Raw genomic sequence first — 57279 nt, 5'->3', positions numbered from 1 at the left:
ACTGCCAAGCAAGGTCAACGGCACAATCACCAGGCTGACCAGCGGGATGGCAAACGCATTGGCAAGCGGAGAAATCAGGGACACTTGCCCGAACAGCATGAGCAAGACCGGCATCAAGCCTATGGTCACGGCCCATTGCGTCAATATGGCATCCCGCAACCAGTGCGGCCGTTGCAGGCGTCCGCCCAGCGCATAGGCCATCACCGCCACCGCACCGAACGAAAGCCAGAACCCGGTGGCAAGCACGGCCCAGGGATCAATCAATACCACGACAAGCAAGGAAAGCAGCAAGACCCTGCCGATAGATACCCGCCGGCCCGACCAGAATGCCAATGCAATGACCGACAGCATATATAAGGTACGTTGTGTCGGGATGGAAAACCCTGCCACCAGCGAATATACCACCGCCGTCACCACTCCCGCGGCCAGCCCGGCCTTGCGTGCGGGCCAGCGCAGCGTCCAGTACGGCACCCGCCGCCAGATGCCGAACACCATTGCATACACCATCCCCGACAACATGGTGATGTGCAGGCCGGAGATGCTGACAAGATGGATGATGCCGGTGCGGCGGAATACCTGCCAGTCCTGCTGGCTGATGGCGTCGTCCTCGCCGATTGCCAACGCCATCAACACGCCAGCATAAGGCCGGTCCTGCAACACATCCGCCATGCGCCGGCTGACCGACTCCCGCACCATGTCCACCCAGTAAGCCGGCCTATGCACCCGCGCGTCCAGGCGGACCGCAGTGGGCGATTGCCGTACGTAACCACTGGCGCGGATGTTGCGCTCCAGCATCCATAGCTCGAAATCATATCCATGCGGATTGGATGTGCTGTGCGGCCGTTTCAGCCGCACCGTCAATTGCCAGCGTTCACCGGCATGGAAACGCGGCATGTCGGCATTCTGCGTCATGGGAATAGAACTACCCATCGAAAACCCGCCCGCATACTGGATCAAGGAAACTCGTCCGGGCACGACCGCACCAGGGGTTTGTACCTGCTCGACATCAAAATCAAAGCGCTCACCGCGATCATGCATAGCGGGAAGGCTTGCCACCACGCCGACGATGGCAATATCGCGCCCCTCCCACTCGGGAGGCAGCTCATCCGCCATCCGGCCATGGGCCAGCCATGCCGCCCAGCAGAAGCCGAATGCCAGCCCCAGCACCGCCAGCAGCAGGTGACGGATTACCGGCTGCGTGCGGAACCAATAGAAGAGAAGAATCAAGGGAACAAGGCTCCATCCCCAGGACAGGGATGGCAGCCACGGCAACTGCTGCAATACCCAGGCACCGGCTACAAATGTCAGTGCAAACGCGGGCATCTTCAGTCACCTAGTCAGATGGCGTGCAACCTGCCATCTTGAAGACGATATTGCCGCTGCATGCGCGCAGCCAGTTCCAGATCGTGGGTGACGACGACCAGACCCACGCCCTGCTCGCGGTTCAATTCCAGCAAAAGATCAAACACGCCCTCGGCCGTATGCCGGTCAAGGTTGCCGGTAGGCTCGTCGGCAAGCACGCATCGCGGATTCGTCACCAATGCACGCGCCACGGCGGCACGCTGCCGCTCGCCGCCGGAAAGCTCGCCCGGCATATGCTCCAGCCTGTGGCCCAGCCCGACCTTCACCAGCACGCCCTTTGCCTGCTCCAATGCCTCATCCCGCGGCAGACGGCGAATCATCAATGGCAGCGCCACATTCTCCAGGGCGGTGAATTCCGGCAACAGGTGGTGGAACTGGTAGACGAAGCCCAACGCCTGATTGCGCAACTCTCCCCGCTCGGCTTCGCTCAATGCCGCCAGCGGCTTGCCCATCACCTGCACGCTGCCCGCGCTTGGTTCATCCAGTCCGCCAAGCAAGTGCAGCAAGGTGCTTTTGCCGGAACCTGAAGTGCCGACAATGGCGATCTGCTCCCCGGCATCCACTTGCAGGCTGATGCCGTTGAGCACGGCGACATCGAGGCCGGTATAGGTTTTCTGCAAATCAACGCATTGCAGGATGGTAGGATTACTCATAACGCAGCGCCTCCGCCGGGTTGACCCTGGCAGCGCGCCAGCTTGGGTAAAGCGTCGCCAGCAGGCTCAGCACGAAAGACAAGACCACGATCACCGTAACATCGGACCATAGCAGCCTGGATGGCAGGTCGCTGATGTAATACACATCCTTGGCCAGGAACTGCACCCCGAGCATGCGTTCGATAAATGGCACGATCGTATCGATATTGAGGGCGATCAATACGCCGAAGAACGCGCCGACCACTGTCCCGATCACGCCGATCAGCGCGCCCTGCACGATAAATATCTGCATGATGCTGCGCGGGCTGGCGCCGAAGGTGCGCATGATGGCGATATCCGCGCGCTTGTCCGTCACCGCCATCACCAGAGTGGACACAATATTGAAGGCGGCGACAGCGACAATCAAGGCAAGGATGATGAACATCACGCGCTTTTCCATCTGGATGGCGCGGAAGAAGTTCGCATGCTGCTGCGTCCAATCGCTGATGTAATAGTTGCCGGTCCCCATCAGGCGATCCCCCAGCTGCCGGGCGACGGCGGGGGCGTTAAACAGGTCATCCAGCTTGAGGCGCACGCCGGAGACGTTCTCGCCCATGCGATACAGCTTGGCCGCATCGTCGAGATGGATCAGCGCCAGCCCGGAGTCGTATTCGAACATGCCGATCTCGAACAGGCCGACCACCTTGAACTGCTTGATGCGCGGCACTACGCCGGTCGGCGTGAACTGGCCCTGCGGCGCCATCAATACTACCTTATCGCCCAACACCACGCCCAGGGACTGGGCCAGCTCGGAGCCTAGCACCACGCCGAACTCGCCGGGCTTGAGGTCGCTTAACCGCCCAGCCCGCATATGGCTGCCCAGCTCGGCCACCTTGTCCTCGGCATCGGGAAGCACCCCGCGGATAATCGCCCCTTGCACGGCCTGGCCGAACGAGAGCATGCCCTGCGCCATGACATATGGCGCTGCGGCCCGCACATGCGGAGCCCCGTCCACCTTCTGCTCCAGACCGCGCCAATCCTCCAGCACATTGTTCGGACCCGTGATCTGCAAATGCGAAGCCACGCCGAGGATGCGGCTGCGCAACTCTTCCTGGAAGCCATTCATGACCGAGAGCACCACGATCAAGGCCGCCACGCCCAGCCCGATGCCGACCATGCTGGTGAGGGAAATAAAGGAAATGAAGTGATTACGCCTTTTTGCCCGCGTATAGCGCAAGCCGACAAAAAGCTCGAAGGGAAGTTGTCTGAAAAATGCCATGCCGCATTCTAGCGTGAAAGGGACTCAAGTACAGCATTGACCATGATTGAAGCCAATAAAAAAGCCCTTCCAATATTGGAAGGGCTTTTGTTGATGCCAGCGCTGTTTAGAAGCGAATGGTATTGGCACGGCGGCGGCGCGCAACGAACGCCACCACACCCATGCCAAGCAGCAGCATGCCATATGTTGCTGGCTCAGGTACTGCCGCAATTGAAGTGAACACAACCAGATCCTGGTAGTTCTTGTTCTTCAGATAGGTCAAGCTGTAGTCGCCGGTAGCCAGCACGCTGTCATCATTGACGCCAGCGAGCCAGGTCTTGGCAAGATCAATCGCTGCCTTCGACTCCGCATCGTAGCTGCCGAACCACAAGAAGCCGTTCCATACCGGATCAGCCTGGAACTTGCCTTTGTCCAGGTTGAAGTTATTCGATTTTTCGCTGACGATTTCCCATACAGCCACCTGGAAGGCAGCAGAAGAAATCGCGTCATCGACAAAGGAATAATACTTGTTGGCCAGGTTGGTCAGGCTGCTTTCTATAGTCGAGCTGAAAGTGCCTTCGGTATAGGTCGCGGACTTGCCGAATGCCCTGAAGTTCTGCGTCAACTCGACGCAGAACGCGGCAAAAGAATCGCCATTGCTCCAGGTACCGGAATACGCACCTGCGGCCACATCGCCCGACGCGCCGCCCCACCAGCCGAACAAGCCTGAGCCCTTGAGGTCGACGTTTACGTCAACCACGTCCTTCTTGCTGGAAAACTCGTAGCCGGTGAGCGTAGCCTCAATACCGGCAGATGGTGTTGCAAATGCAGCCTGACTGATAACGGATGCACCAATCAGCAGTGCGCTTACAATCGTCCCCTTGAAATTCAACATTCTTACATCCTTCTCTAAATTTTTTACTGCGCCGCAATCGACAAACAGGCTTCTTGAAAATGGATCCGGACTTATTTGTCCCGTTTGATACTGGAGCGCAGTATACGGATGATTTCATTTTTTGCATTTAGTACGTCTGGACTAATTAGTACCATCGGACTAATCTCCGGCTCATCAAATTAAGCAGTTAATTTTATTGAGACTTTACAATTCAAAATCAGCACATGAAAAGCGTTTAGCTCCCGAACAGAATTCCGCCAACACCGCCCGTGGGTCTGCTAGAATTCACACTTATGTTTACCGGCATTATTCAGGCCCAAGGCCACATCAAGACCATCACCCCCCATGGCGACGATGCCAGGCTCGTGATCGATACAGGCAACCTCGACCTGCAGGATGTCGCGATTGGCGACAGCATTGCAGTCAATGGCGTATGCCTGACCGTGATTACGCTGGGAACGAGTACCTTTGAAGCGGATGTTTCCAAGGAAACCCTGTCATGCACCGTTGGATTGGATACCCTGCGCGAGGTCAACCTGGAAAAAGCCTTGCGGCTTTCCGACCGCCTGGGCGGCCACCTGGTCAGCGGGCATGTGGACGGCGTAGGCCAGGTCATCCGCTTTGAACCGGTCGGCGAAAGTATGCTGCTGGCCGTGCGGGCGCCGAACCCATTGTCGCGCTACATTGCAGTGAAGGGCTCCATCACGATCGACGGCGTCAGCCTGACTGTCAACCATGTAGATGGCGACGACTTCAACGTCAACCTCATTCCGCACACGGTCGAAGTCACGACCTTGAAAGGGCTGGGCGTGGGCAGCCGCGTCAATCTCGAAGTAGACCTCATTGCCCGTTATGTGGACCGTATGACGCAATGGAGCGACATTCCGGCCTGAACTTTCCGCATCGGCATTCATCACTTACACACATCATGATCAGCCCAACCATAGAAATCATTGAAGAAATGCGCCAGGGGCGCATGGTAATCCTCGTTGACGAAGAAGACCGCGAAAACGAAGGCGACCTCGTGCTCGCCGCCCAGTTCACCACTGCCGAACATATCAACTTCATGGCGAAGCATGGCCGCGGGCTGATCTGCCTGACCTTGACGGAAGAGCGTTGCAAGCAACTCAACCTGCCCGCAATGGTGCAGAAGAACGGCAGCGGCATGGGCACCAATTTCACGGTATCCATTGAGGCCGCCACGGGCGTGACGACGGGGATCTCCGCCAGCGACCGGGCCAGGACGATACAGGCCGCAGTAGCGCCAAATGCGAAACCCGCCGACATTGTCAGCCCTGGTCACATATTCCCGGTGGCGGCGCAGAATGGCGGCGTGCTGGTGCGTGCCGGCCACACCGAGGCAGGATGCGACCTCTCTGCCCTGGCCGGCCTCACCCCTGCGTCCGTCATCTGCGAGATTCTCAAGGAAGATGGCAGCATGGCCAGGCTGCCGGACCTGATTGAGTTCGCCAAGCAGCACAACCTCAAGATCGGCACCATCGCCGACCTGATCCAATACCGCAACGAGAACGAGTGCCTGGTCAAGCGCGCCGCAGAACGTGAAGTCACTACGCCTTACGGCCCGATGCGCCTGATTGCCTATGCCGACATGATCGCCAAGGAAACCCACCTGGCGCTGGTCAAGGGCGAGATCACTCCCGACAAGGAAATCCTGGTACGCGTTCATGAGCCCCTTTCCGTGTTTGACCTCATCGACGAAAGTAGCCGCTCACATTCATGGAACACCTTGCAGGCCATGCGCAAGATCCAGGAGGCCGAAGCCGGTGTCGTCGTGTTGCTGCACAATGGCGAGAATGCGGAAGACCTGGTGGAACGCATCAAGTTTGCCGACGAACCGGTGCGCATCCGCCAGGACCTGCGCAACTACGGCATAGGTTCGCAAATCCTGCTGGATCTCGGCGTGAAGAAAATGAAGCTATTGGCTGCGCCGCGCAAGATGCCGAGCATTGTCGGTTTCGGCCTGGAAATCACCGGCTACGTCGAGACGCCCTGACCGGCTGATGCAAGCCATGATGTGAGAATCGTTATGTGAGATAATAGCAGCGTGGAAAACGTTAATCTCACTGGTCAGTTTCTGGTTGCCATGCCCGCCATGACCGACCCCTATTTTGCAAAGTCGGTGACCTTCATCTGCGAACACAATGCCGACGGCGCCATGGGCATCGTCATCAATCGTCCTATCGACATGACTCTGCAGGCATTGTTCAAGCAACTGAACCTGCCGCTCTCCAGCCCACTGACGGATAAGCCCGTCTATTTCGGCGGACCGGTACAGTTGGATCGCGGCTTCGTCCTGCATCAACCGCTGGAAGACTGGGACTCCACCCTCAGCATCGACGGCGATACCGGCCTCACCACCTCCAAGGACATCCTGCAAGCCGTTGCCGAAGGCCACATTCCGCACAACTTCCTGGTCAGTCTCGGCTATGCCGGCTGGTCGGCAGGCCAACTGGAACAGGAGCTTGCGCAGAATGCCTGGCTGACGGTCGAGGCGACGCCGGAACAGCGCAATCACTTATTGTTCGGCTTGCCCGCGGAAGAAAAGGTACAGGCCACCATGGCACTGCTGGGGCTTGATTTCGCCCGCTTTGCGGAGGAAGCCGGGCATGCCTGAGCCGGTAGCCGGCCACCAAGGCTGCGTGCTCGGATTCGACTTCGGCGAAAAACGCATCGGCGTGGCAATCGGCGAATACCTGCTCGGCATTGCCCATCCGCTCGCGACCATCGATACCGAAGCCAATGACAAACGTTTTGCCGCCATTGCCGACCTCATCGAGGAATGGCAACCGGTGGCGCTGGTGGTCGGGCTGCCAAGCTACCTCAATGGCGACGAGCATGCGTTGACCCAGCTATGCCGCAAGTTTGCACGCCGCCTGGAGGGTCGCTTCAACCTGCCTGTCGCATTGGTCGACGAGCGCTTAAGCTCAGCGGAAGCCAGCCAGTCGCTCAAGCAAAGCGGCATCACCGGCCGCAGGCAGAAGCCCATGCTGGACCAGGTGGCTGCGCAACATATACTGCAATCCTATTTTGACGGACTTGCCCCATGACATTGAACATTCAATTACCCGATGCGGAAGCGCTCCTCCTGACTCTGGAGCAGAAACTCGCCCCATTCATCCAGCCGAAAACCGCCATCGTCGGTATCCACAGCGGCGGCGCATGGATTGCGGAACGGCTTTTCCCCCGGCTGCAAGCAGCCAACCCGGCCTGCTCGCTGGAGCTGGGCATGCTCGACAGCTCTTTCTACCGGGACGATTACAGCCAGCGCGGCCTGCACGCGGACACGCGCCCATCGCAAATCCCGTTCGACGTGGAAGAGCGCCACATCATCCTGCTCGACGACGTGTTCTATACCGGACGCACCATTCGCGCCGCCATGAACGAGCTGTTCGATTACGGCAGGCCCGCCAGCATCAGCCTGGCCGTACTGGTGGACCGCGGCGGCCGCGAGTTGCCGATCTGCCCGCAGGTGGCTGCGCTGCAACTGGATATTCCACCCGATCAGAAATTACAATTATCCCGCGATGAACACCATCAACTCCAATTCAGCCTGGAGGCAAGTGCCTGATGCATAATCCTCAACTGACCAAGGACGGCAAGCTCAAGCACCTGCTCACGACGGAAGGGCTGCCCCGCGCCATCCTCAACCAGATACTGGATACCGCCGAATCCTTCGTCGGCGTTGCCGAGCGCGAAGTCAAGAAAGTGCCTTTGCTGCGCGGCAAGACCGTCTGTAACATCTTCTTCGAGAACAGCACGCGCACCCGGACGACATTCGAAATCGCAGCCAAGCGCCTTTCGGCGGACGTCATCACGCTGAATGTGGGTACTTCCTCGCAATCCAAGGGCGAAACCATCCTCGACACCATCGACAACCTGACCGCCATGCATGCCGACATGTTCGTCGTACGCCATGCGGAATCCGGCGCGGCCCATTTCATCGCGCAGCATGTCGCCCCGCATATCCACGTGATCAATGCAGGCGACGGCCGCCATGCGCACCCGACCCAGGGCCTGCTCGATGTCTTCACTATCCGCCGCTACAAGCCGGACATGCACAACCTGCGCGTGGCACTGGTAGGCGATGTGCTGCACTCGCGCGTGGCACGCTCCGAAATCCATGCGCTCACTACGCTGGGCGTGCCCGAGGTTCGCGTCATCGCCCCCAAGACGCTATTGCCGCAACACGTGGAAAAACTCGGGGTACAGGTCCATCACGATATGCGCGAAGGCCTGAAAGACGTGGACGTCGTCATGATGCTGCGCTTGCAGAACGAACGCATGAACGGCGCCTTGCTGCCCAGCGCTCAGGAATACTTCAAGTGTTACGGGCTCACGCCGGAAAAACTTGCCTTTGCCAAGCCGGATGCCATCGTCATGCACCCGGGCCCCATGAACCGCGGCGTGGAAATCGATTCTGCGGTGGCCGATGGCAAGCAATCCGTGATTCTTCCCCAGGTTACCTACGGCATTGCGGTACGCATGGCCGTCATGAGCATCCTCGCAGGAAACTCCGAATGAACATCCATATCAAGCAGGGGCGGCTGATCGACCCAAGACACCATGTCGATGCGGTACAAGACCTTTACGTCAGCAATGGCAAGATCGCGGGCATAGGCGATATGCCGGCGGACTTCAAGGCAGACCAGGTGATCGATGCCGACGGGCTGATCGTCTGCCCGGGCCTGGTGGACGTCTCGGTCCGCCTGCGCGAGCCCGGCAACGAATACAAGGCGTCGCTGAAGAGCGAACTTCATGCTGCGGTTGCGGGCGGCGTCACCAGCGTGGCCTGCCCGCCGGATACCGACCCGGTGCTCGACGAATCCGGCCTGGTCGAAATGCTGAAGCACCGCGCCAAGCAGCTCCATTTGAGCAATGTCTATCCCTTGGGCGCGCTCACCCGCCAACTCGCCGGCAAACAGCTCACGGAAATGAGCGAGCTCACCGAGGCAGGCTGCGTCGGCTTTTCCCAGGCAGACGAGCCGATCGTCGACACCCTGGTGCTATGGCGCGCCCTGCAGTACGCCGCCACATTCGGCTTTACCGTCTGGCTGCGCCCGCAGGAGCCCTACCTGGCGCAAGGCGGGGTCGCGCATGATGGGGAAGTTGCCGCGCGCCTGGGCCTCAAGACTATCCCAGTGGCTGCTGAAACCCTGGCGCTCGCCACCATCCTGCACATCGTCCGTGAAACCGGGGCCAAGGTGCACCTGTGCCGGCTTTCCAGCGCCGAAGGCGTCGCCATGGTGCGCGAAGCCAAGCAGCAAGGCCTGCAGATCAGTTGTGATGTCAGCGTCAACCACCTGCATCTCACTGAGCATGACATCGGCTTCTTCGACGCCAATTGTCACCTGAGGCCTCCATTGCGCAGCCAGCGCGACCGCGATGCCCTGCGCCAGGGCCTGGCCGACGGCACCATCGACCTCGCATGCTCGGACCATGCGCCGGTAGATGAAGACGCCAAGCTAGTGCCGTTCGGCGAAGCGGAGGCCGGCGCGACAGGTCTGGAACTGCTGCTGCCGCTGACGCTGAAATGGGCCGAGGAACAGAAGGTTGCCCTGGTCGACGCATTGGCGCGCATCACCAGCGCGCCAGCCACCAGCCTGGGGATCAGCCAAGGCCATCTGGAATTGGGCGCTCAAGCCGATATTTGCATTTTCGACCCGCAGCAATACTGGAACGTGAAAGCGGCAAACCTGCTGAGCCAGGGAAAGAACACGCCATTTAACGGCCTGGAGCTGGCAGGCAAGGTACGCTATACGCTGGTTAACGGCGAGATTGCCTACAAGGACTAGAGCATCAGGCGCCCCGCCTCAAGCAGGGCGCCTGTCACGCCAGCGAGCCAAACTAGACATCGCGTGCCGGGAAAATACCTTTCTTCACCACGGCATGCACGCCCCAGTTGCCATCCACCACCTGGGTGACGCCGAAGTCGACGCCGATTGACATCAGTGAAACCGCCTCGTCCTCGCTCAAATGCTGGGTATGCATGAGGAAATGCCGCATCTTGCGGAATGCGTCCTTGAGCGCGAGATCCAGCGAGGATTTGGAGAAGATGCTGTTCTGCGCGTCAGCGCCAAGCTCGGCCAGGTAGTTGGCATAACTGAAGCCGTGCAGCACCCATTCATCCTGGGTTTCCAGCAACGGATATTGCAGGCTTTCCAGTGCGGTCCCCGCCAGGTCGGCCTTCTTGTGCAGAATGAACTGGAAGGTGCCGGTCAAGGAGCACTCGATCGCGGTGCCGCACATTTCGGAATCGCCTTGCGAGGCATGCGGGTCCCCCACCGAGAACATGCCGCCCGGCACTGAAACTGGGTAATACATGGTCGCGCCCTTGCCGATGCGCCAATTGTCGATATTGCCGCCGGTATAGCTCGGCGGGATGGAGTTCACCATGTCGGCTTCCACTGGCGCCAACCCCATGGTGCCGAAATGCGGGCGTACCGGGACGCGGATATTTTTCAGCACGTCGTAATTCTTGCTGATGGTGCTGTGATCCACAGGCACGCCCGGGTAATCGACAATCGGGTGCACCACGCCGAAAGGATCGGTCTGCGGCGTCCAGCGGTAGTTATAGAATGCCCGGGCCCAGTTGCGCTCGCCTGTGGCATCCAGTTCATAGATCGTCACCACTTCGCGCTTCTTCGGCTCTTCTATCAGGTCGTTATAATGAAAGCCCCAGTTGGCGGCAACATTGGAGCCGAAAGCCTTGCCCTTGAATTCGGGGTTGGCGCTCGGGCGCAAGACCACATCGACAATCCGCACTTCCAGCACGTCACCCGGCTGCGCGCCCTTGACCGCAACCGGCCCGGTACAGATATGCACGCCCAGGCCGCCGCCGGCCCCCAGCTTGTGGTCCATCGGCCCTATGCCGCGCCGATCCACATTCTTGCGCTTGCTGTCCCAATAAAACACGCTTTCGGCGCCAGGGTCGCCCTTGACCATGAGCGATGCATCGTCATTGGAATGGTGGGTCAATGTCTCCATGGTGGCGAAGTCACCCGACTCAAGCTCCACAAGGGGTTTCAAGGATTTACTGAAGAACCCCCAATTCACGGTTTTATCGTTGGCGGGAATATAGTAATGGGTAGCATGCCCTGTGGAAGAACCAGACTTGGGCGTAGTCTGGCCAAAAGCACTGGCACTGATACCCATGCTTGCCGCAGAGGCGAGCACGCCGCCAACGGCAAAGTCGCGCATGAAATCGCGCCTGCCTTCCTGAAACTCCTGCTGGATTTCCGGGTTATCCGCTGCATGTGAATGATGACGGCACCCTTGCTGACAGACATGCTCACTCATTTGGCCAACTCCCATGATATTGAAAAGATCATTAGGAGCCAAAGCAATATGGATACCAATTGAGTGTATGTATAAAATTACATATTACTCAGCAAGATAGGCTGAAATAAATTTGCTTTCTTATCTTGCTCCGCACCATGATTTAACGCCGTGCACTATTGCGGCACATGGCAAATCATTACTGCATCGGTTTCTTGCGCAGCTTTACCGGCTTTCTTTCACTCACGCGCTTGCGCATGCGGATGTTGAGCATTTCCACCGCCACCGAGAACGCCATCGCGAAATAGATGTAGCCCTTGGGCACGTGAACGTCGAACCCCTCCACCATCAGCGTGACGCCCACGAGGATCAGGAACGACAAGGCAAGAATCTTGATGGTGGGATGGTTGTCGACGAAATCCCCGATCGACTTGGCGGCAAACAGCATCACGCCGACCGCGATGATGATGGCCGTCGCCATGATGCCGACATGGTCGGCAAGCCCGACCGCGGTAATCACGGAATCCAGTGAAAAGACGATATCCAGCACCGCGATCTGCACCAGCACCATGCCCATGCTGTTGACCGCGACATGGCCGTCCCCATGCCCATCCATGCCCTCGAGGCTGTTATGGATTTCGTGGGTGGCCTTGGCGAGCAGGAACAAGCCGCCGCCGATCAGGATCAAGTCGCGGCCTGAAATTTCCACGCCAGCGATCTCGAACCAGGGCTTGGTCAGCCCCATGACCCAGGAAATGGAGAACAGGAGCGCCAGGCGCGCGATCATCGCCAGGCTGAGCCCGAGCCGCCTGGCGGTATTGCGCTGCTTTTCCGGCAGGCGGCCGACCAGGATGGAGATGAAGATGATATTGTCTATGCCCAGGACGATTTCCAGGGCGGTCAACGTTGCGAGTGCGATCCAGGCTTCGGGGCTTGCCAACCATTCCAGCATATCAAGCTTTCAGAAAAGAAATTGTGAATTGCCAGCAACCATGCCGGCATGGCAGGTTACACTATACCGAGATTATCCAATCCTGCGGAAAGGTCACGGTCTTTTGCATCCTTGCCTTCCAGCTTGATCCTGAGCCTGAGGTCGTTGACCGAATCCGCATTGCGCAAGGCATCCTCATAGGTGATGAGGCCAGCCTCGTGCAGGTCGAACAGCGACTGGTCGAACGTCTGCATGCCCAGTTCGCGAGACTTGGCGATAATGTCCTTGATCTCGTGCACATCCCCCTTGAAGATCAGGTCGGAAATCAGGGGCGAGTTGATCATGATTTCCATGGCAGCCACCCGCCCCGTGCTGTCTTTTCGGGCAATCAGGCGCTGGGAGACAAAAGCCTTCACGTTGAGCGACAAATCCATGAGCAGCTGGTGCCGGCGCTCCTCGGGAAAGAAGTTGATGATGCGGTCCAGCGCCTGGTTGGTGCTGTTCGCATGCAGGGTTGCCATGCATAGGTGGCCGGTCTCGGCGAAGGCGATCGCATAATCCATGGTTTCGCGGTCGCGGATTTCGCCGATCAGGATCACGTCGGGCGCCTGGCGCAAGGTGTTCTTGAGCGCGGTATGCCAGTTGTCGGTGTCGACGCCGATCTCGCGCTGGGTGATGATGCAGTTCTTGTGCTCGTGCACGAACTCGATCGGGTCTTCGATGGTGATGATGTGACCGTGGCTGTTTTCATTGCGGTAACCGACCATCGCTGCCAACGATGTGGACTTGCCCGAACCGGTGCCGCCGACGAAGATCACCAGCCCGCGCTTGGACTGCGCCACGTCCTTGAGCACTTCGGGCAGCCCCAGTTCCTCAAGGCGCGGAATCTTGGTGGTGATGGTGCGGAACACCAGCCCGACGCTGCCGCGCTGCACGAAGGCATTGACGCGGAAACGCGCCACGCCGGGCATCCCGATCGCGAAGTTGCACTCGCGCGTCGCCTCGAATTCCGCGGCCTGCTTGTCGTTCATGATTGCACGCGCGATCTCGCGCGCCTGCTGCGGCGTCAATGCCTGCTGCGTCACCGGCGTCATCTTGCCGTCGATCTTCATCGCGGGCGGATAGGCGGCCGTAATGAAAAGGTCGGATGCCTTCTTGCCCAGCATCAACCGCAACAGGTCGAATACAAACTTCTCCGCTTGCCCTTGATCCATGCTATTCCTTAATCCCGGTTAGCCGACGAAGGCATCCTTGTTGGCAGCCTTGGTTCTTGCCTCGGCCAGGGAAATCACGTTGCGTCGCACCAGGTCCTGCAGGTTCTGGTCCAGCGTCTGCATGCCGACGTTCTGCCCGGTCTGGATCGCGGAATACATCTGCGCGATCTTGTTCTCGCGGATCAGGTTGCGAATCGCGGGCGTGCCGATCATGATCTCGTGCGCCGCCACGCGGCCTTGCTCATCCTTGGTCTTGCACAAGGTCTGCGAGATCACGGCGCGCAGCGATTCGGAGAGCATGGAGCGCACCATTTCCTTCTCCGCCGCGGGAAACACGTCGACGATACGGTCTATGGTCTTGGCCGCGGAACTGGTATGCAGGGTGCCGAACACCAGATGGCCGGTCTCGGCGGCGCTGAGTGCGAGGCGGATGGTTTCCAGGTCGCGCATTTCGCCGACCAGGATCACGTCCGGGTCCTCGCGCAGAGCAGAGCGCAAGGCATTGGCGAAAGACAGGGTGTGCGGCCCGACCTCGCGCTGGTTGATCAGGCACTTTTTCGAGGTATGCACGAATTCGATCGGATCTTCCACGGTGAGGATATGGCCGAACTCGTTTTCATTGATGAAATCGATCATCGCCGCCAGCGTAGTGGATTTACCGGAGCCGGTCGGCCCGGTCACCAGCACGATGCCGCGCGGGTTCTGCGCAATCTCGCGGAAGATAGGCGGACAGCCGAGCTGTTCCATGGTCAGCACCTTGGAGGGAATGGTACGGAACACCGCGCCAGCCCCGCGGTTCTGGTTGAAGGCATTGACGCGGAAACGCGCCAGGTTGGGAATCTCGAAGGAGAAATCGCATTCCAGCGTTTCTTCGTATACCTTGCGCTGGCCGTCGTTCATGATGTCGTACACCATGTCGTGCACGGCGCTGTGGTCCAGCGGCGGCACGTTGATCTTGCGCACGTCGCCATGCACCCGGATCAACGGCGGCATGCCCGCCGAAAGGTGCAAGTCGGAAGCCTTGTTTTTGACCGAGAACGCCAGCAAATCAGAAATATCCAAAACAGGCTCCTGTTATAATTCCAGACCTGGCACGCCGGTGCCGGGATAGTTGCAATCATGAAGAATGGACGGATTATGGACACAATTGGCAAGCGCTGGCAAGCAATCAAGGCCCGTATCGAGGCGGCTGCGCTTGATGCTGGAAGAGCGCCCGATTCTGTGAGCCTGCTTGCCGTAAGCAAGGCGCATCCGGCCAGCGCCATCCGCGAAGCCTATGCCCTCGGACAACGCCAGTTCGGCGAGAACTACCTGCAGGAAGCGCTCGCCAAGCAGGAAGAACTCCAAGGCCTGGATATCGAATGGCACTTCATCGGCCCCATCCAGAGCAACAAGACGCAGCCAATCGCCAGGCATTTCGACTGGGTGCACAGCGTGGACCGCGCCAAGATCGCAGACAGGCTCAATGCCGCCCGCGGCCCCGGCCAACCGGCGCTGCAGGTCTGCATCCAGGTTAATGTCAGCGGTGAAGACAGCAAGAGCGGCACCAGCGCTGCCGACGCGATTGCCCTGGCAGACCATATCAGGCAATTGCCCAAACTGCGCCTGCGCGGGCTGATGGCGATTCCGGCCCCTACCCATGACCCGCAGGAACAACAGTCGCAGTTTCGCGCCGTACGTGACATCTACGACAGCCTGCAATCGTCCGGACACCACTTGGATACGTTATCCATGGGCATGTCCGAAGATTTTCCCGCAGCCGTTCAAGAGGGTGCGACAATAGTGAGGGTGGGCTCTGCCATTTTCGGGGCCCGGATCAAACCAACCACAGACCAACCAACATGAAAATCAGCTTTATCGGCGGCGGCAACATGGCGCGCGCGATTATCGGCGGCCTCAAGCAAAAGGGCTACAACATGGCCGCCATCAATGTCATTGAGCTTGATGCTGCAAAGCGGGAGCAATTGACGGAAGAATTCGGCATTCACGCCACCGAGCACCTGCCCAGCGTCGCCAACTCAGACATCATCGTGCTGGCTGTCAAGCCACAGCAATTACGCGACCTGGCGATCTTTCTCGCCAGCTTCCTCAACCAGCAGCTCGTCATATCCATTGCGGCCGGCATCACCTGCGACGCGCTCAGCCGCTGGCTGAACGGCTACAGCGCCATCGTGCGCGTCATGCCCAATACGCCGGCCCAGATCCAGGCCGGCGTATCCGGCCTTTATGCGGCGGATGGCGTCAGCATAGAACAGCGCGAACAGGCCGACCTGCTGTTGTCTGCGGCGGGCAGCACATTATGGGTCGATGACGAGGGCAAGATAGATGCGGTGACCGCGATTTCAGGCAGCGGCCCGGCCTATGTATTCTATTTCATCGAGGCTTTGGAACAGGCGGCCCTGGACCTGGGCTTCGCTCCCGACCAGGCGCACGCCTTGAGCCTGCAGACTTTCCTGGGAGCCAGCCGGCTGGCCAGCCAGAGCGATACGCCCGCCGCTGCGCTGCGCGCCCAGGTGACCTCCAAGGGCGGCACTACCGAACGCGCGATCCTCTCCATGGAGCAGGCCAACATCAAACAAGCCATTATCCAGGCAGCGCATGCCGCCGCTGAGCGCGCTCGCGAACTGGGCGAACAGCTAGGAAAGGACTAACCATGCTCAATACTATTTCATGCCGGGGGCTTGCATGATCAATAACGCCTTGCAGTTTCTGCTGCATACCATCCTCGGTTTATTTACCTTGGCATTGTTGCTGCGCTTTTACCTGCAGCTGACCCGCGCGCCTTTCCACAATCCCGTTTCCCAGGCCATGGTCGCAGTGACCAACTTCGCGGTCAGGCCCGTCCGGCGCTTTATCCCGGGAATCGGCGGCCTCGACACTTCCACCCTGCTGCTGGCATTCATTGCGCAGTTCCTGCTGCAAGTGGGCTCGTTGTGGATACGCGACTTTCCCTTGCTCGTGGCGGACAACACCATATGGATCGCCTTGCTGGGCCTGGCATTTGTCGGCCTGTTGAAGCTCAGCATCTACATCTTCCTTTATGCGGTGCTGCTTCAAGCCATCCTCAGCTGGATCAATCCCCACACCATCCTTACGCCAGTGCTGGATGCGCTTACCCGGCCGCTGTTGCGCCCATTGCGCAACCGCATCCCCACAGCCGGCGGTTTCGACCTCAGCCCCTTGGTCGTGTTCATCGTCGCGCAACTGGTCCTGATCGTCCTTGTCACGCCGATGGAGCAGCAATTGCTGCGCTTGTTCTAAGAGCCTACTACAAACTAGAACTCACCACCGACAGTCGGCTGTTTGTGGTCTTCGGCCCGGCAGAGATCAACGTGCAACGCCGAGCTTTTTCGCCAATTCGTCAGCCGTCAGGATATGCCCGAAGCCATCGGTTCCCATGGCGAACTTGTCGGCATCCTTCAACCCGCCTACGACCAGGGGGTCGAAACCGGCCGAGGAAATCAGCGCCTTGGCGACGTCCAGCGCCTGTTGGTCGTCGCCGGCAATCGGGATGGCGATGCGCGGCGTGCGGCCCGCATTGTCGGTGAATACACGGTTATTCGCGGCATTGAAGGCGCGCACGATGCGTGCGCCGGGCAGGTATTTGGCCGTGGTAACGCCGATGCCGTTGGCCTGAGTCTCCGGATACAGCGAGCTGCGGTTGGCGTTGCCGGCGTCCAGCACGATCTTGTCCTTGAGCGCCGCGCCGTAGTCGCGGCCGATTTGCGGATAGGCCTCATAAGGCACGGCCAGCAAAACGGCATCGCCAAATGCAATCGCCTCTTCCACAGTGCCGGCGCGCGCCTTGGGACCCAATCTATCGACCAACGATTTCAGGCTTGAAGGGTCGCGTGAGGAAAACAGGACTTCGTGCCCCGCCTTCACCCATAAAGCACCGACCGCACCACCCAGGTTCCCGGCGCCGATAGTGCCGATTTTCAGGGGTTTCCCTTCAGCCGCGAAGGCGGAATGCCCAACTAGGGGCAGAACGGCCAACAGGCCCAGGCCTCCTCCAAGCTTCAGAAGCTGTCTGCGGGATATGTTGCGCATGGCATTTCTCCTTGATCAGAATATTGTCCTGTTCGAGTATAAGTCCAGAAACAAGACCATGACAAAGCTCAAGGTAAAGCTTGCGCAAAAGAATGTAAGCGGAAGTAAGCCGGCATGGACGCGGATGCCCGTACTAAGAGCAGATTCGTAACGCAGCAGCGGCTACCCTACCGGGACAACGTGTCCTATGAAAAGATCATGAACAGGCTCTAAACCTACATCAGCACGATATCGTAGGTTTCCTGCGCATAATGCGTTTCCGCCTGCAGCGAAATCGGCTTGCCGATGAAATCCGAGAGATTGGCCAGGCTCTGGGACTCCTCGTCCAACAGCAGGTCAATCACCTTGGGCGCGGCCAGGATGCGGAACTCGCGGGCGGTGAACTGCTTGGCGTTGCGCAGCAGTTCGCGGAAAATTTCATAGCAAACGGTTTGCGCGGTTTTGACCTCGCCGCGCCCCTTGCAGGACGGGCAAGGCTCGCACAGCAGGTGCGCCAGGCTTTCGCGCGTGCGCTTGCGCGTCATCTCGACCAAGCCGAGCGTGGAAAACCCGTTCACGCCGGTACGCGCCCTGTCCTTGGCCACGGTCTTTTTCAGCTCTGCGAGCACGGCGTTTTGCTGCTCTTCCTCATCCATGTCGATGAAGTCGATGATGATGATGCCGCCGAGGTTGCGCACGCGCAGCTGGCGCGCGATGCATTGCGCGGCCTCGAGATTGGTCTTGAAGATAGTGTCTGACAGGCTGCGCCCGGTGACGAAGCCGCCCGTGTTCACGTCCACGGTGGTCAGCGCCTCGGTCTGGTCGAAGATCAGGTAGCCGCCCGACTTGAGCTCCACCTTGCGCGACATGGCCTTGTTGATCTCGTGCTCGACGTTGTACATGTCGAACAACGGGCGCGCGCCCTGGTAATGCTCGATACGCTTCACCGCCCCCACCGCATAGTGGCTGGCGAAATCCAGCAGCTTTTGATAAGTCTCGCGCGAATCCACCAGGATGCGCTCCGTTTCGTCATTGACCACGTCGCGCAGCACGCGCATGGGTAAATCCAGGTCCTGGAACACCAAGGAACGGTCGGCAGCCCCATGGCTGGCCGCCTGGATATTGCTCCAGACCTTTTGCAGGTAATCGATATCCGCCAACAGCTCTTCATCGGTCGCCGCTTCCGACATGGTGCGGATGATGTAGCCGCCCTCGCGCTTTTCCGGCAGCAGGCGCAGCAGGCGCTCGCGCAGCAGTTCGCGCTCAGCCTCGTCCTCGATACGCTGCGATACGCCGATATGCTGCTGTTGCGGCAGATACACGAGGAAGCGGCCCGCAATGCTGATCTGCGTGGTCAGGCGCGCGCCCTTGGTGCCGATCGGCTCCTTGATCACCTGCACCATGACCGGCTGGCCTTCGTGCAATACTTCCTGGATGGCTTTTTCCTTCTCCGGGCTACAGCATTCCAGGATGTCCGCCACATGCAGGAAAGCGGCACGCTGCAGACCGATCTCGACGAAGGCGGACTGCATTCCCGGCAATACGCGGCACACCTTGCCGCGATAGATGTTGCCCACCAGCCCCAGCGAAGTGGCGCGCTCTACGTGCAGCTCCTGCAATACCCCCTGATCGACGATGGCGACGCGGGTTTCCTGCGGGGTGACATTGATCAGAATTTCTTCACTCATGACATCACTTAAATTTATTTTCCAGCTTATTCTTAAAATCTAGGCTGCCCGATTGGGAATGGCAAAACCGCAATTCCTCAGCAATGTCGCAGTTTCAAAAAGTGGCAGCCCCATGACGCCGGAATAGCTGCCCTCGATGCGCTCTATCAATGTCCCTCCCAGGCCCTGTATGCCATAAGCGCCAGCCTTGTCCCGCGGCTCCCCGCTGGACACATAGGCAGCGATCAGGCCATGGCTTAATGCCGCCATTTTCACGCGCGTCGTTGACAACGCAACCCCCACGCCGCGGTTGCTTGCCAGCGCGACCCCCGTATGCACCTCATGCCAGCGGCCCGACATGGACGCCAGCATGGCATAGGCCTCCTCGTCGCTTGCCGGCTTGCCGAGAATGGCGCCATCGACGCATACCGTGGTATCCGCAGCCAGCACCGGCATATCCAGCACCTGCAAGCTGGCCGCGCCAGCATGGGCTTTTTCTCGTGCGAGGCGCAACACGTAATCGGCAGCCGACTCCGCATTATATACAGACTCGTCTATATCGGAAGGGATGACGACAAACTCCACGCCGATTTGCTGCAACAGCTCTGCGCGCCTAGGTGAGCGGGAAGCGAGATAAATGCGTGTCATATTTGATGCACATGGCCTGTAATAGGTTGATATTGGGCGACGATACTACCCGATAGCCTTCGCCTCCAACAAGAAAGTTACAGCAGCACGCCGACGGCAATGCTGGCTTCACGATCAATACCGCTGTAAAATTATGGGTTTACGTTACCTGGCTGCGGATGCGGCCAGCTGCCTGGTGAAGAAGTCCATGATCTGGAAACCCCATACCACTGTCGCTGCCATCGTGGAGCAGGACGGCCGCTTTCTCCTGGTGGAGGAAGAAACCGCGGACGGCATCCGCCTCAACCAGCCTGCCGGGCATGTGGAGAATGGCGAAAGCCTGTTGGAAGCCGTCGCCAGGGAAGCCCGCGAGGAAACCGCCTACCGTTTCACGCCGCAAAGCCTGCTGGGCATCTACCACTGGCGCCACCCGCTCAAGGACATTACCTACCTGCGGTTCGCCTTTATCGGCCATGTTGACGACCATCAGCCAGGCTTGCCCTTGGACGACGGCATTATCCGTACAGTCTGGATGACCCCGGACGAGATCAGCACCAGCCAGGCAAGGCACCGTAGCCCGCAAGTACTCACTTGCGTCGAGCACTACCTGGCGGGGCAGCATTTCCCGCTCAATGTGGTTACCCATTTATAGCATTGCCAATTAGCAGATAGAACACCATCATGAAGAAAAAAATCATCGTCGGCATGTCCGGCGGCGTCGATTCCTCCGTCGCCGCACTATTGCTCAAGGAACAAGGCTACGAAGTCGTCGGCCTGTTCATGAAGAATTGGGAGGATGACGATACCGACGAATACTGCCCGGCCAAGCAGGACCTGATCGATGCGGCGGCAGTCGCCGACAAGCTCGGCATCGAGATCGAGGCGGTGAACTTCAGCAAGGAATACAAGGAGCGCGTGTTTGCCAACTTTCTCGAGGAGTACAGCGCCGGCCGCACGCCCAACCCGGATATCCTCTGCAACTCCGAGATCAAGTTCAAGGCATTCCTCGACCATGCCATGGCGCTGGGCGGCGACCTCATGGCCACCGGACATTATGCGCAGGTGCGCGAGAAGAACGGCTTGTTCCAGCTCATGAAGGCGGACGACGGCACCAAGGACCAGAGCTATTTCCTTTACCGCCTCAACCAGGCGCAACTCTCCAAGACCCTGTTCCCGCTAGGCCACCTGCTCAAGCGCGAAATACGCGACATTGCGCGCCGCGCCGGCCTGCCCACCAGCGAAAAGAAGGATTCCACCGGCATCTGCTTCATCGGCGAACGCCCGTTCCAGGAATTCCTCAGCCGCTACCTGCCGCGCGCGCCCGGAGAAATCCAGACGCCGGAAGGCAAGGTCGTCGGCCAGCACAATGGCCTGATGTACTACACCATGGGGCAGCGCCAGGGGTTGGGCATCGGCGGCTCGAAGGAAAGCAACGGCGAACCTTGGTTCGTCGCGGGCAAGGACATGCAGCGCAATGTGCTGATCGTGGTACAAGGGCACGACCATCCGTTGCTGCTCAATGACGGACTTGTCGCAGGCAACCTGCACTGGATTGCGGGAGAAGAGCCGAAAACCCATTGGGTCTATGCCGCCAAGACACGCTATCGCCAACCCGATGCGCCTTGCGAAATCGACAAGCTGACCGGCGAGAGCGCGGACATCCGCTTCGGCCAGAAGCAATGGGCCATCACGCCGGGTCAATCGGTCGTGGTCTATGAAAGCAACGTCTGCCTGGGCGGCGGCATCATCACTTCAGCCCTTTAACGAGCTCGGCCTCAGGACTGTTTATCTTCGCTTCCCACCGCCTCCGATCAGGCCGAGGTTGGCGCAGTATCCTTGAATGAAGCCCGCTTCATCATCGCCGCATAGTGCTTGGCCAGGCTGGGATACTGCTGCTTCCAGTTCAGATGCTGGTAGCGCAGCTCCAGATAGCCCAGCATGCATCCCACGGCAATGTCAGCAAGGCTGAAGCTTTCATTGACGCACCATTTTTTCTTTTCCAGGTCTTGATCCAGGGTCTTGAGGCCGCGCTCCACCTTGCCTAGCTGCTTGGCAATCACTGCCGGGTCCTGCGCCTCTTCCGGGCGGCGTCCCTCGATCACGGCCGCAATGGCCGCATCCGTCACGCCGTCAGCCAGCGCCTCCCAGCGCCGGACAGCAATCTTGGCGGTATGGTCCTGCGGAATCAGGTGCGCCACCGGCGTGCGATGATCCAGGTATTCCACGATCACGCGCGAATCATAGAGGCTGTCGCCATCCGGCAAGATCAGCACCGGGATCTTCCCCAACGGATTATGGTCGATGACCGGACAGTCCGGGTCGGCAAGCACGACCTGCACCATGTTCACGTCGATGCGCTTTTCTGCGGCCACCACGCGCACCTTGCGCGCATATGGGCTGGTGTTGGAGTATAGGAGCTTCATCTTGAATAAGACTTGAGAGATGGATGACTGCATTATAATGTAAATCATGGACTCCACATCACAGCAAGCACTGCTCCCCAACGCCCTGCAAAAAGTCATCGAGGCGGATATCCTGCGCGCATTGGAAGAGGATGTCGGCGCGGGCGATATCACTGCCCAGCTGGTGCCCGCAGGCCAATTGGCAACCGCCACCATCCTCGTGCGCGAAGATGCCGTGATTTGCGGTATCCCATGGGCAAGCACAGCATTCCGCCACGTCTCCAGGGAGATTGCGATCGAATGGCTGGTTCAGGAAGGTGACCAGGTCAAGGCCGGCAGCACGATCTGCACCTTATCCGGCCCCGCCCGCGCCTTGCTGACAGCCGAACGTTGCGCGCTCAATTTCCTGCAGACGCTTTCCGCGACTGCTACCGCCACACGGCAATATGTCGACGCCATCGCCGGAACAAGCGCCCATATACTCGACACGCGCAAGACATTGCCCGGACTGCGCATCGCGCAAAAATACGCCGTGCGCATAGGCGGCGGGCTCAACCAGCGCATCGGGCTTTACGACGGAATATTAATCAAGGAAAACCACATCGCCGCAGCCGGCAGTATCGAGGCCGTGCTAACAAATGCCCGTGCGCTGAGTGCTGAGGTGCCGATCCAGATCGAGGTGGAAACCCTCGAACAACTGCAGACCGCACTGAAAGTGCGCGCCAAGCTGATCCTGCTCGACAATTTCGATATCCCGGCACTTGCTGCAGCCGTCAGGATCAACCGCGGACAGGCCATCCTCGAAGCGTCCGGCGGCATCGACATCCACAATGTGCGCGAAATCGCCCTGACGGGGGTCGACCGCATTTCCATCGGCAGCCTGACCAAGCATGTGCACGCGATTGACCTTTCCATGCGCTTCCAGCCAGAAACTGTTTGACGAATACGCGCCGTTGCATCGACTTTTGCTGCGCGAATCTTTAGTATTCCTCACATGAGTCAACCTAGCGCCATTTTCCACCCTGCTCCCGGCCGCCTGTCACTGGGCGATACCTTGCGCATGCTGGTCAATGACGGACTGGTACACAAACTGCAGGCCGAGCAATTGTTCAAGGACCGCAGGTTGGACAGCTCCAATCTGCATCCGCTGATCATCATCAGCGAACAGAAATGGAAAAGCCTGCAGTCCCCGAACAAGCAGCTTTCCCTCGAAATGCTCACCGCCTGGCTGGCGAAACGGGCCAACCTGGAACACTTTCATGTCGATCCGCTCAAGCTGGATTTCAGCGCTGTGGCCCAGGTCATTTCCAAGGCTTATGCCGAGCGCCTGAAGATCATGCCGGTCAAGGTCAGCGGCCAGGAAGCCGTCATCGCGACCGCCGAGCCGTTCTTCACCGACTGGATACCCGACCTCGAACGCATCCTGAAGCTCAGCATCCGGCTCGTGGTCGCCAACCCGCGCGAAATCAGCCGCTACCTGCCGGAAGTCTACAACCTAGCCAACTCCATCAATCTCGCCAACACGGCAAAGGCCGGGCAGGTCATTGGCGTGCAAAACCTGGAACAGCTGGTTGAATTAGGCAAGAACAAGAACCTAGATGCCAATGAGCAGCATGTCGTCAACATCGTCGACTGGCTGTTCAAGTACGCCTTCGAGCAGCGCGCAAGCGACATTCACCTCGAGCCGCGCCGCAATATGGGCATCTTGCGCTTCCGCATCGACGGCGTGCTGCACCAGGTATACCAACTGCCCAGCGCCATCATGAATGCGATCACCAACCGCATCAAGCTGCTGGGCCGCATGGACATGGTGGAGAAGCGCCGCCCCCAGGATGGCCGCATCAAGACGCTGACGGACGAGGGCGAGGAAATCGAGCTGCGCCTGTCCACCATGCCCACGGCATTCGGCGAAAAACTGGTGATGCGTATTTTCACGCCGGAAATCCTGGTCAAGGATTTCGTCGAGCTGGGGTTTTCCAGCGAGCAGGCGCAAAAATGGACGCAGTGGACGCAAAGCCCGAACGGCATCGTCCTCGTCACCGGCCCGACCGGTTCCGGCAAGACCACCACGCTCTATTCCACGCTCAAGCTGCTCGCAACGCCGGAAGTCAACGTCTGCACCGTGGAAGACCCCATCGAGATGGTGGAACCCGCGTTCAACCAGATGCAGGTGCAGCACAACATCGGGCTGACGTTCGCCGACGGCGTACGCACCCTGCTGCGCCAGGACCCGGATATCATCATGGTGGGCGAAATCCGCGACGTGGAAACCGGTGAAATGGCGATCCAGGCCGCATTGACCGGCCACCTAGTGCTCTCGACCCTGCATACCAATGACGCGCCTGCCGCGGTGACCCGCCTGCTGGACCTGGGGATTCCGCCGTACCTGATCCACTCCTCGCTGATCGGCATCATGGCGCAGCGGCTGGTGCGCACCTTGTGCCCGCACTGCAAGACGCCTGCCGATATCAGCCAGGAGCAGTGGAGTGAACTGGTGGGCGCATGGAAACTGCCCAAGCCCGCGCAAATTTATGCCGCCAACGGCTGCCTGGAATGCCGCATGACCGGCTATCGCGGCCGCAGCGGCATTTACGAGATGCTGTCTCTGACGCCGGAACTCAAGAAACTCATTACTCACGACGCCGATCTCGCCAGCATCAAAAAGCTGGCTTACCAGCAAGGCATGCAGCCATTATTGATCAACGGCGCCGAGAAAATTGCCGCGGGCCTGACCACCATAGAAGAACTGCTCAAGGTCGCGCCGCCGCCGTTTGAATAACGATGCAAAACACCGGCAGACTGCCCAGCAGGCTTTGCCACAAGCCACTTAAAATCACTGGCTTAAAGCCGGGCCCCACGTAATCTTCCTTGACCAAAATGGCGCAAACCGTTAGTGTTCTAAGTTTCCCAAATTCTCGGCATAACAAGCAATATCTATGGAATTATCTGGCGCAGAAATCGTCATTCGCTGTTTGCAGGAAGAGAACGTCAAATACGTTTTCGGCTATCCTGGCGGCGCAGTGCTCAATATTTACGATGAAATATTCAAACAGGATAAGTTCAAGCATATCCTGGTCCGTCATGAGCAAGCTGCTGTCCATGCAGCGGACGCCTATTCCCGCGCCACAGGTGAAGTCGGGGTCGCCCTGGTGACGTCCGGCCCGGGCGCCACCAACGCCATTACCGGCATTGCCACCGCCCACATGGATTCCATCCCCATGGTCGTCATCAGCGGCCAGGCGCCGACGCCCGCCATCGGCCTGGATGCTTTCCAGGAAGTGGACATGATCGGCATCTCGCGCCCCTGCGTGAAGCACAACTTCCTGGTCAAGGATGTCAAGGACATCGCGCCCACCATCAAGAAAGCGTTCTTCATTGCCGCGACCGGACGCCCCGGCCCCGTAGTCGTCGATATCCCCAAGGACATCACCGCGCACCTCGGCCATTACGAATACCCGAAAAGCGTGGAGATGCGCTCCTACACGCCTATCCTCAAAGGACACTCCGGCCAGATCAAGAAGGCCATCAAGCTCATGCTCGAAGCCAAGCGCCCCATGCTGTATACCGGCGGCGGCGTGGTGCTGGGCGATGCGGCAGATCAATTGATCAAGCTCGCCCACAGGCTGGGCTTCCCGGTAACCAACACCCTAATGGGCCTGGGAGGCTATCCTGCGACGGACAGGCAGTTTGTCGGCATGCTCGGCATGCACGGCACGCTGGAAGCCAATATGGCGATGCAGAACTGTGACGTGCTGGTGGCCGTAGGCGCGCGTTTTGACGACCGCGTGATCGGCAACCCGCAGCATTTCTACAACAAGGACCGCACCATCGTCCATATCGACGTCGATCCTTCCTCCATCTCCAAGCGCGTCAAGGTGGACGTACCCATCGTCGGCCATGTGCAGTCCGTACTCGCCGAGATGAACGAATTGCTCGATGCGGAAACCCGCACGCCGGACGCTGCCGCGCTCAAGGCCTGGTGGACGCAGATCGAGGAATGGCGCGGACGCAACTGTCTCGGCTACAACCGCAACAGCGAGATCATCAAGCCGCAGTTCGTCATCGAGAAGCTCTGGGAAGTCACCAAAGGCGAAGCCTATGTGACCTCCGACGTCGGCCAGCACCAGATGTGGGCCGCGCAATACTACAAGTTCGACAAGCCGCGCCGCTGGATCAACTCCGGCGGCCTGGGCACCATGGGCGTCGGCCTGCCCTATGCCATGGGCGTGCAGTTTGCCGACCCCAAGGCCAAGGTGGCCTGCGTCACCGGCGAGGGCAGCATCCAGATGAACATTCAGGAGCTCTCCACCTGTAAGCAGTTCCACCTGCCGATCAAGGTGATCCTGCTCAACAACCGCTATCTCGGCATGGTGCGCCAGTGGCAGCAGTTCTTCTATGAAAACCGTTACTCCGAATCCTATATGGACAGCCTGCCGGATTTCGTCAAGCTCGCGGAGTCGTACGGCCATGTCGGCATGAACATCGAAAAGCCCGCTGACGTTGAAGGCGCCTTGACCGAGGCGTTCAACCTCACCGACAGGTTCGTCTTCATGAACTTCATCACCGACCAGAACGAAAACGTGTTCCCGATGGTGCCGAACGGCAAGGGGTTGTCTGAAATCATCCTGGCTGAAGACCTGTAAGAAGAACCATGAAACATATCATCTCCATATTGATGGAAAACGAAGCCGGCGCCCTCTCCCGCGTTGCCGGCCTGTTTTCCGCGCGTGCATACAATATCGAATCCCTGACCGTGGCGCCCACCGAGGACGCCACGCTGTCACGCATGACCATCGTCACCTCCGGATCGGATGATGTGATCGAGCAGATCATCAAGCAGCTCAACAAGCTGATTGATGTGGTCAAGGTACTGGACCTCAACGATGGCCGCTTTATCGAGCGCGAGCTGATGTTGGTGAAGGTAAAGGCTACCGGCTCCTTCCGCGACGAAATGAAGCGCATGTGCGACATTTTCCGCGGCCGCATCATCGATGTAGCAGACGGCAGCTACACCATTGAGTTGACCGGCTCCGGCTCCAAGCTGGACGCCTTCCTGGAAGCGCTGGACAAGGCCGTCATCCTGGAAACCGTGCGCACTGGCGCTTCCGGCATAGGCCGCGGCGACAGGATACTCAAACTTTAAACACTCAAGTTGCCCATCGCACCGGGCAACAGAATCCATTTGTATTGAAAGGTAAAAAATGAAAGTCTATTACGACAAGGACGCTGACCTATCCCTGATCAAGAAACTGAAGGTGACCATCGTCGGCTACGGCTCCCAAGGCCATGCCCACGCGCAAAACCTGAAGGACTCCGGCGTGACCGTCACCATCGGCGCCCGCAAGGACGGCAGCTCCTTTGCCAAGGCCGTGAACGCAGGCCATGACGTCAAGGAAATCAAGGATGCCGTCACTGGCGCGGATGTCGTCATGGTCTTGCTGCCTGACGAAACCATGGCAGAAATCTATCACGCTGAAATCGAGCCCAACCTGAAGAAGGGCGCTGCGCTGGCCTTTGCTCACGGCTTCAACGTGCATTACAACCAGATCGTGCCGAGCAAGGACCTGGACGTGATCATGATCGCGCCTAAGGGCCCAGGCCACACCGTGCGTTCCGAATACCTCAAGGGCGGCGGCGTGCCATCCCTGATCGCGGTTTACCAAGACGCCTCCGGCAAGGCCAAGGACATTGCGCTGTCCTACGCTGCAGCCAACGGCGGCACCAAGGGCGGCGTGATCGAGACCAACTTCCGCGAAGAAACCGAAACCGATTTGTTCGGCGAACAGGCTGTGCTCTGTGGCGGCGCGGTCGAACTGGTCAAGGCTGGCTTCGAGACACTGGTCGAAGCTGGCTACGCCCCGGAAATGGCCTACTTCGAGTGCCTGCACGAACTCAAGCTGATCGTGGACCTCATGTACGAAGGCGGTATTGCCAACATGAACTACTCCATTTCCAACAATGCCGAGTACGGCGAGTACGTCACCGGCCCGCGCGTGATTGCCGACCAGGCCCGCGCCGCGATGAAGGAATGCCTGACCAACATCCAGAACGGCGATTACGCCAAGCAATTCATCCTGGAAGGCCGTACCAACTATCCATCCATGACTGCACGCCGCCGCCTGACCGCCGCCCACCCGATTGAGCAAGTCGGCAGCCAACTGCGCGCCATGATGCCTTGGATTGCCAAGAACAAGCTGGTAGATCAATCCAAGAACTAATTAGTTTTTGGTAGATTGATCGCACTTAGTCTCAATCCAAGAACTAAGCGATCAAAGTCTACGTTAAAATAGAAAGAGGCTGGACGTCGTCCAGCCTCTTTTTTACATCCAGTCCCCTATGAAGAGGTTTGTGTGTCAACACCCTGTTCCGTCAAACTGCAATACCTGACCCCAAAAATCGCACTGACCGCATTGGCGGGCAAACTCGCCCACTTGCGGGCAGGCTGGTTGACCACCGCCGTCATCCGCTGGTTTGCCAAGCATTACCGGGTCAACATGCTGGAAGCGGTCAATCCCGACATTGCCAGCTATGCCAGCTTCAACGATTTCTTTACCCGGGCATTGAAGCCCGGTGCACGGCCGCTGGCCGATGCGGCGCAAATCTGCCCTGTCGATGGCGCCATCAGCCAGTTCGGCCGCATAGACAAGGATCAGATTTTCCAGGCCAAGGGCCACCAGTACTCCACCACCGCCCTACTGGCCGGCAATGCTTCGATGTCACAGCATTATGAAAACGGCTACTTCGCCACCATCTATCTCAGCCCCCGCGATTACCACCGCATTCATATGCCCTGCGACGGCAAGCTGCTTTCCATGACCTATGTGCCCGGCGACCTGTTTTCCGTCAACCCCGTGACTGCCGAACATGTCCCTGGGCTATTCGCCCGCAATGAGCGCGTGGTGTGCGAATTCGCGCATGGCGAAGGCAAGTTCGTGCTGGTACTGGTAGGCGCCACCATCGTGGGCAGCATGGCGACCGTATGGCACGGCATCGTCAACCCGCCGCGTCCGGGAAAAATCCAGACCTGGCACTATCATGACCAGGACATTCACTTGAAACAAGGTGAGGAAATGGGACGCTTCCTGCTAGGGTCGACCGTGGTGCTACTCTACCCGGAAGCGGCAGGGCTTAAGTTCGAGGCCAGCTGGCATCCATTGAAGGCCGTATCCCTGGGCGAGGCAATGGCGCAACAAGATTGAAATGAAACTGAAAAGGAGATTCCGGCCCGACGCCGGAATCTCCATAGGCAAATCAACGCACTGGCTGATCCAACTTCTCCGCCGCGCGCGCGCGCCGGCGATCCGCCAGATGGGAGGACAGCTCCTTCAACGCCAGGCGATAGACATCGCGCTTGAACTCAATGACGGAATCCATCGCTACCCAGTAATCGCTCCAGCGCCAGGCATCGAATTCCGGATGCGTGCTGGCACGCAATGACACGTCGCTATCACGCCCGACCAGCCGGAGCAGGAACCATATCTGCTTCTGCCCCTTGTAACTGCCACGCCATTCGCGCTTGATCCAGTTGGTGGGCACGTCGTAACGCAGCCAGTCCCGGGTGCGGCCCAGGATTTTGACATGCTCGGGACGCAGCCCGACCTCCTCCATCAATTCGCGGTACATGGCTTGCTCAGGGCTCTCGCCATATTTAATCCCGCCTTGCGGAAACTGCCAAGAGTGTTCGCGGATGCGCTTACCCCAAAACACCTGATTGCGGGCATTACATAAAATAATGCCGACATTCGGGCGATATCCATCCCGATCTATCATGACAACATACCTCTATAGTTTGTCGTCATTTTTCCATATTTCGCCAGATATTGAAAGCTGGGCAAGCTGCATCGCCATGATCAAAATCCCGGAAAACACAGGAGAAATCCAGCCTTGACGCTGTTTGCAACGCCCCCGTATACTGCCGGGTCAACCTGCAGCAATGTTGACGCGTTACCTTAACCAACTGGCAAAACCCGATCGCAAAAACGTAATCGACAGTGAAACACAACATCCGCATCCTCAGCAGCTTTTTGCTTCTTCTGGCATTTGTCTTCCCGGCTCTGGCAGATGAGGCCTACATCACCAACCAGGGTGAAAACACCGTTTCCGTTCTCAACCTTGCCGATCAGAGCGTCATCGCCACCATTGCCGTAGGCAAGGCCCCCGTAGGCGTTGCCGCCTCCGCCAGCCTGGGCAAAGTCTATATCAGCAATGTCGATAGCCACTCGGTATCGGTGATAGACAGCAAAAAACATGAGGTCATCGACACCATCGAGATATCCGGCTCGCCAGTCGGCATTGCCCTCTCGCCGGACAGCAAGACACTCTACGTTGCGGACTGGGGCGACGACCGCGTCCTGGCCATCGATACTGCCGATACCAGCCAGCGCCGCGAAGTCGGCATCGGCAAGGCGCCTGCCGGGCTCATCGTCAGCCATGACGGCAGCAAGCTTTATGTCGCCAACCGCGACAGCAACGACTTGGCGGTGATCGACACACAATCCCTCAAGGTGCTGCAGCGCATTGCCACCGGCGAACACCCGTTCGGCATCACTCTCGGGCCGGATGGCAAGCAGGTTTTTGCTGTCAATGTCTATGCCAACAGCCTGTCAGTCATCAACCTGGAAAACCTTGAAACCCGCACCATTGCCGTGGGGGAACACCCATATTGCGTTACGGTGAGCCCGGACAGCCGATACGCCTACGTCACCAACACCCAGGCGGACACGGTCTCCGTGATCGACCTCGAACAGAACAAGGAAACCGCCAAGATCCGCGTCGGCGGTTTCCCGGAAGGCATCAACTACGATGCTTCTACCAACAAAATTTACGTTGCCAATTGGTTTGACAACTCGGTTTCAGTGATAGACGCCAGCAGCCATAAACATATCCAGGACATTTCCACCGGCAAGCAAAGCCGGGCGTTCGGACAGTTTATACTCAACAAGACGTCGCATTGATTGGGAGCTGCCGGGAACCTCAAAACAAATCGAGTAGCCAGCAAGCGCTGCGGATCGGGATGTGATGCGAGGCGCAAACCACAGTGATAGCCATAGCTATCGCGAGGATTTGCAACGAAACAGCCCGCCCGATTCCGCAGAAGCTTGCAGCACGGTGATTTGTTCTGAGGTTTCCAGGTATGCTGTCCCGCTACAACCTAGCAGCAGGACAGCACATTGACGGTTCCACTTTTATAACTTGCAAAAACATGGAGAAACATAGATGAAGAAAATCCTCGCACTACTTGCCATCGGCCTGCTGCCGCTCACTGCCGCCGCCCACGGCCCTGCCCCGCAAAAGGTGGAAAAAACCATCACCATCGACGCCAGCCCCGATAAAGTCTGGGCCCTGATCAAGGACTTCGGCAACTGGCAGAAATGGCACCCCGCTGTCGAAAGCACCAAGCTCGACAAGCGCACAGTGGACGGCACGGAAGAAACCGTGCGCCTGCTCACCCTCAAGGGCGGCGGCACCATCCTGGAAAACCTCAAGAGCCTGGACGAGGACGGCAAGCAGCTCAAGTACGGCATCATTGAAGGCGTACTGCCCGTGGCGGACTACTACTCCACCATCAGCGTCAAGGCTGCCGACGGCGGCAAGAGTGAAGTCAAGTGGCTGGGCCGCTTCTACCGCGTCTACAAGCTCAACCCGCCCATCCCTCCAGGCCAGGACGACAAGTCCGCGCTGGATGCCGTGAATGGCATGTATGAGCCCGGGCTGGAAAACCTGAAAAAGGTTGCCGAAGGCAAGTAATTTACTTGCAAACCTAACAATGCTTGTCACATCGTGACAAAAATTGTCAGTTAAAGGTAAACAAAAAGCGGAGCAACAACTCCGCTTTTTTATTTTCCAGCTGACAAAATCCTTAAAATTCAATACATAACCCATCATCACCTAAAGCTGGCACAGCCATTGCAATAAGCAATGCATGCGGTACTCCTCCAGCCGCAGCAAACACTCAACTCAACTAAAGGGGTTCATGATGAAAAAAGTACAACAAGGTTTTACGTTGATCGAACTGATGATCGTGGTGGCGATTATTGGTATTTTGGCGGCAGTGGCAATTCCGTCATATCAAGATTATACAAAACGCGCAAAAGTTACCGAAATTATCGGGCTTGGAGCCGCATGCAAAACTGCCGTAACTGACTATTTTCAAACAACTGGTAATTTGCCTGCCGATGCTGCCGCTGCAGGCTGCAACACAACAACAACCCCATTTTCCAGTGGGCTTACTGTAGCAACAGGTGTCATTACCGTAGCATCAAATATCACTGGTGCCACGGGCAACTATGTCTTAACTCCCAATACAACTACTGACACTCTGTCATGGTCATGCACAGCATCCACTATCGATAATAAGTATTTACCTGCAAATTGCCGATAAATATAATTCTGACTTAAACATTTCATCGCCCGCCTCCGCGGGCGTTTATTTTTCAACACCTTAAAAAAAATCAGCATAAAATCAGTTTTGTCCCACTTTCCAACAGCCTTGGCACCAAGGGATGCCTGGCAGCATCAATCTCCCGCATGATGGCTTCCCCTTCGCCCGGCTTCAGGTGCGTAACCCATACTTCTGGACGAGGCTTTAGTCGATCCAAACCATTCAGCAGCAATGCCGGGCAATAATGATGGGATATCAAAGCTAGGGCAATCTCGGCATCGGTAAATGACACTTCGATGATCAGGTGACGTAAATTGTCTACTTGGTTCAGCACTTGCCAGAACTCGTCGCAACTGGTGGTATCGCCGGTAAATGCAAGGCTGCCCGAGCCGCTATCGAGCAAGTAGCCGACTGCCGGCACGCTATGGTTGGCAGGGAACGCCACAATGCGGCGGCCGGCTATCTCGGCCTCGTCGCCTACCAGCATAGGCGCATATTGCAGCAAAGGTTGGTCAGGAGTGGGAATCCGGTTGAAGTCGGGCCAGATTTGCCCATTGAAGATATGCGCCTTGAGGCTGGCGATGGTTTCCGGCAACGCATGCACTGTCACGGGCCGTTCGCGCCTGCCCAGCACGGCGTCCAGCAGCAATGGCAGAAAAGCGACATGGTCGAGGTGGGAATGGGTGAGGAACACATGGTCGATCGCCGACATTTGCTCAAGCGTGAGGTCGCCCACGCCAGTGCCGGCATCGACCAGGATATCTTCATCCACCAGCAAAGATGTCGTACGCAGGCCCTGGCCTATGCCGCCGCTGCAGCCCAATACCTGGACAATCATGCTTCCCCCCGCTTGCTTCCAAAGTTGAATACGCCATCCCAATCCGCTTCTGGCGCATGGCGGCTGAAATGGTTGATGCGCTCAAGATAGAGCGTGTAAATCCTGCGCCCGCCATACGTAGTTTGCAATGCCGTAAAGGCAATATTGGCCTGCTGCCATTGTTGCTGGCGGTAGGCTGCCAATGCCAGTTCGTATTGATTCAACTCCTGTTCTGCCGCGGCATCTTCAACCATGATGGGAGCATAAATCCTTACCGGAGCATCCTTGCCCTTGACACGGATCAGGTCCAGCTCACGGTAGAGATATTGCGTTGCGGCCCGCACAGCAAACTCGCTCACGATGACAGGTTCCGCATAATATTCGCACAAGCTCTCCAATCTTGAACCCAGGTTGACCGCATCGCCAAGCACTGTATAGGCCATGCGGAACTCGGAACCCATGTTGCCCACCGTCATTTCGCCGGTATTGAGGCCTATGCCTATTTTCAAGACAGGCCAGCCTTTCTCCTGAAAACCCGCATTCACTTTCTCAAGCTCCTTCACCATGTCCAGGGACGCGTTGACCGCATTGGCCGCATGCTGTTCGTCATGCAGCGGGGCGCCCCAGAACGCCATGATGGCATCGCCCATATATTTGTCTATGGTGCCGCGGTGCTGGTGTATGACGCGCGTCATCGCCGTCAGGTATTCGTTCATGAGCTTGGCCAGCGCTTGCGGTTCAAGCGCTTCCGAGATGGTGGTGAACCGGCGGACATCGCAGAACAGCACCGTCATCTCCCGGCTTTCTCCCTCCAGCCCGAGCTGATTCGGCCGGGCTGCCATTTCCGCGACCAGCTCCGGCGGCACATACTGTCCGAACAGTTGTGCCAAGTGGCGCTTGCTGCGCGACTCGATGAAATAGCCGTAGCTCATGTTGAGTACATAGAGCAAGGCCACGAGCAGCAAGGCCGAAGCCAATGGCAGCACGACGCCGATTTCCCATGACAGGAGATTGGACAATACCAGCAGGGATAGCACCGCCGCCGACAACATCGTGGCAGGCACAGGCCGCATGCGCGGCAGCAGGATGGACAGCCCCACGCCCAGGAGCATCAGCAGCAGGAACTCGGCGCCCAACGTGTAGGCCGGCTGCTGCCTGACGCTGCCGTCCAGGATACCCGCGATCATGTTGGCATGGATTTCCACGCCGGAATACACGCTCTGCACAGGGGTCGCGCGCAAATCCATCAAGCCCGGCGCCGTCGTGCCGATCAGCACAATCCGGTCCTGCAGTTGCTGCTGTGGCACCTTGCCGTGCAATACATCGGCAGCCGAAACATAGGGAAAACTCCCTTGCCTGCCGCGATAGGGAATCAATGCATTGAGGTTGGCATCGACCGGGATTTTCCGCTGGCCGAGCTCCAGCCATTCCATGCCGGCGTAATGCATGCTGTCGGAGAAACCGGGCATCACCTGCACGTTCCCCAATACTTGGCGCGCCACTGCCAGCGACAAGGCTTCATATATGCCATCCTGATATGCCACCAGCAATGGAATGCGGCGGGTAATACCGTCCTCGTCCGGGTCGGGATTGAAGTGCCCTGCCGCTTTTGCCTGTTGCTGCAAGAGCGGCAGGTTGGCGCCGTACCCGCTGGCCTGCTGATAGGCAATATCGCGCCCGGCCAGCACCTCCGCCTGCATCACGGGCGGGGGCAATGCGCCAATGTTGTGCTGCATGCGGGCGTCATGGCGGAAGTAATATCCCAGCACGACATTACGCCCCCGCATGCTGTCGGCAAACTGCTGGTCATAATCCAGCCCGGGCGCTAACGCATCGATTAGCTGCGCGATGTCTGGCCGCTGGCCAAATTGCTCTTGCCGCATAGCTTCTAGTGCCGCCAGGCCCGAACTTTCGTCCTTTTCGGCAAACACGACATCAAATGCCACCAACCTGGCCTGGTACTGGTCGAATAGCCTGTCCAGCAATTGCGCCAGCTTGTTGCGTCCCCAGGGCCAATGTCCTTCTTGCTGCAGACTGGCTTCGTCGATATCGACGATGACGATATGGTCGTCCAGCCCTCCCGGCGTCAGCAACTGCAGCCGGGCATCATAGGCAAAGCGCTCCATCGCTTGTATGAAGCCCAGATTCAAGGCTCCCACGACATGGGCCAGCAACAGGACCGTGACCAGTATACCGAGCAACAGGCGGATGTGTTGATGGGAAAAGAGACGGGAAATACGCATGCAGGAATGAGGTTGTCGGGTTATGCCAGTGCGTTGATTTTACAGAAGCATAGCGTAAAAGCCTTGCACATGGGGAATGTGCCGTATGCCATATGCTGGATTGCATGGCAGAATGCAGCTTTCGCTCCAAACACAGGCAGAACTGATGCCCTTACTTGATTGTATTGAAATTTCCGCCGATGACACCATTCGCAACAGCGTGATATGGCTGCACGGCCTGGGCGCGGACGGCAACGATTTCGTGCCAGTGGTGCGCGAACTGGCCCTGCCGCATACGCGCTTCATCCTGCCGCATGCCCCGGCAATCCAGGTCACGATCAATAATGGTCATACCATGCCTGCATGGTATGACATTTACAGCTTCCAGCCGGGAGCCATTCAAGATGGCGATGGCATCCGCGCCACCCAGGAAAAGGTCGAAGCCCTGATCGCCAATGAACTGGCACGCGGGATTCCAAGCCAGCGCATCATGCTGGCGGGCTTCTCGCAGGGAGGCGTCATTGCGCTGCACACCGCGTTGCGCCACCCCGCTCCTCTTGCCGGAGTATTGGCGCTTTCCACTTATCTTGCGCTGGCTGACAGCCTCTCCATAGAAAAGCATGCCGCCAACCAGCACATCCCCATCTTCATGGCGCACGGCACATTGGACAATGTCATTCCGCTGGCGCGTTACCATGCATCCGCACAGGCATTGCAAAGCCAGGGATATTCCCTGGAACTGCATGAATACCCGATGCCGCATTCCGTTTGCATGGAGGAGATCGGCGATATCCGCGGCTTCATGCAGCAGCAGCTCGGATTATCATTAACTTAATCATGGTTTACAGAAGCAGTTCGGCGTAAAATGGCGCATTATTTTCACAATAATGCAATGAGCAAGCACAGCTTGATGGAGTTGTGCCACATGCTCCTGCACCGGTTGTTTCATGAGTAAAAAAACCAAAGCTGACGATCCGCAAGCCAGCATATTTGAAGCCCTGAGCTTCGAAACCGCCATGACCGAGCTGGAGGGCCTGGTCGGGCAGATCGAGTCCGGCCAACTGCCGCTTGAGCAATCCCTGGCCGCCTACAAACGCGGCTCGGAGCTGTTGCAGCACTGCCAGAAATCACTGGCTGACATTGAGCAGCAAGTGCGCATCCTCACCGAATCCAATCAGCTACAACCGTACAACGACGCTAAATGACCGATTTCCAAAGCTGGGCCCACCATACCCAACAACGTATGGAACACACGCTGGACAGCTTGCTTCCAGCATCGCACATTTCCCCCAACCGCCTGCATGAAGCCATGCGCTATGCCGTATTGGGCGGCGGCAAGCGCGTGCGCGCATTGCTCGCGCATGCGGCAGGCGAACTCTGCGGCGCCAACCCTGCGAAAGTGGATATTGCAGCCGCTGCGGTGGAATTGATCCACGCCTATTCCCTCGTGCACGATGACATGCCATGCATGGACGACGACGACTTGCGCCGCGGCAAGCCATCCTGTCACAAGCAATACGACGACGCCACAGCGCTGTTGGTTGGCGACGCCTTGCAAACCCTGGCGTTCCAATCCCTGGCGACGCCGGGCTTATGCACCGACCCAGGCAGGCAACTGGAAATGGTCAACCTGCTGGCTATCGCCAGCGGTTCGCGCGGCATGGCGGGCGGGCAGGCGATCGACCTTGCCAGCGTAGGCAAGGCGCTCGACCAATCCGAGCTGGAATACATGCATATCCACAAAACCGGAGCCCTGATCCGCGCCGCAGCCCTGCTTGGCGCGCACTGCGCCGATGAGCTGGACCAGGCGCAATTGCATGCGATTGACCATTACGCCCAGGCCATCGGGCTCGCTTTCCAGGTAGTGGACGACATTCTCGACGCAGAGGCCGACAGCGAGACTCTGGGCAAGACGGCAGGCAAGGACGCCGAAAGCGACAAGCCGACTTATGTCACGATCCTGGGCATAGACCACGCCAAGCGCTTGGCGCAGGAATTGCTGGACGACGCGCTCGCGCCGCTGGCGCCTTATGGCGAAGCCGCCAGCCAGCTGAAGCAGGTGGCGCACTTCATTACTCAACGTAGCTTTTAAGCGGACCAGCCATGTACGAACTGCTAGAACGCATCAACTCACCAGAGCAACTGCGCAGGCTTGACCGCAGGGAGCTGCATGAGCTTGCCAGGCAATTACGCGGCTTTCTCGTCAATAGCGTCGCGCAAACGGGCGGGCACCTGTCCTCCAACCTGGGCGTGGTCGAACTCACCATCGCCTTGCACTATGTATTCAATACGCCGGAAGACCGCTTGGTCTGGGACGTGGGGCACCAAACCTACCCTCACAAGATACTCACCGGCCGCCGGGAAGAGATGGGCAACCTGCGCAGGCCTGGCGGCATTGCCGGATTTCCACGCCGGGACGAAAGCATTTACGACACGTTTGGCACCGGGCACTCCAGCACCTCCATTTCCGCCGCGCTCGGCATGGCGATTGCGGCACAAAAAAGCGGCTCCGATCGTCATTCGATCGCCGTGATCGGCGATGGCGCCATGACCGCAGGCATGGCGTTCGAGGCGCTCAATAACGCGGGCGCCATGGATGCCAACATCCTGGTGATCCTCAATGACAACGACATGTCGATATCGCCCAATGTCGGCGCGCTGACCAACTATCTGGCAAAACTGCTGTCAGGGCCGCTGTATACCTCGATGCGCCGCTCCGGCGAGAAGGTGCTGGGCGTCATGCCCCCGGTACGCGAATTCGCTAAGCGCGCGGAAGAGCACGTGAAGGGCATGGTGACTCCCGGCACGCTATTTGAGGAGTTCGGCTTCAACTACATCGGCCCGATCGACGGCCACGACATCGATGTATTGATCGCGACATTGCGCAATATCCGCGAGCTCAAGGGTCCGCAGTTCCTGCATATCGCGACGCAGAAAGGCCACGGCTACCAGCCTGCCGAGGACAACCCGGGCAAGTTCCACGGCGTCGGCAAGTTCGACCCCAGCAACGGTTGCTCGATTGCCCAGGCAGGCAAGAAAACCTATACGCAAGTGTTCAGCGACTGGCTGGTGGACATGGCCGCCCAGGACGAGCGCCTGATCGGCATTACCCCCGCCATGTGCGACGGCTCCGGCCTCAATGCCTTTGCCGAGCAATTCCCAGACCGCTTCTACGACGTCGGCATCGCCGAACAGCATGCGCTCACTTTCGCCGCCGGCATGGCATGCGACGGCCTGAAGCCGGTCGTCGCGATCTACTCCACATTCCTGCAACGCGCATACGACCAGTTCATCCACGATATCGCCTTGCAGAACCTGCCGGTGATGTTCGCGATCGACCGCGCCGGCCTGGTGGGTGCGGACGGTCCGACACATGCAGGCAGCTTCGACCTCAGCTACCTGCGCTGCATCCCCAATATTATCGTCATGACGCCAAGCGACGAAAATGAATGCCGGCAAATGCTGTACACGGCTTATCAGCACAACGGCCCATCCGCCGTGCGTTATCCGCGCGGCGGCGGCCCGGGTGCAGCCATCGCCAGTGAAATGCAGTCGCTGCCGATCGGCAAGGGCGAGCTGCGCAGGCAGGGCAGCCGTGTGGCGATCCTCGCGTTCGGCAGCATGCTGAGCCCAGCGCTGGAAGCTGCCGAAACCCTGGATGCCACCGTGGCCAACATGCGCTTCGTCAAGCCGCTGGATACAAGCCTGGTCAGCCAGCTGGCACAGAGCCATGACCTCATCGTCACCGTTGAGGAAAACGCCATCATGGGAGGCGCGGGCGCCGCCGTGATGGAATCCATGCAGGCATCGGGCATTCACACGCCTGTGCTCTGCCTCGGCCTGCCCGATACGTTCATCGAGCATGGCGTGCATGAAACCATGCTGGCGGAATGCGGTCTCAATGCCACGGGCATCGTTGCCGCAATTGAGAAAAGATTAACCAAGTAGTATACTCAACTATTACCGAATTCACTTATAGCATTTCAGGAATCCCATGAACCAACCCTCTATTCCGCCGATTGAAGATGTGCAGAACACCCCGGACACCCGGCAGCTCGCCATTGACAAGGTAGGGATCAAATCCATCCGCCACCCGGTCAAGGTCAAGGACAAGACCGGCGGCGTCCAGCATACCGTTGCGAACTTCAACATGTACGTGTTCCTGCCGCACAACTTCAAGGGCACGCACATGTCGCGCTTCGTTGAGATACTCAACAACAACGAGCGCGAAATATCGGTGGAATCGTTCGAAAGCATCCTGCGCGCGATGGTGGAGCGCCTCGATGCCGAGTCCGGCCACGTCGAGATGACCTTCCCGTATTTCGTCAACAAGGCCGCCCCGGTTTCCGGCGTGCAAAGCCTGTCCGACTATGAAGTGACTTTCATCGGCGAAATCAACAAGGGCAAGTACGACATCACCGTCAAGGTCGTCGTGCCCGTGACCAGCCTCTGCCCATGCTCCAAGAAGATATCGGACTACGGCGCGCACAACCAGCGCTCGCACGTCACCGTGACAGCCCTGATCAACGACTTCATCTGGGTGGAAGACATCATCCGCCTGGTGGAAGACCAGGCTTCCTGCGAAGTGTATGGCCTGCTCAAGCGCCCCGACGAAAAGTACGTCACCGAGCGCGCCTACGACAACCCGAAATTCGTCGAGGATATCGTGCGCGATGTCGCGGCCCAGCTCAATGCCGAGGCACGCGTCGTGAATTACACCGTGGAATCGGAAAACTTCGAATCCATCCACAACCACTCCGCGTACGCCCTGATCGAAAAGGACAAGCGCAAGTAAGCGCAACGCATTCGTGCTGACACAAAAAACGGCAGCCTAGGCTGCCGCTTTTATTTGCTGAATCCAGATGCTTAATATTTCTTGGTCAGCGTCAGCGCGATGCCTTCGCGCTTCATTTCCATGCGGTTGAGCGCGCTCATGCCCAACAGCACGACCGCGGGCGAGCCGCCCTCCATCACCAGCCCGTCCACCTGGCTCAATACCAGGCCGTTGAGCCGTACGTGATTGATCACCACCTTGTAGGCATTGGCCACGCCGTTCGCCGTCTGAACGGATACGGGAATGCCGCGCTTGTAATCGATCTTGGCATACTTGGCGTCGCCGCTGTTCATGACGATGGCGGATGCGCCCGTATCCACCAGGAAGCGCAATGACGCGCCATTGATCTGGCCTTCGACGAAATGGTGCCCGGTCGAATCGGCATACAATGTCACGCTGCCGCCTGCCGCGGCATCCTTGCTTGGCAGCGCGATCGCCTGTCCCATGCCCAGTTCCCGCTTGAAGCCGTCCACCTCGATCACCGCCTTGTCGCTGCTGGCGGAAACCAGGCGGATGCCTTCAGGGCTCACTTCCCCTGCCGAGAGGGTGCGCGGCTTGCCGCCATTGACGACCACGATCGCCTTGCCCTGGAACAGCCCCACGATGTTCACCTGGGTTTCTGCCCATGCCAGCGAAGGCAACAGCCATGGCAGCACCCACATCAATATCCGCATTGTTTCCCCTTTTTAGAGCCGCTGACAAACCCCTTCTGGCGTTGTTGCCCAGCCTTGCCGTACTTGTTGTACTGTCTGCGGCAGAACGCCTAGCCAGAATCACTTCGCTGGGTTTTGTTAGCGGCTCTTAATCTTCCCGCATCATAAACATGAAAAAGATAAAGCCGAGCATAGCGCATAGCGCGGATGCGGTAAATGTCCAGCTCGGGCCAATGCTTTCCCAGGCAAAGCCGCTGATCACGGCGCCCAGTGTCCCGCCAACGCCATAGGAAATGCTGGTATACAGGCCCTGCCCCTTGGATTGGTGCTTACCCTTGAAATACCGGTGCGTCAGCGCAACCGCCGCCGCATGGTAAGACCCGAATGTCGCCGCGTGCAATGTCTGCGCAAGCACGATCAGCCACCAGACATCCACGGCCCAGCCGATCACGAAGAAGCGCACGAATGCCAGGAACAGGCTGGCGAGCATGATGCGCCGCAAGCCGAAAAGGGCAAACAACCTGGGCATGTAGAGGAACACCATGATTTCGCACATCACGCCCAGCCCCCACAGCCAGCCGATAATCCCTTTGCTGTAGCCGTGGTCCACCAGGTAAATCGAGTAGAAAGTGTAGTAGACGCCATGCGCGGCTGACATGGCGAAACAGGCGGCCATCAGCGCAATGACCTCGCGCCTGCGCAATATCGCCCACCAGGAACCATCGCTACCATGATGCTGCAACGCCACCAGCGGATCCGCCAGGCGCCATGACAAGCCCCATACGGCAGCCAGCAAGATCAGGATCACCCACAGCAACGCCATCATGCCCGAATATTGCACGGCATACCCCAGCCCAATGACCGCGACAACGAACCCTATCGAGCCCCAGAGGCGGATATGCCCATAGCGGTCCAGCCTGTCTCCAAGATGGCCCAAGGTAACCGCCTCGATCAAGGGCAAGGAAGCGCTCCAGAAAAAACTCAAGGTCAGCATGATGGCGAACAGCCAGTAAAAACTGTTGCCGAAAAACACGCCGACATAAGCCAGCAGGCTGGCTCCCGCGAGGAATTGGATAATCGGGACACGATGCCCACGATGGTCTGCCACCCAGCCCCACAGGCTGGGTGAGAAACTGCGGGCAATCTGGAAAAGCGACATCAGGATGGCGATCTGGAAGGCGCTGAACGCCAGGGACTTGAGATACAACGTCCAGAACGGGGTAAAAGCGCCGACGAAGCCGAAATAGGCAAAGTAAAAGCCGGACAAGCGCCAATAAGGCAAGGGAGCATGCATTTTCATGCTGGCTTAATACAAATGGACAGCTTGGTCATCGTCGATACACTGCCCGCCTGCATGGTGGTGAAGACTCTCAGAGCTTGATGGTATCCACCGAGACGTCGGCATTCTGGGCGCGGTGGCGCAAGGCGTGGTCCATCAGCACCAGCGCCATCATGGCTTCCACGATAGGCGTGGCGCGCACGCCCACGCAAGGATCATGGCGGCCCGTGGTCTGCATTTCCAGCGCCGCTCCCTGCTTGTCGATGGAATGGCGCAGTTGCGGGATGCTGGAAGTCGGCTTGAATGCGACATGGGCGATGATGTCCTGCCCGCTGGAGATGCCGCCGAGTATGCCGCCAGCATGGTTGCTGGCGAATCCCTGTGGCGTCAGCTCGTCGCCATGCACCGATCCGCGCTGGGCCACACTGGCGAACCCGTCGCCGATTTCCACGCCCTTGGCGGCATTGATCCCCATCATGGCATGGGCAATGTCCGCGTCCAGGCGGTCGTAGACCGGCTCGCCCCAACCCACCGGCACGCCTTCGGCGACCACGGTGACCCTCGCCCCCACGGAGTCTCGCTCGTTGCGGATGCGGTCGAGATAGGCCTCTAGCTCTGGCAGGATGGACTCGTTCGGCGCAAAAAAGGCATTCTGGTTCACCGCATCCCATGAGCTGAAAGGAATCTGGATTTCCCCCAGCTGGCTCATATAGCCACGGATAGTGACGCCATGGCGCTGCTTGAGCCACTTCTTGGCGATCGCGCCTGCCGCGACGCGCACTGCCGTCTCGCGCGCACTGGAACGGCCGCCGCCGCGATAGTCGCGAATGCCGTACTTCTGCCAATAGGTGTAGTCGGCATGCCCCGGACGGAAAGTCTCGGCGATCTTGCCGTAATCCTGGCTACGCTGGTCCTGGTTGCGTATCAGCAAGCCGATCGGCGTACCAGTCGTCCTGCCCTCGAAGACGCCGGACAATATCTCGACGGTATCCGGCTCCTTGCGCTGGGTGACATGGCGCGAAGTGCCCGGCTTGCGGCGATCCAGCTCCTGCTGGATGTCCTCTGCCGACAGCTCCAGCCCCGGCGGGCAGCCATCGATCACACCACCAATGGCCGGGCCGTGCGATTCGCCAAAAGAAGTCAAGGTAAACAGGGTGCCTATGCTATTGCCGGACATGGATGGTATCTACTATGGTGTATACGGATAAGAACCGGAGTTTAACATATCCGGCCATATGATTTGGGCCGGCTAGAGCCGCCTCCACTCCCCGGGCGCGATACCGTCTATCGTATGCTGCCCAACGGCATGGCGCACCAGGCGCAATGTGGGAAACCCCGCCTTGGCAGTCATCCGGCGCACCTGGCGGTTCTTGCCCTCGCTGATGATCATCTCCAGCCATGCGGTCGGGATGGCCTTGCGTTCCCGGATCGGCGGATTTCTTGGCCACAACCCGGCAGGCTCCTCTATCCGCCTGACCTTCGCGGGCTGGGTAACGAAGTCGCCCAGGTCCACCCCATGCCGCAGCGGCTCCAATGCCTCATCCGTGGGATCGCCCTCGACCTGCACCCAGTAAGTTTTGAATTCTTTGTGCCTGGGATGCGATATGCGATGTTGAAGTCGCCCATCATCGGTTAGAATAAGCAGACCTTCACTGTCGGTATCAAGCCGCCCAGCGGCATAAACCCCTGGCACAGCAATATAATCCTTCAATGTCTTGTGCTTTTCATGGGGACTGAACTGGCAAATTACACCGTAGGGCTTATTGAATAAAATCAGCATCTTGGTCTCATGGAATGATTGCGCCCGTATCTCTAGCGTTTGAATAGGATAGTTCTGAATGTCTACAAAAATCAAAGTACCCACCACCGGCGAGAAAATCAGCGTTAACGCGGACAACACGCTCAATGTTCCCGATCGCCCGATTATCCCATTTATCGAAGGCGACGGTATCGGCGTCGACATCACCCCGCCCATGCGCCATGTCGTCGACAGCGCCGTCGCCAAGGCCTATGGCGGCAAGCGCGCCATCGCCTGGATGGAAGTGTATGCCGGCGAAAAAGCCGTGAAGACCTATGGCGACAACACTTGGTTGCCGGATGAAACGCTCAAGGCCGTCAAGGATTATGTCATTTCCATCAAAGGCCCCTTGACCACGCCAGTCGGCGGCGGCATCCGCTCGCTCAACGTGACCTTGCGCCAAGAGCTGGACCTGTACGTCTGTTTGCGCCCCATCCAGTATTTCCAGGGCGTGCCCAGCCCGGTCAAGCATCCTGAAAAGACCGACATGGTGATTTTCCGCGAGAATACCGAAGACATTTATGCCGGTATCGAGTGGGCTGCCGGCACCGACGAAGTGAAAAAGGTGGTGGACTTCCTCAGCGACATGGGCGTGCGCAAGAAGATCCGCTTCCCGGAAGCTTCCGCCATCGGCATCAAGCCGGTTTCGATCGATGGCAGCAAGCGCCTGGTGCGTAAGGCGATCCAGTACGCCATCGACAATAACCGCAAGTCCGTGACGATTGCCCACAAGGGCAACATCATGAAGTTCACCGAAGGCGGATTCAAGAACTGGGGCTACGAAGTTGCCAAGGAAGAGTTCGGCGCGGTCGAGATCGACGGCGGACCATGGTGCAAGCTGCCCAACGGCATCCTCATCAAGGATTGCATCGCCGATGCGTTCCTGCAGGAAATCCTGCTGCATCCTGCAGACTACGATGTCGTTGCCACCCTGAACCTGAACGGCGACTATATTTCAGATGCGCTCGCGGCCCAGGTAGGCGGCATCGGGATTGCCCCTGGCGCCAATATCTCGGATACAGTTGCCATGTTCGAGGCTACCCACGGCACAGCTCCCAAGATCGCTGGCAAGGATATCGCCAACCCCAGCTCGCTGATCTTGTCGGCGGAAATGATGCTGCGCCACCTGGGATGGACCGAAGCCGCCGACCTGGTGATTAACGGTGTTGCCAAGGCGATCCAGGCAAAACGCGTCACTCATGATTTTTCATCGCAAATGGATGGCGCCACGCAAGTGGGCAGTGCGGAATTCGGTGCGGAAATCGTCAAGCATATGTGATGACGTATGCCAGCCCTGATGGGCTGGCAAAATAAAAAAGGCCGGATTTCTCCGGCCTTTTATCGTGAAGACTATACAGTCATCAGCGAGCCAAGCTTAAGCCTTCTGAATATTAGAAGCCTGCTTGCCCTTAGGGCCTTCGGTAACATCAAATGATACGCGTTGACCTTCCTTCAGACTCTTGTAGCCAGCTTCTACAATTGCGGAGAAGTGTGCGAACAAATCGTCGCCACCATCGTCCGGGGTAATGAAACCAAAACCTTTGGAATCATTAAACCACTTTACGGTACCTGTTGCCATTTCAATACTTCCTTGCATATATCTAAGGGGAGGCGACCCCAAAAGTTTGTACTTCAAGAATTAAAGTCGGTAGTTGCCGGCTACAATGCACTCGAATTCCAAACGCCTGTTGCGTTTTTACGTGGGTTATTGGAATAAGTCAAGCGCTTTTTAGACGATAATTGTTATTTTTCTCATAACCATGCCGTTATATTCAGCGTACCATGCACAAAGCTCCCCAGCACTTTACAAAAAAAATGCCAGCATGCATCATCATTGGGGACTCCGCGTTAATCAAGGATAAAGATTGGCTTGAAGATCAATGGCTGCTGTCACCGTACCTAACAAACTGGGCGGACTCGCTCGTGTGTTGATTCATCAAAAACTGTTGAGCGAGGATGAAGCCATTACCATCCAAACCGCCGCCAACAACAAGCAACATTCGTTCATCAGCCAACTGCTGCAATCCCGCAGGTTCACCGCACTGCAAATCGCCCAGGCATGCTCCCTCGCTTTCGGCTATCCGTTGCTGGACCTCAACACGCTGAACCCAGACTTTCTGCCCGGCAAGGGCATCAGTCCGCAGCTCATGCAAAGCTACCGCGCCATCACGCTCTACAACCGCGGCAACAATATGTTTGTCGGCTTATCCGACCCAACCAACCTGCATATGCTGGACGAAGTCCAGTTCCAAACCGGCAAGACCTTGATGCCGGTGATTGTCGAAGACGACAAGCTGGGCAAATGGATAGACAAGCTGGTGGAAGCAAGCGACACCACCATGCAGTCGCTGATTAGCGAAGACGATTTCGGCCTGGAAGCAGAGGAGAAGGACAGCGAGCCGGAACAATCGATAGAGATTGAAGACGCTCCTGTCGTCAAGTACATCCAGAAAATCCTGCTCGATGCCATCAACATGGGCGCTTCCGACCTGCATTTCGAGCCCTATGAGAAGTTCTACCGCATCCGCTACCGCGTCGACGGCATCCTGCGCGAGATTGCCCAGCCGCCGCTCGCAATCAAGGAGAAGTTGGCGTCGCGCATCAAGGTGATCTCCAACCTCGACATCTCGGAAAAACGCGTCCCCCAGGACGGCCGCATGAAACTGGTGCTATCCAAGACCCGCGCCATCGATTTCCGCGTCAGCACGCTACCGTTGATCAATGGCGAAAAGATCGTGATGCGTATCCTCGACCCCAGCAGCGCCCAACTCGGAATTGATGCGCTCGGCTACGAGCCCGACCAAAAAGAGGCTTTGCTCCATGCGGTTACCCGGCCGTACGGCCTGGTGTTGGTCACCGGGCCGACCGGGTCGGGGAAAACGGTTTCGCTGTATACCTGCCTGAACATCCTCAACGAACCCGGCGTGAATATTTCCACGGCGGAAGACCCTGCGGAAATCCCGCTGGCCGGCATCAACCAGGTCAACGTCAACGACAAGCAGGGCCTCACGTTTGCAGCCGCCCTAAAATCCTTCCTGCGCCAGGACCCTGACATCATCATGATCGGGGAAATCCGCGACCTGGAAACCGCCGACATGGCGATCAAGGCGGCGTCCACCGGGCACATGGTGCTTTCCACCCTGCATACCAACGATGCCCCTTCTACATTGACCCGTTTGGTCAATATGGGCGTCGCACCCTTCAATATTGCCTCTGCCGTGTCGTTAATAACAGCGCAACGCCTGGCGCGCAAACTGTGCCCGCATTGCAGGGTACCTGCCGACATCCCGCGTGAAACCTTGCTGGACATCGGTTTCAAGGAAGAAGACCTGGACGGCAGTTGGCAGCCTTATGCGGCCAATGCGGAGGGGTGCGAACATTGCAACCAGGGCTACAAGGGCCGTGTGGGGATTTACCAGGTGATGCCGGTATCCGAGGAGATGAGCCGCATCATCATGAAAAACGGCACATCGCACGACATTGCAGACCAGGCGCAGCGGGAAGGTGTGCGCGACTTGCGGCAGTCCGGCCTGCTCAAGGTCAAGCAGGGCCTCACCTCGCTGGAAGAAATTGAAGCTGTCACCAACGAATAAAACGATATAGGAAGCCATGGCTGCCAAGGAAACCAAGGAAGTCACGTACGCCTGGGAGGGTACGGACAGGAAAGGCAAGCGCGTCAAGGGGGAGATGAAAGCCAGCGGTGAGGCGTTCGTCAAGGCCACGCTGCGCCGCCAGGGCGTCAACGTCGTCAAGGTCACCAAGCAGCGTTTCAAGACCGGCGGCAAGATTACGGACAAGGACGTGACCTTGTTCACCCGCCAGCTCGCCACCATGATGAAGGCCGGCGTTCCACTGCTGCAGGCGTTCGATATCGTCGGCAAAGGACATAGCAACCCCGCGGTGAGCAAGCTGCTCGGCGACATCAAGGCCGATGTGGAAACCGGCAGCAGCCTGAGCCAGGCGTTCCGAAAATACCCATTGTATTTCGACAACCTGTTCTGCAACCTCGTGGGGGCAGGCGAACAGGCCGGCATCCTGGATTCGCTGCTGGACCGGCTTGCCACCTACAAGGAAAAGATCCTCGCGATCAAGGGCAAGATCAAGTCCGCGCTGTTCTACCCTGTCTCCATCATCGTGGTGGCATTCGTGATCACCGCCGTCATCATGATTTTCGTGATTCCCGCGTTCAAGGAGCTGTTCAGCAGTTTCGGCGCCGACCTGCCCGCCCCCACCGTGATGGTGATGGCGATCTCCGACTTTTTCGTCGATTACTGGTGGGCCATCTTCGGGTCGATTGGCGGCGCGCTCTGGTTCTTCTTCTACACCTGGAAGCGTTCGGAGAAGATGCAGTCGAGCATGGACAGGCTGCTGCTCAAGCTGCCCATTTTCGGCGAGGTGATCCGCAAGGCCACGATCGCGCGCTTCTCACGCACCTTGTCCACCATGTTCGCCGCCGGCGTCCCGCTGGTCGAGGCGTTGGACTCGGTCGCAGGAGCTTCAGGCAACCGGGTTTATTACGATGCCACCAAGAAGGTGCAAAGCGAGATCAGCACAGGCGCCAGCCTGACCGTGGCGATGCAGAACACCGAGGTGTTCCCCAACATGGTGCTGCAAATGGTGGCCATCGGCGAGGAATCCGGCGCCCTGGACTCGATGCTGGGCAAGGTGGCCGACTTTTACGAAGGGGAAGTGGATGACGCCGTGGAAGCACTCTCCAGCCTGATGGAGCCTATCATCATGGTCGTGCTCGGCACCCTGATCGGCGGCTTGGTCATCGCCATGTACCTGCCGATATTCAAGATGGGCCAGGTGGTCTAAGAGCCCTGTAACGCAGAGCAGGCATGTTTGAAGCCATGCGTACCCCATGAAAAGATCGTGAACAGGCACCAAGCAACGCTACAAAACCAAAAGGGAGCAAAAGCTCCCTTTTTTATTGGGCAAACAAGCCTTTTACTTTTTAGCGCCGGAGGCTGCTGCGGTCATGGCCTTCTCGATATCCTTGGCCGGATATGCGCCCAGCATGCGCTTGCCGTCCGCAAAAATCAGGGTGGGCGTGCTGGTCACGTTAATCTTGCGGCCCAGCTCCGCCAATTTTTCGATCGGGGTATCGCAAGTTCCTTGCGCCTTGGGCAATTGCCCATTCAATATCCAGTCGTTCCACGCCTTGGCACGGTCTGGCGCGCACCAGATGGCGCGCGACTTGTTGGCGGCATCGGGATGCAGTTGCTCCAGCGGGAACAAGAAGGTATAGATCGTCACGTCGTTGATGTTGCTGAGTTCCTTTTGCTCGAGGCGCTTGCAGTAAGGGCAATCAGGATCGGAAAACACCACCAGTTTGCGGCTGCCGTTGCCCTTGACCACCTTGACGGCCTGGTCCAGCGGCAGGGAGGCAAAATCGACCTTGGTCAGTTCATCCATGCGCTCGCCGGTGATATCGCGCTTGGTCTTGGGCTCGACCAACCGCCCCTCGGCGATTAGGAAGCTGAACTTGTCATCGGTATAGATAATCTGGCCATCGAGGAAGACCTCGTACAAACCGGCATAAGGCGTCTTCACCACGCTATCTATCTTGACCTTGGGATAGGTCGCCTCTATCGTTTTCTTCAGGCTGGCTTCATCCGCCCAGGCATGCGCCGCGATGAACGAGGCCGCCAATATTGCAATCCACTTCTTAGACATAAGCTAAATTCTTTCCCTGTGATTCAAAATCAAATAACCGCATGCTGCATCAATTGCTTTTTTAACGCCGGCATGCGGTTCAAGCATTGCATACCCCCATTGCGCAACATCCTGAGCCAGGGCGCGGGATGTGCATACAAACTGCTCAGCCCATGCGTCAACAAGCGCATGGACATCATATCGACCTTGCGTGCCCGCTCGTAACGGCGTAGCGCAAATATGTCACCCGGCTGGCGCCTGCCTGAAACCGCTTCGGCCAGCGCCTGCAAGTCGCGGAAACCCAGGTTCACTCCCTGCCCCGCCAATGGATGGACCTGATGCGCCGCATCCCCCACCAAAGCCAGGCCGGGCTTGACCAGGCTGCTTGTTTCCTGCATTGCCAGCGGGAAAGCCTGCGCCGGGGTAACCAACGTCAATTGCCCCAGGCGATGATGCCCGGCGGCGGCCACCTCTTGCGCCAGTGTATCAGCATCCAGCGCCATCAAGGCCTGCGCCCTGGCATTATCCACCGACCAGACGATGGAAATATGCTGTTGCGGCAACGGCAGCCAGGCGAGTACATCGTTGCCGCGGAACCATTGGCATGCTTGCGACTGGTGCGGCCGCTCGCATGCAAAATTCGCCACGACGCCCATCTGGGCATAATCATGCCGCTTCACCGTGATATCCGCCTGTCCGCGCAGCCAGGAAGAAGACCCGTCGGCCCCGACCAGCAACGCGGCAGTATAGGTTTCGCCGTTGGCTGCATGCAGCGCGACATAATCCGTATTCCAGGCAACCTGTTCGATGCCGGCCTCGTCGATCAACGGCACCTCCAGGCCGCCAAGCCTGGCAAGCAAGGCCTGCTGCAGGCGGTTGCCCTCGACAATCACGCTCAGGTTCGCCAGGCCGGCGGTATAGGCGTCCAGTTCCAGCGCTGCACCGTCGTCGCCCCATATCTGCATGCTGTCCACCGCACAAAAGCGGCCGGCATCCAGCAGTTGCCAAACGCCTAATCGCTCCAGCCAGGCGACATTGCCCGGACTCACGGCATAAATCCGGCTGTCCCACTCGGCCAACTCAGTCCCGGCTGGTTCGGCTCCGGCCTTGCCTCGCTCAAACAGGGCCACGCGATGCCCTTGCAGCTTGAGCGCTACCGCCGCCGCGACGCCGACCAGGCCGGCGCCCAGCACCATGATGTCAAACTCATGTTTCAAATTTGCCATGCCAGCATTTTTTCTATGTTAAAGCTGTTTGCCATGTTAACCCTTGGGCCCGAAGCTCATCTTGCTGACCAGGTGCTGCTTGGCCAACGGCACCATGTCCAGCAGGCCCAATCCCAGCGAGCGGATCTTGCGCAAGCCGACGATATCGTTGGAGAACACGTTGACGAGAAAGTCGGTGAACAGCAAACCGCCGCGGGTATCCGCCTTGCGGCTAGCCTGGTAGGCCTGCATCATCCCGTCCATGCCCCATTCGTCAAGCGGCGTTTGCGCCAGCAATTGCGCCAGCTCCCAGGCATCCCGCATGCCGACGTTGAACCCCTGCCCAGCGACCGGGTGCATGGTCTGGGCCGCATTGCCGATCACCGTAAGATGCGGCGCCGTGACGGGCTTGAGGTAGGACAGCTTGAGCGGGAAGCTGAGACGTTTGCCCACAGTGAGGAAGCGCCCGACCCGGTCGCCGAAATGGGTATGCAAGGCTTCCAGAAAGGCAACGTCATCCAGCGCCAGGAGCGCTTGCACTTCCTCCGCCTTGCCAGTCCAGACCAGGGAGAAATCCCGGTCGCCATTCGGCAGCAATGCCACCGGCCCGGCCGGCGTGAAGCGCTCGTAGGCAATGTTGTCATGAGGCAGCTCGCACGAGACCTTGCTCACCAGCGCATCATGCCCGTAATGCTTGGTTTCACGCTCCAGGCCGGGAATGTCCGCCAAACTGCGTCCGCCATCCGCCAGCACCGCCATCCTGCTTTTACTGGAATATGTTTGCGCCTGGTATCGGTATTCAACCTGCGCCGCTTCACGGTTCGGCCGGATGGCAAGCGCCTCTGCCTCGTAGTGCACCTGGATGCCGGGAAACTGCTGGATTGCCCCATCCAATGCGGCAGAAAGGTCTCCGTAAGAAAGCACGTAGCCCAGCGCTGGCTGGCCGTGATCCTCGGCCTTGAGCAGGCTGCGCCCAAGGCTGCCGCGTTGTGACACATGAATGGTATCGATGGCCGTCGCCTTGGGCTTGAGCCCGGCCCACAAGCCAAGGCGTTCAAGAATCAGGATGCTGCCGTAGGATAATGCCAAGGCGCGCTGGTCATGGTGTGCGGCCCCGCAGGCGCGCGCCTCTAGCACGGTCGCATCGATGCCCTTACATTGCAGGGCCAGAGCCAGGGTGGTCCCGACCGGACCGCCCCCCACGATCAACAGGTCGTGTTCCGCCGCCATGCTCATGATTCCGCCATCCAGTCCTCGATTTCCTGCACGGTTTTCGGCGCGGCTGCCGTGGTGATTTCATGGCCGTCTGCGGTAACGACCGCATTGTCCTCGATGCGGATGCCGATATTCCAGAAATGCTCCGGCACGTTCTCCGCCGGCCGGATGTAGCAGCCCGGCTCCACCGTCAGTGCCATGCCCGGCTGCAATGGGCGCCAGGCGCCGTCCGCCTGCTTGTACTCTCCCGCATCATGCACGTCCAGGCCGAGCCAATGGCCCGTGCGGTGCATATAGAAGCGCCGGTAATCGCCCGACTCCAGCACGCCGTCCAATGATCCCTGGCACAAACCGAAATCGATCAGGCCCTGCACCAATACATTCAGTGCGGCCTCATGCGGCGCATTCCAGTGCCGGCCGGGCCTGACTTGCGCAATCGCCGCCTCCTGGGCGGCCAGCACCAGCTCATAAATATCCTTTTGCACGGCACTGAACTTGCCGTTCACGGGAAAGGTGCGCGTAATGTCGGCGGCATATCCCTCCAATTCGCATCCGGCATCGATCAACAGCAGGTCGCCATCCTCGAGCTTGTTCTTGTTGGTGACGTAATGCAGCACGCAGGCATTGCCGCCGCCGGCCACGATGGAGGTATAGGCGGGGGCACGGCTGCCATGCCGGTAGAATTCATGGAGTATCTCCGCCTCGACTTCGTACTCCATCATGCCCGGCCTAGCCTTCTGCATGGCGCGCTTATGCGCATCCACCGTGATTTTTGCGGCCTTGCGCATCAGTTCCAGCTCATAAGGGGACTTGATCAAGCGCATGTCGTCCAGCAGGCGGCGCACATCGACAATCGCAGCAGGAGCGGCAATGCCGCTGCGCGCCTGGCTGGCAAGGTGCTTCAGCCAGCCGCCGAGCCTCTGATCCCAGGCCGGGTCGGCGCCAAGCGCAAAAAACAGCTGCGGCTGGTTGGCAAGATATTCGCCCACGCGCTGGTCGAGCTCGCTGATGCTGTATGCCTCGTCCAACCCGAAGACCTCGCGCGCGCCTGAAGGGCCGTGACGGAATCCATCCCAGATTTCACGCTCGATGTCCTTGTCGCGGCAGAACAGGATGCTTTTGGGAGCTTCACCGGCAACGAGCAATACGACCGCCTCAGGTTCTTCAAACCCGGTCAGGTAATAGAAATAACTGTCGAAGCGGTAGGGATAATGGCTATCGCGGTTACGAACCGCCTCGGCTGCAGTGGGAATAACCGCCACGCCATGAACCATCTTCTGCATCAGCGCCTGTCTGCGCGCCTTGAATTCTTCGATTTTCACTGTTTCAACTGGCACGATGACAAGTGCGCTCCATAAGGCTCGTGATTAATGATGATGGCGTTCATGCCTGCTGGCGCAGCTGCTGGTCTAAGCTTTGCAGCCGCTCCGGCGTGCCGATGTCGTGCCAGACGCCCTGATGGTGGAAAGCTGCAGCCTGGTCTCGCATGATGGCTTCCTTCAGCAAGGGAGCCAGTTTGGCGACATCGCCCCGCACTACGCCCTTGAACAAGGCAGGGTCATAAACGGCCACGCCCGAGAAAGTCAGCCGGTTGCGGCCGTCCACCAGCAGTTTGCCGTCGTCCAGCGCAAAGTCGCCATTTGCATGCTGCGGCGGATTGTCCACCAGGGCGAGGTACGCCAGGTGGCCGGGACGCAAGCCATCGCGCAACTGCGCGAAATCAATATCGCAGAACACGTCGCCGTTGACCACGAGAAACGGTTCGTCCCCGAGCAAGGGCAGCGCGTTGGCAATGCCGCCTGCCGTTTCCAGCGCGACCTGCTCGGGAGAGTAAGAAATGGACAAGCCCCAACGCCCGCCGTCCCCGAGGGTGCTTTCTATTTGCTGCCCCAGGTGCGCATGGTTGATGACGACATCCTTGAAACCCGCCTCTGCCAAGCGCTCCAGGTGCCAGACGATGAGCGGCTTGCCGCCGACCTGCAGCAGGGGTTTGGGCGTCGTGTCGGTCAGCGGCCGCATGCGTTCGCCACGGCCTGCGGCAAGAATCATGGCTTTCAAGACGGTATGGTCTCCATCAGAAGGTATAGCCGAATTGGGATTCGCGCTTTTCCAGTTCGTCCAGCAGGCGCAATAAAGGCTTGAGCTCACCATAACGGACACAGACTTGACGCACATAGTTCATGAAGCGCGGCGTATCGGCAAGATACTTGGGCTTTCCGTCGCGATAATTGATACGCGCGAATATCCCCAGCACCTTGAGGTGGCGCTGCAAGCCCATCCACTCGAAATCGCGGTAGAAGTCGCCGAAGTCCGGCCGCACCGGCAAACCGGCCTTGCGCGCCTTTTCCCAATAGCGGATTGCGCCATCCAATACGCGCTCTTCTTCCCAGCTGATGAAGGCGTCCTTGAAAAGCGAGGCCACGTCGTAGCTGATCGGGCCGTATACCGCGTCCTGGAAATCGAGGATGCCCGGCGAAGGGCTGCTGATCATCAGGTTGCGCGGCATATAGTCGCGATGCACGTAAACCGATGGCTGGGCCAGGTTGTAGCGCACGATGGTGCTGAAGGCGTTTTCCAGCGTGCCGCGCTGCGATTCGCTCAATTCGATATTCAGGTGCCGTGCCACATACCAGTCCGGGAACAGGCCCAGCTCGCGCCGCAGCAAGGCTTCATCGTATTCAGGCAGCACACCCGGCTTGCTGGCCAGTTGCCATGTCACCAGGGCGTCAATCGCATCGCGGAACAAGGCATCCGCATTATCCTCATTGAGCACATCGAGGAATGTCTGGGTGCCCAGGTCGGTCAACAGCAGGAAGCCGTTCTCCACATCCTGCGCCAGCACCTTGGGCACATTGAGCCCGGCCTGCTCGAACAAGGCCGCCACCTTCACGAACGGCCGGCAATCTTCCTGCGGCGGAGGCGCATCCATGGCAACCAAGGTAGCGCCGTCGGCAAGATGGACACGGAAATAATGCCGGAAACTGGCGTCGGCAGAAGCTGCAGTCAGATGATGCGGCTTCCCCTGCAGTACCTGGCTGAGCCAGCCATTCAATTGATCAAGGCGCGACACGAACGATTCATCCTAGAATAATGCACTCATTAAAAATGATCATGCAAAATGAAACCAGGCACATTTACAATATGCCGGAAAATTTAAACTTCTTTTAATTCAACCACAAAGCGATGTCACAAGCGATTTATGGATTGCTTAAAGCAGCAAATTATGCGATTTTATCACCCATAAAACAAACACGCGCTTACTTAAAGCCTCGCCACCACTGAATCATTGTGAAAATTCGCCCCATCACTTTTCTTGTCGCGCTTGTTTGCCTGGGACTTGGCCACGCTTATGCCGAAGACGGCCCGGATACAGAAGCCAGCAGCACCCCCTCTGAAGACCTGCCGGATCCGGACGCCATCATCATAGAAGGCGACAAGGTGCAGGTCTACCTGGACCGCAAGCTCAAGTCCATTGGCAATGCTTCATTGGCCACTGGACAGCAGAAAGTGCATGGCGACACCATAGAGTATGACGTGCAGAATGAATATCTGCACGTGATCGGCAATGTCCGCCTGGAGACCAAGGGAGGGCGCATCAAGGGCCCCGAGTTGCGCATGAATCCGGCAGAAAGCACCGGTGAAATGAAAAGCCCGACCTTCGAACTCGATTCGCAGTTCGCCAACATGCCGCAATTCGGCACTGCCGGCAATAAGCGGCAAGATAACGACAACCTCATCTACAACTCCAATAACACCACGCCTCTGACACAGCAGAATATTGAGGAGAGCGGTTACGCTCCAGGGTTGAGTCGTAAACAAGGCGCATCTCGTGGCGATGCCTCCGGCGTGGTATTCGAAGGCCCCGACCGCAAGCGTCTGAAGGATGCACGCTATACCACCTGCGAAGCAAACGTGGACGACTGGTATATCCGCGCCAAGGAACTGGAACTTGACGACTACACGAAAACCGGCACGGCGCGCAATGCGCGCGTGGAATTCCAGGGCGTACCTATCCTGTGGACGCCCTGGATCAATTTTTCCTTCCTGAACCAGCGGAAATCCGGCTTTCTGGCTCCCACCTGGGGCACCACCAGCCGTAGCGGTTTCGAATTCCTGGTGCCGTTCTACTGGAATATTGCGCCCGACATGGACGCCACGATAGGCACCCGCTTCCTCAGTAAGCGCGGCATGCAGTACCAGGGCGAGTTCCGCTACCTGAACGAGAACTACCAGGGCACAGCCAATATCGAGTATTTACCCAGCGACACCAGTACCGGCGAAAACCGCTACTATGCCAAGTTCGCCCACCTGCACAACTTCCACAATGGCTGGACGGCGGCCTACAACCTGGAAAAAGTATCGGATGACAAATACTTCTCCGAAATGTCCACCCGCATCGTCACCACCAGCCGGGTGAACCTGCCACAACAGGCTTACGTGAATTATGCCGATGAAAACTGGACCTTCAACGCCTTGGTGCAGAAGTACCAGACATTGGACGGGCTCAACTATCCGCTGCAACGCCTGCCGCAACTCACGCTGACGGGCGACAACGAATGGGGGCCGTTCGATGTCAAGCTGTTCACGCAATGGGCAAATTTTGACCGTGACAATGATGCCATCAGCACACGGGCCACATTGAGCGGCGGTGCATTGGACACGCTAGTGACAGGTAAACGCCTAGTGGCCTATCCCAGCATCAGCCTGCCCATGGCGCGCCCCTATGGGTATATCACCCCCAAACTGGGACTGCATTACACCCAGTACCAAGTGGACAATGGCGATTTCAAGCTCTACGACAGCGACGGCAATCTCACTATGGACAGTGCGTATCAATCGCAAAGCCGCACTTTGCCGATATTCAGCATAGACAGCGGCCTCTACTTCGACCGCGACGTACGCAT

Annotated in this window: 56 protein-coding genes (2 of these 56 only partly in view); 30 read left to right on the top strand and 26 right to left on the bottom strand. The window is 58.3% G+C overall.

The genetic code is table 11. The features are described 5' to 3' along the window. From ACKF11_RS12665 to ACKF11_RS12650, 4 genes are all read right to left on the bottom strand, one after another. Positions 1 to 1323: the 5' portion of a DNA internalization-related competence protein ComEC/Rec2 gene (locus ACKF11_RS12665; protein WP_407997318.1), read on the bottom strand. 1086 nt of this gene lie to the left of the window's left edge; the window shows 1323 of its 2409 coding nt (coding positions 1-1323); the start codon lies at positions 1321 to 1323; the stop codon falls past the left edge of the window. A 14-nt stretch (positions 1324 to 1337) separates the two neighbouring features. Beyond that, positions 1338 to 2015: a lipoprotein-releasing ABC transporter ATP-binding protein LolD gene (lolD, locus tag ACKF11_RS12660; protein WP_407997317.1), complete on the bottom strand. Its 678-nt coding sequence runs from the start codon at positions 2013 to 2015 to the stop codon at positions 1338 to 1340. Beyond that, on the bottom strand, positions 2008 to 3273 hold the full coding sequence (locus tag ACKF11_RS12655; protein WP_407997316.1) for a lipoprotein-releasing ABC transporter permease subunit: 1266 nt from the start codon (positions 3271 to 3273) through the stop codon (positions 2008 to 2010). The genes lolD and ACKF11_RS12655 overlap by 8 nt, the downstream gene beginning before the upstream one ends. Before the next feature lie 106 nt (positions 3274 to 3379). After that, positions 3380 to 4147 carry a PEP-CTERM sorting domain-containing protein gene (locus ACKF11_RS12650; protein ID WP_407997315.1) on the bottom strand — a complete coding sequence of 256 codons (768 nt, stop codon included), beginning with the start codon at positions 4145 to 4147 and terminating at the stop codon, positions 3380 to 3382. 293 nt (positions 4148 to 4440) lie between these two features. On the opposite strand from ACKF11_RS12650, the gene ACKF11_RS12645 reads away from it, so the two are divergent. Genes ACKF11_RS12645 through ACKF11_RS12615 form a run of 7 tightly spaced genes read left to right on the top strand, consistent with a single transcriptional unit; the run spans position 4441 to position 9960 of the window. Next, the gene (locus ACKF11_RS12645; RefSeq protein WP_407997314.1) at positions 4441 to 5040 is read left to right on the top strand and encodes a riboflavin synthase; all 600 of its coding nucleotides are present in this window, start codon (positions 4441 to 4443) and stop codon (positions 5038 to 5040) included. Between the two features lie 35 nt (positions 5041 to 5075). Beyond that, complete coding sequence (ribBA, locus tag ACKF11_RS12640; RefSeq protein WP_407997313.1) at positions 5076 to 6161, top strand: bifunctional 3,4-dihydroxy-2-butanone-4-phosphate synthase/GTP cyclohydrolase II; 1086 nt, start codon at positions 5076 to 5078, stop codon at positions 6159 to 6161. Positions 6162 to 6212: 51 nt separating this feature from the next. Continuing rightward, positions 6213 to 6782 carry a YqgE/AlgH family protein gene (locus ACKF11_RS12635; RefSeq protein WP_309566402.1) on the top strand — a complete coding sequence of 190 codons (570 nt, stop codon included), beginning with the start codon at positions 6213 to 6215 and terminating at the stop codon, positions 6780 to 6782. Further along, positions 6775 to 7215 carry a Holliday junction resolvase RuvX gene (gene ruvX, locus ACKF11_RS12630; RefSeq protein ID WP_407997312.1) on the top strand — a complete coding sequence of 147 codons (441 nt, stop codon included), beginning with the start codon at positions 6775 to 6777 and terminating at the stop codon, positions 7213 to 7215. The genes ACKF11_RS12635 and ruvX overlap by 8 nt, the downstream gene beginning before the upstream one ends. Next, the gene (pyrR, locus tag ACKF11_RS12625; RefSeq protein WP_407997311.1) at positions 7212 to 7736 is read left to right on the top strand and encodes a bifunctional pyr operon transcriptional regulator/uracil phosphoribosyltransferase PyrR; all 525 of its coding nucleotides are present in this window, start codon (positions 7212 to 7214) and stop codon (positions 7734 to 7736) included. The genes ruvX and pyrR overlap by 4 nt, the downstream gene beginning before the upstream one ends. Next, positions 7736 to 8689 (top strand): aspartate carbamoyltransferase catalytic subunit, encoded by a 954-nt coding sequence (locus tag ACKF11_RS12620; protein WP_309566396.1) that lies wholly within the window; start codon positions 7736 to 7738, stop codon positions 8687 to 8689. The genes pyrR and ACKF11_RS12620 overlap by 1 nt, the downstream gene beginning before the upstream one ends. Continuing rightward, positions 8686 to 9960 carry a dihydroorotase gene (locus ACKF11_RS12615; protein WP_407997310.1) on the top strand — a complete coding sequence of 425 codons (1275 nt, stop codon included), beginning with the start codon at positions 8686 to 8688 and terminating at the stop codon, positions 9958 to 9960. Before ACKF11_RS12620 ends, ACKF11_RS12615 begins: the two co-directional genes overlap by 4 nt. Positions 9961 to 10012: 52 nt before the next feature. On the opposite strand, the gene ACKF11_RS12610 is transcribed toward ACKF11_RS12615, so the two are convergent. From ACKF11_RS12610 to ACKF11_RS12595, 4 genes are all read right to left on the bottom strand, one after another. Further along, the gene (locus ACKF11_RS12610; protein ID WP_407997309.1) at positions 10013 to 11464 is read right to left on the bottom strand and encodes an acetamidase/formamidase family protein; all 1452 of its coding nucleotides are present in this window, start codon (positions 11462 to 11464) and stop codon (positions 10013 to 10015) included. 178 nt (positions 11465 to 11642) lie between these two features. Further along, complete coding sequence (locus ACKF11_RS12605) at positions 11643 to 12395, bottom strand: TerC family protein (RefSeq protein ID WP_309566391.1); 753 nt, start codon at positions 12393 to 12395, stop codon at positions 11643 to 11645. Between the two features lie 56 nt (positions 12396 to 12451). Beyond that, positions 12452 to 13588 carry a PilT/PilU family type 4a pilus ATPase gene (locus ACKF11_RS12600; RefSeq protein WP_309566389.1) on the bottom strand — a complete coding sequence of 379 codons (1137 nt, stop codon included), beginning with the start codon at positions 13586 to 13588 and terminating at the stop codon, positions 12452 to 12454. Between the two features lie 18 nt (positions 13589 to 13606). Then, on the bottom strand, positions 13607 to 14650 hold the full coding sequence (locus tag ACKF11_RS12595) for a type IV pilus twitching motility protein PilT (RefSeq protein WP_309566387.1): 1044 nt from the start codon (positions 14648 to 14650) through the stop codon (positions 13607 to 13609). A 75-nt stretch (positions 14651 to 14725) separates the two neighbouring features. Here ACKF11_RS12595 and ACKF11_RS12590 point away from each other — a divergent pair, with 75 nt between their 5' ends. The 3 genes from ACKF11_RS12590 to ACKF11_RS12580 are packed head-to-tail and all read left to right on the top strand — an operon-like array spanning position 14726 to position 16849. Next, positions 14726 to 15433 (top strand): YggS family pyridoxal phosphate-dependent enzyme, encoded by a 708-nt coding sequence (locus ACKF11_RS12590; RefSeq protein WP_407997308.1) that lies wholly within the window; start codon positions 14726 to 14728, stop codon positions 15431 to 15433. Next, positions 15430 to 16239, top strand: coding sequence for a pyrroline-5-carboxylate reductase (proC, locus tag ACKF11_RS12585; protein ID WP_407997307.1), 810 nt, complete (start codon positions 15430 to 15432; stop codon positions 16237 to 16239). The genes ACKF11_RS12590 and proC overlap by 4 nt, the downstream gene beginning before the upstream one ends. A gap of 34 nt (positions 16240 to 16273) precedes the next feature. Next, a complete protein-coding gene (locus tag ACKF11_RS12580) occupies positions 16274 to 16849 on the top strand; it encodes a YggT family protein (protein ID WP_407997306.1) in 576 nt (191 codons plus the stop codon). A 66-nt stretch (positions 16850 to 16915) separates the two neighbouring features. Here ACKF11_RS12580 and ACKF11_RS12575 read toward each other — a convergent pair whose 3' ends face one another. The 3 genes from ACKF11_RS12575 to ACKF11_RS12565 form a co-directional block, all read right to left on the bottom strand. Beyond that, a complete protein-coding gene (locus tag ACKF11_RS12575) occupies positions 16916 to 17638 on the bottom strand; it encodes an NADPH-dependent F420 reductase (protein ID WP_407997305.1) in 723 nt (240 codons plus the stop codon). A 215-nt stretch (positions 17639 to 17853) separates the two neighbouring features. Further along, positions 17854 to 19305 (bottom strand): ribonuclease G, encoded by a 1452-nt coding sequence (gene rng / locus ACKF11_RS12570; protein WP_407992969.1) that lies wholly within the window; start codon positions 19303 to 19305, stop codon positions 17854 to 17856. Positions 19306 to 19344: 39 nt separating this feature from the next. Then, positions 19345 to 19932: a Maf family protein gene (locus ACKF11_RS12565; RefSeq protein WP_407997304.1), complete on the bottom strand. Its 588-nt coding sequence runs from the start codon at positions 19930 to 19932 to the stop codon at positions 19345 to 19347. Positions 19933 to 20119: 187 nt separating this feature from the next. Between ACKF11_RS12565 and ACKF11_RS12560 the strand changes: the two genes are divergently transcribed. Both ACKF11_RS12560 and mnmA read left to right on the top strand, forming a co-directional pair. Beyond that, entirely contained in the window at positions 20120 to 20563 is a 444-nt protein-coding gene (locus ACKF11_RS12560; protein ID WP_407997332.1) for an NUDIX hydrolase, read from the top strand. 29 nt (positions 20564 to 20592) lie between these two features. Next, complete coding sequence (mnmA, locus tag ACKF11_RS12555; protein WP_407997303.1) at positions 20593 to 21675, top strand: tRNA 2-thiouridine(34) synthase MnmA; 1083 nt, start codon at positions 20593 to 20595, stop codon at positions 21673 to 21675. A gap of 47 nt (positions 21676 to 21722) precedes the next feature. On the opposite strand, the gene ACKF11_RS12550 is transcribed toward mnmA, so the two are convergent. Then, on the bottom strand, positions 21723 to 22334 hold the full coding sequence (locus ACKF11_RS12550) for a glutathione S-transferase family protein (protein WP_407997302.1): 612 nt from the start codon (positions 22332 to 22334) through the stop codon (positions 21723 to 21725). A 46-nt stretch (positions 22335 to 22380) separates the two neighbouring features. Here ACKF11_RS12550 and nadC point away from each other — a divergent pair, with 46 nt between their 5' ends. The 6 genes from nadC (at position 22381) to asd (ending at position 29512) form a co-directional block, all read left to right on the top strand. Next, complete coding sequence (gene nadC, locus ACKF11_RS12545) at positions 22381 to 23253, top strand: carboxylating nicotinate-nucleotide diphosphorylase (RefSeq protein ID WP_407997301.1); 873 nt, start codon at positions 22381 to 22383, stop codon at positions 23251 to 23253. Positions 23254 to 23307: 54 nt separating this feature from the next. Continuing rightward, positions 23308 to 25092: a type IV pilus assembly ATPase TfpB gene (gene tfpB / locus ACKF11_RS12540; protein WP_407997300.1), complete on the top strand. Its 1785-nt coding sequence runs from the start codon at positions 23308 to 23310 to the stop codon at positions 25090 to 25092. Positions 25093 to 25249: 157 nt separating this feature from the next. Next, the gene (locus tag ACKF11_RS12535) at positions 25250 to 26956 is read left to right on the top strand and encodes an acetolactate synthase 3 catalytic subunit (protein ID WP_309566369.1); all 1707 of its coding nucleotides are present in this window, start codon (positions 25250 to 25252) and stop codon (positions 26954 to 26956) included. A gap of 8 nt (positions 26957 to 26964) precedes the next feature. Continuing rightward, positions 26965 to 27456: an acetolactate synthase small subunit gene (gene ilvN, locus ACKF11_RS12530; protein WP_230342326.1), complete on the top strand. Its 492-nt coding sequence runs from the start codon at positions 26965 to 26967 to the stop codon at positions 27454 to 27456. A gap of 58 nt (positions 27457 to 27514) precedes the next feature. Beyond that, a complete protein-coding gene (ilvC, locus tag ACKF11_RS12525) occupies positions 27515 to 28531 on the top strand; it encodes a ketol-acid reductoisomerase (protein ID WP_309566367.1) in 1017 nt (338 codons plus the stop codon). A gap of 132 nt (positions 28532 to 28663) precedes the next feature. Then, entirely contained in the window at positions 28664 to 29512 is an 849-nt protein-coding gene (asd, locus tag ACKF11_RS12520) for an archaetidylserine decarboxylase (RefSeq protein WP_407997299.1), read from the top strand. 52 nt (positions 29513 to 29564) lie between these two features. On the opposite strand, the gene ACKF11_RS12515 is transcribed toward asd, so the two are convergent. Then, positions 29565 to 30083, bottom strand: coding sequence for an RNA pyrophosphohydrolase (locus ACKF11_RS12515; RefSeq protein WP_309566364.1), 519 nt, complete (start codon positions 30081 to 30083; stop codon positions 29565 to 29567). A 221-nt stretch (positions 30084 to 30304) separates the two neighbouring features. Here ACKF11_RS12515 and ACKF11_RS12510 point away from each other — a divergent pair, with 221 nt between their 5' ends. The 3 genes from ACKF11_RS12510 to ACKF11_RS12500 all read left to right on the top strand — a co-directional run bounded on the left by ACKF11_RS12510 (position 30305) and on the right by ACKF11_RS12500 (position 32694). After that, entirely contained in the window at positions 30305 to 31267 is a 963-nt protein-coding gene (locus ACKF11_RS12510; RefSeq protein WP_407997298.1) for a cytochrome D1 domain-containing protein, read from the top strand. A 262-nt stretch (positions 31268 to 31529) separates the two neighbouring features. Beyond that, entirely contained in the window at positions 31530 to 32060 is a 531-nt protein-coding gene (locus ACKF11_RS12505) for an SRPBCC family protein (RefSeq protein ID WP_407997297.1), read from the top strand. 226 nt (positions 32061 to 32286) lie between these two features. Further along, the gene (locus tag ACKF11_RS12500) at positions 32287 to 32694 is read left to right on the top strand and encodes a pilin (protein ID WP_407997296.1); all 408 of its coding nucleotides are present in this window, start codon (positions 32287 to 32289) and stop codon (positions 32692 to 32694) included. A gap of 70 nt (positions 32695 to 32764) precedes the next feature. Here the strand turns inward: ACKF11_RS12500 and ACKF11_RS12495 are convergent, their stop codons facing one another. Further along, positions 32765 to 33532 carry an MBL fold metallo-hydrolase gene (locus ACKF11_RS12495; RefSeq protein WP_407997295.1) on the bottom strand — a complete coding sequence of 256 codons (768 nt, stop codon included), beginning with the start codon at positions 33530 to 33532 and terminating at the stop codon, positions 32765 to 32767. Beyond that, entirely contained in the window at positions 33529 to 35754 is a 2226-nt protein-coding gene (locus ACKF11_RS12490) for a CHASE2 domain-containing protein (protein ID WP_407997294.1), read from the bottom strand. The genes ACKF11_RS12495 and ACKF11_RS12490 overlap by 4 nt, the downstream gene beginning before the upstream one ends. A gap of 145 nt (positions 35755 to 35899) precedes the next feature. On the opposite strand from ACKF11_RS12490, the gene ACKF11_RS12485 reads away from it, so the two are divergent. From ACKF11_RS12485 to folE2, 5 genes are all read left to right on the top strand, one after another. Then, entirely contained in the window at positions 35900 to 36568 is a 669-nt protein-coding gene (locus ACKF11_RS12485) for an alpha/beta hydrolase (RefSeq protein ID WP_407997293.1), read from the top strand. Between the two features lie 112 nt (positions 36569 to 36680). Beyond that, positions 36681 to 36938, top strand: coding sequence for an exodeoxyribonuclease VII small subunit (xseB, locus tag ACKF11_RS12480; RefSeq protein WP_309566357.1), 258 nt, complete (start codon positions 36681 to 36683; stop codon positions 36936 to 36938). Next, on the top strand, positions 36935 to 37825 hold the full coding sequence (locus tag ACKF11_RS12475; protein WP_407997292.1) for a polyprenyl synthetase family protein: 891 nt from the start codon (positions 36935 to 36937) through the stop codon (positions 37823 to 37825). The genes xseB and ACKF11_RS12475 overlap by 4 nt, the downstream gene beginning before the upstream one ends. Before the next feature lie 11 nt (positions 37826 to 37836). After that, positions 37837 to 39681, top strand: coding sequence for a 1-deoxy-D-xylulose-5-phosphate synthase (gene dxs, locus ACKF11_RS12470; protein ID WP_407992982.1), 1845 nt, complete (start codon positions 37837 to 37839; stop codon positions 39679 to 39681). Between the two features lie 46 nt (positions 39682 to 39727). Continuing rightward, positions 39728 to 40528: a GTP cyclohydrolase FolE2 gene (gene folE2 / locus ACKF11_RS12465; RefSeq protein WP_309566354.1), complete on the top strand. Its 801-nt coding sequence runs from the start codon at positions 39728 to 39730 to the stop codon at positions 40526 to 40528. A 71-nt stretch (positions 40529 to 40599) separates the two neighbouring features. Here folE2 and ACKF11_RS12460 read toward each other — a convergent pair whose 3' ends face one another. The 4 genes from ACKF11_RS12460 to ACKF11_RS12445 all read right to left on the bottom strand — a co-directional run bounded on the left by ACKF11_RS12460 (position 40600) and on the right by ACKF11_RS12445 (position 44279). After that, positions 40600 to 41241, bottom strand: coding sequence for a retropepsin-like aspartic protease family protein (locus ACKF11_RS12460; RefSeq protein WP_407992983.1), 642 nt, complete (start codon positions 41239 to 41241; stop codon positions 40600 to 40602). 127 nt (positions 41242 to 41368) lie between these two features. Further along, positions 41369 to 42514, bottom strand: coding sequence for an MFS transporter (locus ACKF11_RS12455; RefSeq protein ID WP_407997331.1), 1146 nt, complete (start codon positions 42512 to 42514; stop codon positions 41369 to 41371). 76 nt (positions 42515 to 42590) lie between these two features. Next, entirely contained in the window at positions 42591 to 43676 is a 1086-nt protein-coding gene (gene aroC, locus ACKF11_RS12450; protein ID WP_407997291.1) for a chorismate synthase, read from the bottom strand. 72 nt (positions 43677 to 43748) lie between these two features. After that, complete coding sequence (locus ACKF11_RS12445; protein WP_309566351.1) at positions 43749 to 44279, bottom strand: rRNA large subunit pseudouridine synthase E; 531 nt, start codon at positions 44277 to 44279, stop codon at positions 43749 to 43751. Positions 44280 to 44337: 58 nt separating this feature from the next. Between ACKF11_RS12445 and icd the strand changes: the two genes are divergently transcribed. After that, on the top strand, positions 44338 to 45576 hold the full coding sequence (icd, locus tag ACKF11_RS12440; RefSeq protein ID WP_309566350.1) for an NADP-dependent isocitrate dehydrogenase: 1239 nt from the start codon (positions 44338 to 44340) through the stop codon (positions 45574 to 45576). 96 nt (positions 45577 to 45672) lie between these two features. Here the strand turns inward: icd and ACKF11_RS12435 are convergent, their stop codons facing one another. Beyond that, positions 45673 to 45876: a cold-shock protein gene (locus ACKF11_RS12435; RefSeq protein ID WP_011480361.1), complete on the bottom strand. Its 204-nt coding sequence runs from the start codon at positions 45874 to 45876 to the stop codon at positions 45673 to 45675. A gap of 301 nt (positions 45877 to 46177) precedes the next feature. Between ACKF11_RS12435 and pilB the strand changes: the two genes are divergently transcribed. Continuing rightward, a complete protein-coding gene (gene pilB, locus ACKF11_RS12430) occupies positions 46178 to 47890 on the top strand; it encodes a type IV-A pilus assembly ATPase PilB (protein WP_407997290.1) in 1713 nt (570 codons plus the stop codon). 16 nt (positions 47891 to 47906) lie between these two features. Continuing rightward, the gene (locus ACKF11_RS12425) at positions 47907 to 49115 is read left to right on the top strand and encodes a type II secretion system F family protein (protein WP_407992987.1); all 1209 of its coding nucleotides are present in this window, start codon (positions 47907 to 47909) and stop codon (positions 49113 to 49115) included. Between the two features lie 132 nt (positions 49116 to 49247). Here ACKF11_RS12425 and ACKF11_RS12420 read toward each other — a convergent pair whose 3' ends face one another. The 6 genes from ACKF11_RS12420 to ACKF11_RS12395 are packed head-to-tail and all read right to left on the bottom strand — an operon-like array spanning position 49248 to position 55445. After that, positions 49248 to 49976: a DsbC family protein gene (locus ACKF11_RS12420; RefSeq protein WP_407992988.1), complete on the bottom strand. Its 729-nt coding sequence runs from the start codon at positions 49974 to 49976 to the stop codon at positions 49248 to 49250. A 29-nt stretch (positions 49977 to 50005) separates the two neighbouring features. Further along, on the bottom strand, positions 50006 to 51181 hold the full coding sequence (locus ACKF11_RS12415; protein ID WP_407997289.1) for an FAD-dependent monooxygenase: 1176 nt from the start codon (positions 51179 to 51181) through the stop codon (positions 50006 to 50008). 36 nt (positions 51182 to 51217) lie between these two features. Further along, positions 51218 to 52390 (bottom strand): FAD-dependent monooxygenase, encoded by a 1173-nt coding sequence (locus tag ACKF11_RS12410; protein WP_407997330.1) that lies wholly within the window; start codon positions 52388 to 52390, stop codon positions 51218 to 51220. A gap of 2 nt (positions 52391 to 52392) precedes the next feature. Next, positions 52393 to 53712 carry a Xaa-Pro aminopeptidase gene (gene pepP / locus ACKF11_RS12405; RefSeq protein WP_407997288.1) on the bottom strand — a complete coding sequence of 440 codons (1320 nt, stop codon included), beginning with the start codon at positions 53710 to 53712 and terminating at the stop codon, positions 52393 to 52395. A 46-nt stretch (positions 53713 to 53758) separates the two neighbouring features. Then, positions 53759 to 54424 carry an N-acetylmuramate alpha-1-phosphate uridylyltransferase MurU gene (murU, locus tag ACKF11_RS12400; protein WP_407997329.1) on the bottom strand — a complete coding sequence of 222 codons (666 nt, stop codon included), beginning with the start codon at positions 54422 to 54424 and terminating at the stop codon, positions 53759 to 53761. A gap of 25 nt (positions 54425 to 54449) precedes the next feature. Then, positions 54450 to 55445 (bottom strand): aminoglycoside phosphotransferase family protein, encoded by a 996-nt coding sequence (locus ACKF11_RS12395; protein ID WP_407997287.1) that lies wholly within the window; start codon positions 55443 to 55445, stop codon positions 54450 to 54452. Positions 55446 to 55663: 218 nt separating this feature from the next. Between ACKF11_RS12395 and ACKF11_RS12390 the strand changes: the two genes are divergently transcribed. Next, positions 55664 to 57279 carry the 5' portion of an LPS-assembly protein LptD gene (locus ACKF11_RS12390; RefSeq protein WP_407997286.1) on the top strand. Its footprint extends 796 nt past the window's final position, so the window shows 1616 of its 2412 coding nt (coding positions 1-1616); its start codon is at positions 55664 to 55666; its stop codon lies beyond the right edge, outside the window.

It is taken from the genome of Methylobacillus draconifructus (assembly GCF_045984385.1).
GTDB classification, from domain to species: domain Bacteria; phylum Pseudomonadota; class Gammaproteobacteria; order Burkholderiales; family Methylophilaceae; genus Methylobacillus; species Methylobacillus flagellatus_A.
This window is presented reverse-complemented; position numbering and strand designations above follow the sequence as displayed.

Bases quoted from the DNA above. Each gene is read 5' to 3' on its own strand.
- xseB (WP_309566357.1), top strand. From the start codon at position 36,681: ATGAGTAAAAAAACCAAAGCTGACGATCCGCAAGCCAGCATATTTGAA.
- ACKF11_RS12590 (WP_407997308.1), top strand. From the start codon at position 14,726: ATGGACACAATTGGCAAGCGCTGGCAAGCAATCAAGGCCCGTATCGAG.
- ACKF11_RS12435 (WP_011480361.1), bottom strand. From the start codon at position 45,876: ATGGCAACAGGTACCGTAAAGTGGTTTAATGATTCCAAAGGTTTTGGT.
- ACKF11_RS12535 (WP_309566369.1), top strand. From the start codon at position 25,250: ATGGAATTATCTGGCGCAGAAATCGTCATTCGCTGTTTGCAGGAAGAG.
- ACKF11_RS12455 (WP_407997331.1), bottom strand. From the start codon at position 42,514: ATGCATGCTCCCTTGCCTTATTGGCGCTTGTCCGGCTTTTACTTTGCC.
- rng (WP_407992969.1), bottom strand. From the start codon at position 19,305: ATGAGTGAAGAAATTCTGATCAATGTCACCCCGCAGGAAACCCGCGTC.
- ACKF11_RS12415 (WP_407997289.1), bottom strand. From the start codon at position 51,181: ATGGCAAATTTGAAACATGAGTTTGACATCATGGTGCTGGGCGCCGGC.
- ACKF11_RS12460 (WP_407992983.1), bottom strand. From the start codon at position 41,241: ATGCGGATATTGATGTGGGTGCTGCCATGGCTGTTGCCTTCGCTGGCA.
- ACKF11_RS12490 (WP_407997294.1), bottom strand. From the start codon at position 35,754: ATGCGTATTTCCCGTCTCTTTTCCCATCAACACATCCGCCTGTTGCTC.
- ribBA (WP_407997313.1), top strand. From the start codon at position 5,076: ATGATCAGCCCAACCATAGAAATCATTGAAGAAATGCGCCAGGGGCGC.
- lolD (WP_407997317.1), bottom strand. From the start codon at position 2,015: ATGAGTAATCCTACCATCCTGCAATGCGTTGATTTGCAGAAAACCTAT.
- ACKF11_RS12565 (WP_407997304.1), bottom strand. From the start codon at position 19,932: ATGACACGCATTTATCTCGCTTCCCGCTCACCTAGGCGCGCAGAGCTG.
- ACKF11_RS12605 (WP_309566391.1), bottom strand. From the start codon at position 12,395: ATGCTGGAATGGTTGGCAAGCCCCGAAGCCTGGATCGCACTCGCAACG.
- ACKF11_RS12550 (WP_407997302.1), bottom strand. From the start codon at position 22,334: ATGAAGCTCCTATACTCCAACACCAGCCCATATGCGCGCAAGGTGCGC.
- pyrR (WP_407997311.1), top strand. From the start codon at position 7,212: ATGACATTGAACATTCAATTACCCGATGCGGAAGCGCTCCTCCTGACT.
- ACKF11_RS12485 (WP_407997293.1), top strand. From the start codon at position 35,900: ATGCCCTTACTTGATTGTATTGAAATTTCCGCCGATGACACCATTCGC.
- proC (WP_407997307.1), top strand. From the start codon at position 15,430: ATGAAAATCAGCTTTATCGGCGGCGGCAACATGGCGCGCGCGATTATC.
- ACKF11_RS12475 (WP_407997292.1), top strand. From the start codon at position 36,935: ATGACCGATTTCCAAAGCTGGGCCCACCATACCCAACAACGTATGGAA.
- ACKF11_RS12560 (WP_407997332.1), top strand. From the start codon at position 20,120: ATGATCTGGAAACCCCATACCACTGTCGCTGCCATCGTGGAGCAGGAC.
- ACKF11_RS12620 (WP_309566396.1), top strand. From the start codon at position 7,736: ATGCATAATCCTCAACTGACCAAGGACGGCAAGCTCAAGCACCTGCTC.
- ACKF11_RS12600 (WP_309566389.1), bottom strand. From the start codon at position 13,588: ATGGATCAAGGGCAAGCGGAGAAGTTTGTATTCGACCTGTTGCGGTTG.
- ACKF11_RS12650 (WP_407997315.1), bottom strand. From the start codon at position 4,147: ATGTTGAATTTCAAGGGGACGATTGTAAGCGCACTGCTGATTGGTGCA.
- ACKF11_RS12445 (WP_309566351.1), bottom strand. From the start codon at position 44,279: ATGCTGATTTTATTCAATAAGCCCTACGGTGTAATTTGCCAGTTCAGT.
- ACKF11_RS12425 (WP_407992987.1), top strand. From the start codon at position 47,907: ATGGCTGCCAAGGAAACCAAGGAAGTCACGTACGCCTGGGAGGGTACG.
- dxs (WP_407992982.1), top strand. From the start codon at position 37,837: ATGTACGAACTGCTAGAACGCATCAACTCACCAGAGCAACTGCGCAGG.
- ACKF11_RS12500 (WP_407997296.1), top strand. From the start codon at position 32,287: ATGATGAAAAAAGTACAACAAGGTTTTACGTTGATCGAACTGATGATC.
- ruvX (WP_407997312.1), top strand. From the start codon at position 6,775: ATGCCTGAGCCGGTAGCCGGCCACCAAGGCTGCGTGCTCGGATTCGAC.
- ACKF11_RS12495 (WP_407997295.1), bottom strand. From the start codon at position 33,532: ATGATTGTCCAGGTATTGGGCTGCAGCGGCGGCATAGGCCAGGGCCTG.
- icd (WP_309566350.1), top strand. From the start codon at position 44,338: ATGTCTACAAAAATCAAAGTACCCACCACCGGCGAGAAAATCAGCGTT.
- mnmA (WP_407997303.1), top strand. From the start codon at position 20,593: ATGAAGAAAAAAATCATCGTCGGCATGTCCGGCGGCGTCGATTCCTCC.
- folE2 (WP_309566354.1), top strand. From the start codon at position 39,728: ATGAACCAACCCTCTATTCCGCCGATTGAAGATGTGCAGAACACCCCG.
- murU (WP_407997329.1), bottom strand. From the start codon at position 54,424: ATGATTCTTGCCGCAGGCCGTGGCGAACGCATGCGGCCGCTGACCGAC.
- ACKF11_RS12610 (WP_407997309.1), bottom strand. From the start codon at position 11,464: ATGAGTGAGCATGTCTGTCAGCAAGGGTGCCGTCATCATTCACATGCA.
- ACKF11_RS12505 (WP_407997297.1), top strand. From the start codon at position 31,530: ATGAAGAAAATCCTCGCACTACTTGCCATCGGCCTGCTGCCGCTCACT.
- ACKF11_RS12515 (WP_309566364.1), bottom strand. From the start codon at position 30,083: ATGATAGATCGGGATGGATATCGCCCGAATGTCGGCATTATTTTATGT.
- ilvC (WP_309566367.1), top strand. From the start codon at position 27,515: ATGAAAGTCTATTACGACAAGGACGCTGACCTATCCCTGATCAAGAAA.
- ACKF11_RS12655 (WP_407997316.1), bottom strand. From the start codon at position 3,273: ATGGCATTTTTCAGACAACTTCCCTTCGAGCTTTTTGTCGGCTTGCGC.
- ACKF11_RS12580 (WP_407997306.1), top strand. From the start codon at position 16,274: ATGATCAATAACGCCTTGCAGTTTCTGCTGCATACCATCCTCGGTTTA.
- aroC (WP_407997291.1), bottom strand. From the start codon at position 43,676: ATGTCCGGCAATAGCATAGGCACCCTGTTTACCTTGACTTCTTTTGGC.
- ACKF11_RS12420 (WP_407992988.1), bottom strand. From the start codon at position 49,976: ATGTCTAAGAAGTGGATTGCAATATTGGCGGCCTCGTTCATCGCGGCG.
- ACKF11_RS12575 (WP_407997305.1), bottom strand. From the start codon at position 17,638: ATGCGCAACATATCCCGCAGACAGCTTCTGAAGCTTGGAGGAGGCCTG.
- nadC (WP_407997301.1), top strand. From the start codon at position 22,381: ATGGACTCCACATCACAGCAAGCACTGCTCCCCAACGCCCTGCAAAAA.
- ilvN (WP_230342326.1), top strand. From the start codon at position 26,965: ATGAAACATATCATCTCCATATTGATGGAAAACGAAGCCGGCGCCCTC.
- ACKF11_RS12615 (WP_407997310.1), top strand. From the start codon at position 8,686: ATGAACATCCATATCAAGCAGGGGCGGCTGATCGACCCAAGACACCAT.
- ACKF11_RS12410 (WP_407997330.1), bottom strand. From the start codon at position 52,390: ATGGCGGCGGAACACGACCTGTTGATCGTGGGGGGCGGTCCGGTCGGG.
- tfpB (WP_407997300.1), top strand. From the start codon at position 23,308: ATGAGTCAACCTAGCGCCATTTTCCACCCTGCTCCCGGCCGCCTGTCA.
- pilB (WP_407997290.1), top strand. From the start codon at position 46,178: ATGGCTGCTGTCACCGTACCTAACAAACTGGGCGGACTCGCTCGTGTG.
- ACKF11_RS12645 (WP_407997314.1), top strand. From the start codon at position 4,441: ATGTTTACCGGCATTATTCAGGCCCAAGGCCACATCAAGACCATCACC.